Annotated in this window: 53 protein-coding genes and 2 tRNA genes (1 of these 55 running past the window's edge); 37 read left to right on the top strand and 18 right to left on the bottom strand. The window is 43.3% G+C overall.

The genetic code is table 11. The features are described from left to right. The 9 genes from urtB to SDE_RS01250 form a co-directional block, all read left to right on the top strand. Positions 1-382 carry the 3' portion of an urea ABC transporter permease subunit UrtB gene (gene urtB / locus SDE_RS01210; RefSeq protein WP_011466715.1) on the top strand. Its footprint begins 1232 nt before the window's first position, so only the last 382 of its 1614 coding nucleotides appear in the window; its start codon lies beyond the left edge, outside the window; it ends in the stop codon at positions 380-382. A gap of 2 nt (positions 383-384) precedes the next feature. Next, positions 385-1683, top strand: coding sequence for an urea ABC transporter permease subunit UrtC (urtC, locus tag SDE_RS01215; protein WP_011466716.1), 1299 nt, complete (start codon positions 385-387; stop codon positions 1681-1683). Continuing rightward, positions 1683-2444, top strand: coding sequence for an urea ABC transporter ATP-binding protein UrtD (urtD, locus tag SDE_RS01220; protein WP_011466717.1), 762 nt, complete (start codon positions 1683-1685; stop codon positions 2442-2444). The genes urtC and urtD overlap by 1 nt, the downstream gene beginning before the upstream one ends. 23 nt (positions 2445-2467) lie before the next feature. Then, the gene (gene urtE / locus SDE_RS01225; RefSeq protein ID WP_011466718.1) at positions 2468-3163 is read left to right on the top strand and encodes an urea ABC transporter ATP-binding subunit UrtE; all 696 of its coding nucleotides are present in this window, start codon (positions 2468-2470) and stop codon (positions 3161-3163) included. Positions 3164-3548: 385 nt separating this feature from the next. Further along, entirely contained in the window at positions 3549-4256 is a 708-nt protein-coding gene (locus SDE_RS01230; RefSeq protein ID WP_011466719.1) for a TorF family putative porin, read from the top strand. Positions 4257-4343: 87 nt separating this feature from the next. Beyond that, the gene (gene glnK, locus SDE_RS01235; RefSeq protein ID WP_011466720.1) at positions 4344-4682 is read left to right on the top strand and encodes a P-II family nitrogen regulator; all 339 of its coding nucleotides are present in this window, start codon (positions 4344-4346) and stop codon (positions 4680-4682) included. A gap of 40 nt (positions 4683-4722) precedes the next feature. Then, a complete protein-coding gene (locus tag SDE_RS01240; RefSeq protein WP_011466721.1) occupies positions 4723-5958 on the top strand; it encodes an ammonium transporter in 1236 nt (411 codons plus the stop codon). Between the two features lie 296 nt (positions 5959-6254). Then, positions 6255-6593 (top strand): P-II family nitrogen regulator, encoded by a 339-nt coding sequence (locus SDE_RS01245; RefSeq protein WP_011466722.1) that lies wholly within the window; start codon positions 6255-6257, stop codon positions 6591-6593. A gap of 305 nt (positions 6594-6898) precedes the next feature. After that, a complete protein-coding gene (locus SDE_RS01250) occupies positions 6899-7138 on the top strand; it encodes a hypothetical protein (protein ID WP_011466723.1) in 240 nt (79 codons plus the stop codon). A 129-nt stretch (positions 7139-7267) separates the two neighbouring features. Here SDE_RS01250 and SDE_RS01255 read toward each other — a convergent pair whose 3' ends face one another. The 6 genes from SDE_RS01255 to SDE_RS01275 all read right to left on the bottom strand — a co-directional run bounded on the left by SDE_RS01255 (position 7268) and on the right by SDE_RS01275 (position 14176). Next, positions 7268-7951 (bottom strand): DUF484 family protein, encoded by a 684-nt coding sequence (locus SDE_RS01255; RefSeq protein ID WP_011466724.1) that lies wholly within the window; start codon positions 7949-7951, stop codon positions 7268-7270. Beyond that, entirely contained in the window at positions 7948-8781 is an 834-nt protein-coding gene (gene dapF / locus SDE_RS01260) for a diaminopimelate epimerase (protein WP_011466725.1), read from the bottom strand. Before dapF ends, SDE_RS01255 begins: the two co-directional genes overlap by 4 nt. Before the next feature lie 55 nt (positions 8782-8836). Continuing rightward, positions 8837-10081, bottom strand: coding sequence for a diaminopimelate decarboxylase (gene lysA, locus SDE_RS01265; protein WP_011466726.1), 1245 nt, complete (start codon positions 10079-10081; stop codon positions 8837-8839). Between the two features lie 97 nt (positions 10082-10178). After that, positions 10179-10352, bottom strand: a complete 174-nt coding sequence (gene lptM / locus SDE_RS21740) for an LPS translocon maturation chaperone LptM (RefSeq protein WP_083762913.1) — start codon at positions 10350-10352, stop codon at positions 10179-10181. 84 nt (positions 10353-10436) lie between these two features. Then, the gene (locus SDE_RS01270; RefSeq protein WP_011466728.1) at positions 10437-11894 is read right to left on the bottom strand and encodes a cobyric acid synthase; all 1458 of its coding nucleotides are present in this window, start codon (positions 11892-11894) and stop codon (positions 10437-10439) included. A gap of 98 nt (positions 11895-11992) precedes the next feature. Continuing rightward, positions 11993-14176, bottom strand: coding sequence for a M64 family metallopeptidase (locus SDE_RS01275; RefSeq protein ID WP_011466729.1), 2184 nt, complete (start codon positions 14174-14176; stop codon positions 11993-11995). A gap of 1107 nt (positions 14177-15283) precedes the next feature. Here SDE_RS01275 and SDE_RS01285 point away from each other — a divergent pair. Next, positions 15284-17329 (top strand): carbohydrate-binding protein, encoded by a 2046-nt coding sequence (locus SDE_RS01285; protein ID WP_011466730.1) that lies wholly within the window; start codon positions 15284-15286, stop codon positions 17327-17329. Positions 17330-17531: 202 nt separating this feature from the next. Next, entirely contained in the window at positions 17532-18560 is a 1029-nt protein-coding gene (locus tag SDE_RS01290) for a hypothetical protein (RefSeq protein WP_011466731.1), read from the top strand. 647 nt (positions 18561-19207) lie between these two features. Here SDE_RS01290 and SDE_RS01300 read toward each other — a convergent pair. Next, positions 19208-21796 carry a glycoside hydrolase family 3 protein gene (locus tag SDE_RS01300; RefSeq protein WP_011466733.1) on the bottom strand — a complete coding sequence of 863 codons (2589 nt, stop codon included), beginning with the start codon at positions 21794-21796 and terminating at the stop codon, positions 19208-19210. A gap of 435 nt (positions 21797-22231) precedes the next feature. Here SDE_RS01300 and SDE_RS01305 point away from each other — a divergent pair, with 435 nt between their 5' ends. After that, positions 22232-23089, top strand: a complete 858-nt coding sequence (locus SDE_RS01305; protein ID WP_011466734.1) for a mechanosensitive ion channel family protein — start codon at positions 22232-22234, stop codon at positions 23087-23089. 28 nt (positions 23090-23117) lie between these two features. On the opposite strand, the gene SDE_RS01310 is transcribed toward SDE_RS01305, so the two are convergent. Continuing rightward, positions 23118-23555, bottom strand: coding sequence for a hypothetical protein (locus tag SDE_RS01310; RefSeq protein WP_011466735.1), 438 nt, complete (start codon positions 23553-23555; stop codon positions 23118-23120). 99 nt (positions 23556-23654) lie between these two features. After that, the gene (locus SDE_RS01315; protein WP_011466736.1) at positions 23655-24401 is read right to left on the bottom strand and encodes a class I SAM-dependent DNA methyltransferase; all 747 of its coding nucleotides are present in this window, start codon (positions 24399-24401) and stop codon (positions 23655-23657) included. A 357-nt stretch (positions 24402-24758) separates the two neighbouring features. Here SDE_RS01315 and SDE_RS01320 point away from each other — a divergent pair, with 357 nt between their 5' ends. The 4 genes from SDE_RS01320 (at position 24759) to SDE_RS01335 (ending at position 28017) form a co-directional block, all read left to right on the top strand. Then, the gene (locus tag SDE_RS01320; protein WP_011466737.1) at positions 24759-25316 is read left to right on the top strand and encodes an RNA polymerase sigma factor; all 558 of its coding nucleotides are present in this window, start codon (positions 24759-24761) and stop codon (positions 25314-25316) included. Between the two features lie 68 nt (positions 25317-25384). After that, the gene (locus SDE_RS01325) at positions 25385-26098 is read left to right on the top strand and encodes an anti-sigma factor family protein (RefSeq protein ID WP_041324000.1); all 714 of its coding nucleotides are present in this window, start codon (positions 25385-25387) and stop codon (positions 26096-26098) included. Between the two features lie 42 nt (positions 26099-26140). Then, positions 26141-26599: a hypothetical protein gene (locus tag SDE_RS01330; protein ID WP_041324002.1), complete on the top strand. Its 459-nt coding sequence runs from the start codon at positions 26141-26143 to the stop codon at positions 26597-26599. Between the two features lie 86 nt (positions 26600-26685). Further along, positions 26686-28017, top strand: coding sequence for a tetratricopeptide repeat protein (locus tag SDE_RS01335; RefSeq protein ID WP_011466740.1), 1332 nt, complete (start codon positions 26686-26688; stop codon positions 28015-28017). A gap of 89 nt (positions 28018-28106) precedes the next feature. On the opposite strand, the gene SDE_RS01340 is transcribed toward SDE_RS01335, so the two are convergent. Both SDE_RS01340 and SDE_RS01345 read right to left on the bottom strand, forming a co-directional pair. Beyond that, the gene (locus tag SDE_RS01340; RefSeq protein ID WP_011466741.1) at positions 28107-28946 is read right to left on the bottom strand and encodes a peptidylprolyl isomerase; all 840 of its coding nucleotides are present in this window, start codon (positions 28944-28946) and stop codon (positions 28107-28109) included. Between the two features lie 241 nt (positions 28947-29187). Next, positions 29188-29763, bottom strand: coding sequence for an outer membrane beta-barrel protein (locus SDE_RS01345; RefSeq protein ID WP_011466742.1), 576 nt, complete (start codon positions 29761-29763; stop codon positions 29188-29190). Between the two features lie 623 nt (positions 29764-30386). On the opposite strand from SDE_RS01345, the gene SDE_RS01350 reads away from it, so the two are divergent. Both SDE_RS01350 and SDE_RS01355 read left to right on the top strand, forming a co-directional pair. Then, positions 30387-32132: a diacylglycerol kinase family protein gene (locus SDE_RS01350; RefSeq protein ID WP_011466743.1), complete on the top strand. Its 1746-nt coding sequence runs from the start codon at positions 30387-30389 to the stop codon at positions 32130-32132. Between the two features lie 66 nt (positions 32133-32198). Then, positions 32199-33881, top strand: a complete 1683-nt coding sequence (locus SDE_RS01355; RefSeq protein WP_011466744.1) for a hypothetical protein — start codon at positions 32199-32201, stop codon at positions 33879-33881. Positions 33882-34114: 233 nt separating this feature from the next. Here the strand turns inward: SDE_RS01355 and SDE_RS01360 are convergent, their stop codons facing one another. After that, entirely contained in the window at positions 34115-35188 is a 1074-nt protein-coding gene (locus SDE_RS01360) for an AI-2E family transporter (RefSeq protein ID WP_011466745.1), read from the bottom strand. A 610-nt stretch (positions 35189-35798) separates the two neighbouring features. On the opposite strand from SDE_RS01360, the gene SDE_RS01365 reads away from it, so the two are divergent. From SDE_RS01365 to SDE_RS22925, 8 genes are all read left to right on the top strand, one after another. Beyond that, positions 35799-36467: a BON domain-containing protein gene (locus tag SDE_RS01365; protein WP_011466746.1), complete on the top strand. Its 669-nt coding sequence runs from the start codon at positions 35799-35801 to the stop codon at positions 36465-36467. Positions 36468-36639: 172 nt separating this feature from the next. Further along, positions 36640-37197, top strand: coding sequence for an MgtC/SapB family protein (locus SDE_RS01370; protein ID WP_011466747.1), 558 nt, complete (start codon positions 36640-36642; stop codon positions 37195-37197). A gap of 99 nt (positions 37198-37296) precedes the next feature. Continuing rightward, a complete protein-coding gene (locus SDE_RS01375; protein ID WP_011466748.1) occupies positions 37297-38628 on the top strand; it encodes a sigma-54-dependent transcriptional regulator in 1332 nt (443 codons plus the stop codon). Between the two features lie 58 nt (positions 38629-38686). After that, entirely contained in the window at positions 38687-38902 is a 216-nt protein-coding gene (locus tag SDE_RS01380) for a hypothetical protein (RefSeq protein WP_011466749.1), read from the top strand. Positions 38903-39034: 132 nt separating this feature from the next. Next, complete coding sequence (locus SDE_RS01385; RefSeq protein ID WP_011466750.1) at positions 39035-40552, top strand: sensor histidine kinase; 1518 nt, start codon at positions 39035-39037, stop codon at positions 40550-40552. Between the two features lie 62 nt (positions 40553-40614). Then, entirely contained in the window at positions 40615-41073 is a 459-nt protein-coding gene (locus SDE_RS01390) for a response regulator (protein ID WP_011466751.1), read from the top strand. Positions 41074-41112: 39 nt separating this feature from the next. Then, on the top strand, positions 41113-43113 hold the full coding sequence (locus SDE_RS01395) for a response regulator (protein ID WP_011466752.1): 2001 nt from the start codon (positions 41113-41115) through the stop codon (positions 43111-43113). Positions 43114-43415: 302 nt separating this feature from the next. After that, complete coding sequence (locus SDE_RS22925; RefSeq protein ID WP_011466753.1) at positions 43416-43583, top strand: hypothetical protein; 168 nt, start codon at positions 43416-43418, stop codon at positions 43581-43583. A gap of 322 nt (positions 43584-43905) precedes the next feature. Here the strand turns inward: SDE_RS22925 and SDE_RS21045 are convergent, their stop codons facing one another. The 5 genes from SDE_RS21045 to SDE_RS21745 form a co-directional block, all read right to left on the bottom strand. Further along, positions 43906-45423, bottom strand: coding sequence for a mechanosensitive ion channel family protein (locus SDE_RS21045; RefSeq protein WP_011466754.1), 1518 nt, complete (start codon positions 45421-45423; stop codon positions 43906-43908). A gap of 75 nt (positions 45424-45498) precedes the next feature. Next, the gene (locus SDE_RS01405; protein ID WP_041324006.1) at positions 45499-45777 is read right to left on the bottom strand and encodes a hypothetical protein; all 279 of its coding nucleotides are present in this window, start codon (positions 45775-45777) and stop codon (positions 45499-45501) included. Continuing rightward, positions 45752-46258 carry a hypothetical protein gene (locus tag SDE_RS01410; protein ID WP_011466756.1) on the bottom strand — a complete coding sequence of 169 codons (507 nt, stop codon included), beginning with the start codon at positions 46256-46258 and terminating at the stop codon, positions 45752-45754. Before SDE_RS01410 ends, SDE_RS01405 begins: the two co-directional genes overlap by 26 nt. 50 nt (positions 46259-46308) lie before the next feature. Further along, on the bottom strand, positions 46309-46560 hold the full coding sequence (locus SDE_RS01415) for a hypothetical protein (RefSeq protein ID WP_011466757.1): 252 nt from the start codon (positions 46558-46560) through the stop codon (positions 46309-46311). A 90-nt stretch (positions 46561-46650) separates the two neighbouring features. Continuing rightward, positions 46651-46815, bottom strand: coding sequence for a DUF1328 domain-containing protein (locus SDE_RS21745; protein WP_011466758.1), 165 nt, complete (start codon positions 46813-46815; stop codon positions 46651-46653). A gap of 555 nt (positions 46816-47370) precedes the next feature. Here SDE_RS21745 and SDE_RS01425 point away from each other — a divergent pair. The 7 genes from SDE_RS01425 to SDE_RS01455 all read left to right on the top strand — a co-directional run bounded on the left by SDE_RS01425 (position 47371) and on the right by SDE_RS01455 (position 52652). Further along, complete coding sequence (locus SDE_RS01425; protein WP_011466759.1) at positions 47371-47898, top strand: ferritin-like domain-containing protein; 528 nt, start codon at positions 47371-47373, stop codon at positions 47896-47898. Positions 47899-48718: 820 nt separating this feature from the next. Next, the gene (locus SDE_RS01430; RefSeq protein WP_143710822.1) at positions 48719-48928 is read left to right on the top strand and encodes a hypothetical protein; all 210 of its coding nucleotides are present in this window, start codon (positions 48719-48721) and stop codon (positions 48926-48928) included. Positions 48929-49032: 104 nt separating this feature from the next. Further along, positions 49033-49108, top strand: a tRNA-Asn gene (locus SDE_RS01435). A gap of 61 nt (positions 49109-49169) precedes the next feature. Beyond that, entirely contained in the window at positions 49170-50366 is a 1197-nt protein-coding gene (locus SDE_RS01440) for an RtcB family protein (RefSeq protein WP_011466761.1), read from the top strand. A 104-nt stretch (positions 50367-50470) separates the two neighbouring features. Continuing rightward, a complete protein-coding gene (locus tag SDE_RS01445) occupies positions 50471-50764 on the top strand; it encodes a hypothetical protein (protein WP_011466762.1) in 294 nt (97 codons plus the stop codon). Between the two features lie 247 nt (positions 50765-51011). Further along, a tRNA-OTHER gene (locus tag SDE_RS01450) sits at positions 51012-51084 on the top strand. 416 nt (positions 51085-51500) lie between these two features. Continuing rightward, a complete protein-coding gene (locus SDE_RS01455; RefSeq protein WP_011466763.1) occupies positions 51501-52652 on the top strand; it encodes a slipin family protein in 1152 nt (383 codons plus the stop codon). A 140-nt stretch (positions 52653-52792) separates the two neighbouring features. On the opposite strand, the gene SDE_RS01460 is transcribed toward SDE_RS01455, so the two are convergent. Then, a complete protein-coding gene (locus tag SDE_RS01460; RefSeq protein WP_143710823.1) occupies positions 52793-53164 on the bottom strand; it encodes a hypothetical protein in 372 nt (123 codons plus the stop codon). A gap of 738 nt (positions 53165-53902) precedes the next feature. Here SDE_RS01460 and SDE_RS01470 point away from each other — a divergent pair. From SDE_RS01470 to SDE_RS01485, 4 genes are all read left to right on the top strand, one after another. Continuing rightward, a complete protein-coding gene (locus SDE_RS01470) occupies positions 53903-54118 on the top strand; it encodes a hypothetical protein (protein WP_011466765.1) in 216 nt (71 codons plus the stop codon). 744 nt (positions 54119-54862) lie between these two features. After that, a complete protein-coding gene (locus tag SDE_RS21050; RefSeq protein ID WP_158303840.1) occupies positions 54863-55339 on the top strand; it encodes a hypothetical protein in 477 nt (158 codons plus the stop codon). 173 nt (positions 55340-55512) lie between these two features. Further along, positions 55513-56706 carry a DUF262 domain-containing protein gene (locus SDE_RS01480; protein WP_011466766.1) on the top strand — a complete coding sequence of 398 codons (1194 nt, stop codon included), beginning with the start codon at positions 55513-55515 and terminating at the stop codon, positions 56704-56706. An 8-nt stretch (positions 56707-56714) separates the two neighbouring features. After that, the gene (locus SDE_RS01485; protein WP_011466767.1) at positions 56715-57365 is read left to right on the top strand and encodes a HEPN domain-containing protein; all 651 of its coding nucleotides are present in this window, start codon (positions 56715-56717) and stop codon (positions 57363-57365) included. Positions 57366-57671 lie beyond the last annotated feature (306 nt).

A 57671-nucleotide genomic window follows, 5' to 3' on the forward strand; every position in this document is an offset into this window, starting at 1 on the left:
ACAAATGCGCGCAGTAACTCAAAACCGCGCTATGGCAAACTCTATGGGTATTCGCTCTAGCCATGTAGATGCACTTACCTTTGGTTTGGGGTCGGGTATTGCCGGTATTGCCGGTGTGGCCATTAGCCAAATTACCAATGTGGGCCCCAACCTTGGCCAAGGTTTTATTATCGATTCTTTTATGGTGGTTGTATTTGGCGGGGTAGGTAACTTACTGGGTACTTTCTTTGCGGCAATGGGTTTGGGGGTTGTTACTAAATTCCTAGAGCCAGAAGTTGGCGCAGTTGTAGGTAAGATTATGGTGCTTATTTTCATTATCTTGTTTATTCAATGGCGGCCGCGCGGTTTATTCGCACTTAAAGGCCGGTTTGTGGAGGATTGATAATGAAAAATACAATGATCTATAAATTAATCCAGAACGATACATTAGGCCGATACGTATTGGCTGCACTGTTTGCACTTACCGTGCTTGTGCCGTTATCCAATATATTAATGCCCGAAGGCTCATTTTTACATGTGCCTACTTACACCATGACCCTAATAGGTAAATACCTGTGCTATGCATTATTAGCATTAGCGTTAGATTTAGTGTGGGGTTATTGCGGTATTTTAAGTTTGGGCCACGGTGCTTTTTTTGCACTTGGTGGATACGCCATGGGCATGTACCTAATGCGTCAAATTGGCGATAGAGGCATGTATGGCAACGCCGAGCTACCCGACTTTATGGTGTTTTTAAATTGGCAAGAGCTACCTTGGTATTGGATGGGCTTTGATAATTTCGGCTTTGCCATGTTAATGGTGTTGTTGGTGCCGGGCTTACTTGCCTTTGTGTTTGGTTGGCTGGCGTTTCGCTCGCGCGTGACAGGGGTATACCTTTCTATTATTACTCAGGCCATGACCTATGCATTAATGCAGGCTTTCTTTTTGAACGATTTCGGTTTTGGCGGCAATAACGGCCTTACGGATTTTAAAGATATTCTCGGTTTTGATATTCAAGCAAATGCCACCCGTATAACGCTATTTATGTTATCTGGTGGAGCTGTTATTTGTGCCTATTTATTGTGCCGGTTTATAACCACCAGTAAGTTTGGCCGTGTGCTTGTATCAATACGCGATGCAGAAAGCCGCAGCCGCTTTTTAGGCTACAGAGTAGAGCATTACAAATTATTTGTGTTTGTGTTGTCTGCTGTGTTGGCCGGTATTGCTGGCGCATTGTTTGTGCCGCAGGTTGGCATTATTAACCCCGGTGAATTTAACCCTGTTAACTCTATCGAAATTGTTATTTGGGTGGCGCTCGGTGGGCGTGGTACTTTGTACGGTGCTGTTATTGGTGCTGTGGTAGTTAACTACGTTAAATCGTTTTACACCGGTGCTATGCCAGAAATGTGGCTGTTTATGTTGGGCGGAATTTTTGTTGTTTCCACCATTTATGCCAATGCCGGCGTAATTGTTGGGGTTATTATTAGTGTTGTGGCGTCGAGCTTTTATATGCTGCTATGTAAATTATTTGGCATGGATATAAATGGCTTTGTCATGCTGATATTTGCTTTGGTTAGCTTGTACGGCTGTGCCAAGTACTTCGATAATTTAGTTGCCTGGTTAAAGCCAAAATTTCTCGCCCTTGGTTTTGTTGAAAAGCTATTGGCGAATAAAGCGCAAGCGGTAACCGAGGAGGCCAAATAATGTTAGAGACCTCACATAAAAAAGTACAAAGCATTTTATACCTAAGCGGTGTAACCAAATCGTTTGATGGCTTTAAGGCAATTAATAATTTGTCTTTGGATATTGCCCCCGGTGAGTTGCGAGCCATAATTGGCCCCAACGGCGCGGGTAAAAGTACCATGATGGATATTATTACCGGCAAAACTAAACCCGATGAGGGCGATGTTAAATTCAAAGACACCATTGATTTAACCCGTCACGACGAAACCGATATTGCCAACATGGGTATTGGTCGCAAGTTTCAAAAACCCACGGTAATAGAAAGCTTAACCGTGTGGGATAACATGGAACTTGCCTTGGCCGGTAATCGCGGTATTTTTCAAACCTTATTTTGGAAACTTAGCGACGACAAGAAATTACGTATTGAAGAAATTATTAAGCAAATTGGCTTAGCAGAAAAAACCGACGACCTTGCACAAAACTTGTCGCACGGGCAAAAGCAATGGTTAGAAATTGGCATGTTGTTAATTCAAGAGCCGGAAGTGCTACTGGTGGATGAACCCGCCGGCGGCATGACCGACTACGAAACAATGGAAACTGCCAAACTGCTAAAAGAAATTAGCCAAGAGCACTCGGTAATAGTGGTAGAGCACGATATGGATTTTGTGCGTGCACTTGATTGCAAGGTTACGGTACTGCACGAAGGTAGCGTACTGGCCGAGGGGACACTCGATAAAGTGTCTAGTGATAAACGCGTTGTGGAGGTATACCTGGGCCGCTAGGCTTGGGTAACCCTGGTGAAATTATGTTAGATGCACAAAATATAAATTTGCATTACGGCGCGAGCTTGGCGTTGCAAGGTGTAAGTTTAAAAGCAGAAAAAGGCAAAGTAAGTTGTATTCTTGGTCGCAACGGTGTGGGCAAGTCGAGCTTAATGCAGGCGGTTACGGGGCGGCACCCAGTAAGTGCTGGCACTATTATTTGGAATGGTGACGACATAACTAAATTACCCGCCGCTGACCGCGCCAAGCGGGGCATTGCTTATGTGCCGCAAGGTAGGCAAATTTTTTCGCAATTAACCGTAAAAGAAAATTTACAAACCGGCTTTGCAACGTTGCCGCGCGGCCATCGCAAAATTAAGGATGAAATTTTCGATTTGTTCCCCGTATTGCGCAAAATGCTTGCACGTCGCGGTGGAGACCTCTCTGGCGGGCAACAGCAGCAGTTATCCATTGCCCGCGCTTTGGTTACTCAGCCGCAAATGCTTATTTTAGATGAGCCTACAGAAGGTATTCAGCCCTCCATTATTAAAGATATACATAACGTGATAGATATTCTGCGCCAGCAGGGTGATATGGCCATTATATTGGTAGAGCAGTATTTTGAGTTTGCTCGTGCACTGGGCGACACCTATGCCGTTATGGACAGAGGCCTAGTAACACTGAGCGGAAATGTGGCAGACATGAATGAAACAGAGGTGCGTAAGTTCCTTACTGTTTAGTTGTTTTAAGGTATGCACCCAAAAGCGCCCCTTCGAGGGCGCTTTTTTTTGGCCCAAAACCCATGAAAAGTGCACCGTTAGATGATTTTGCGATAAAAACCTAAAGATTTTGGCGCCTTTAGTCACATTTTGCATGGTGAATAACTGTTTGAATCATTCTGGTGCGTATATGGTGAGCATGCCATAGGGGATTGCACCATATTTGTGCCTTGCGAGTTTTGGTGTTGATCAAAATTCGCGCTTTAATGTTTTAAGTTATTGATATTTAAAGGAATATTAAAGTTGGCGTGGAAAGTGCTAAAACCTAGGCAAGATCGCTCGTTATGTTTATCAACGAACACTTAATTAAAACTAGACAAAAAATACTTCTATTGGAGGAAGCATTATGAACTCAACTAAAAAATTATTGGCCACTGCAGTAGCCGCTTCAACTATGGCTGTTGCCGCTATGGCACCTGTTGCTAACGCAGAAGTTTCTGCTTCTGTTGGTGTAGCTTCTACTTACTTGTGGCGTGGTTACGACCTAGGTACAGGCACTCCTGCTGTATCTGGTGATTTAAACTTTAGCCAAAATGGTTTCTACACTGGTATTTGGGGTTCATCTGGTGATACTGCTGCGGGGACTGAGTATGACCTATACATCGGTTACGGTGGTGAAGTTGGTGATTTCTCCTACGACGTTAGCTTGTGGAGCTACGTATACCCAACAGGTGCTGGCTACCTCGACGACGAAGATACCGCTGAGTTAGAAGAAACCAATATCGGCGATTTAATGGATGCAGTTATTTCTGTAGGTTACGGCCCTGTTGCCTTGACTTACTACGGCAATGTTGAAGGTGCAGACGATTATAGCTACGTAACTTTGGATGCTACTTTCGATAAGTTTAATGTACTTTTGGGTAGTCATAGTGGTGACACTGACGAAGCTACACACTTAAATGTTGCTTACTCCTACAATGACAATCTTTCTTTTACTTTAAGCAAAATAGTATCGTCTAACGATGGTGATATCGATGAAGATTCTGGCGATATGGTCGAAGTTGATGGCGATGTTAAATTCGTAGTTTCATACAGCTTGCCAATCGGCGAGTAATTGATTCAGCCGGCATCTATTTATTAGGTGCCGGCTGTTTTTTTAAACAGCAGCCAATTTAGCTGCAAAAAAATAAGGAGCAGTCTTATGAAATTAATTACTGCCGTAATTAAGCCTTTTAAATTGGATGCAGTACGCGAAGCATTATCAGAAATTGGTGTGCAAGGTATTACAGTAACTGAAGTAAAAGGTTTCGGCCGTCAAAAAGGTCATACAGAGCTATACCGTGGTGCAGAGTACGTAGTGGACTTTCTGCCAAAAACTAAATTGGAAGTAGCGGTAGCAGATAATCAGGTGGATTCTGTTGTAGAAACCATCAGCAAAGCAGCGCACAGCGGCAAGATTGGAGACGGAAAAATATTCGTTTCAGCTCTTGAACAAGTTATCCGCATTCGCACCGGCGAGTCCGGCGAAGACGCACTTTAATTTTAATTTATAAGTAGAATCCAAAACTCGGAGAACTGCTATGGAAAACTCCATATTTGAATTGCAGTACGCATTAGATACCTTTTATTTCTTGGTATGTGGCGCACTGGTTATGTGGATGGCCGCCGGCTTCGCAATGTTAGAAGCTGGTTTGGTTCGTTCAAAGAATACGACAGAAATTTTAACTAAAAACGTTGCTCTGTTTGCTATTGCTTGCATCATGTACTTTGTATGTGGTTATGCAATTATGTACGGCGGCGACTACTTCTTAACAACTATCACTGGTGATGGTGTAACTGGCGCAGAAGAGCCAGCTAGCTATGCACCTTCTGCAGACTTTTTCTTCCAGGTTGTATTCGTTGCTACTGCAATGTCTATTGTGTCTGGTGCGGTTGCAGAGCGTATGAAACTTTGGGCTTTCTTAGCTTTCGCTGTTGTAATGTGTGGTGTTATTTACCCAGTGGAAGGCGGTTGGACTTGGGGTGGAAACTCTGTATTTGGCATGTACACCTTAGGTGACTTAGGTTGGTCTGACTTTGCTGGTTCCGGTATTGTTCACATGGCTGGTGCTGCTGCAGCGCTAGCTGGTGTATTAGTATTGGGCGCTCGTAAAGGTAAATACGGCCCGAACGGTCAAATCAACGCGATTCCTGGTGCAAACTTACCTTTAGCTACTTTGGGTACTTTCATCCTGTGGATGGGTTGGTTCGGCTTTAACGGTGGTTCTGTATTGGCTACCGCTTCTGTAGAAAGCGCTAACTCAGTAGCAATCGTATTTATGAATACCAATGCTGCCGCTGCAGGTGGTTTAGTATCTGCACTTATCTTGGCGCGTATACTGTTTGGTAAAGCTGACTTAACTATGGCTCTAAACGGTGCATTGGCAGGCTTGGTTGCTATTACTGCAGAGCCTTCAACCCCATCTGCTTTACAAGCTACTTTGTTTGGCGGCCTAGGTGGCTTGTTGGTTGTATTCAGCATTCTTACTTTAGATAAGCTAAAAATTGATGATCCTGTGGGCGCTATCTCTGTTCACGGTGTAGTTGGTTTGTTGGGCTTGTTGTTAGTACCTGTTACTAACGATGCTTCTAGCTTCAGCGGTCAAATCATTGGTGCATTAACTATCTTCACTTGGGTATTTGGTACTAGCCTAGCTGTTTGGTTCTTAATCAAACTAGTGATCGGTGTACGCGTAAGCGAAGAAGAAGAGTTCGAAGGTGTGGATCTTTCCGAGTGCGGAATGGAAGCCTACCCAGAATTCACCAATGGCAAATAATCTAAACCTTAGGGTTTGATTAAAAAACCGGGGGCTTAGGCCTCCGGTTTTTTTTCGTCTGGCGTTTGTGGTTGGCCGAATCTATGCCCCGCGTGAGTGCAGTTTTTGTATTTCACCCAATAAGGGTGTAAATTTAGCAAACATATTCAGATTTAGTGTGGGTGGTTGTTTTGTGAACAATCGCCTCAAGTAAGAGCTGAAATACTAATAAAAGAGCCGATTAGCCACCTGTTAGGCTGTTAATCGCTTCTGCTATAAAAAAATATCGTACACACAGGTGCATAAAGGGTTTATCTATGAAACTGATTACAGCTGTAATTAAGCCGTTCAAACTAGACGACGTGCGCAACGCGCTGTCTGAAATTGGCGTGCAAGGCATGACCGTAACCGAAGTTAAGGGTTTTGGTCGTCAGAAGGGTCACACAGAGCTTTATAGAGGGGCCGAGTACGTTATCGACTTTTTGCCTAAGGTAAAATTAGAGCTAGTATTGGGTGATGAGCTTATTGATCAAGCCGTAGAAGCCATTTCTAAAGCGGCGCAAACCGGCAAAATTGGCGATGGCAAAATCTTTATTACGCCGTGCGAAGAGGTGATTCGCATTCGCACCGGCGAAACTGGCCCAGAGGCGGTTTAACATTTAACCGGCCAGTTTTATTGCAAGCTACTAAAGGCTCCCAAACGGGGGCCTTTTTTATTTGAGCTGTATATTTTGCGGGGTGTGTGGCGCGTTTGTGTTGGTTTTTTATTACCGAAAATAACTAACACGGCATTTTTTAGCGAAATCTAGAACAAAAAAGACTAACAAAATTGCATTATTTTGATGAGTTTAACCAAAGGCTGAGCTATAAAATAAGCGTAGTTACCTTGTTAACGAATTTTGTAGTGTTTTGTAGTAAGTCTATTTGATTTGTTTTTTGGTTTAGCGGAAGGTGAAAAGTAATGAGTGATGATGACGATTTCTTTGCAGAAGAAGACGTAATTGAGGAAGACGATAACAGCGAGAGCGAGTATGGTGAATACGGTAATTCACTTACAGCCAAAGAGGCAGAGCGCGCTCGGTTGCAGGCAGAAATGGAAGCTTTTTTAGCTAGTGGCGGTCGCATTAATGAGATTCCAGCCAACGTGGTGGCAGATCCACCCAAAAAGCCAACTTCCAGCTACGGCGGCCAACCTATTTAAGGTAAACGCTTATTGCTGTTGAGTTCGCTTAGCTAGCCAATAAAAAACGGGTTGATGTTGTGCATCAGCCCGTTTTTTATGTGTGATACCTTTGTGCGGGTGAGTGCTTACTTGCCGGTAAACAGAGGTTTAATAATTTTTTATATATTTGGGCAGAAGCCGGTTTAGCACTTCGGCTATATAGCCTAAAAATATTGTGCCCATGCCAGAGTGGTAAAATTTAGGGTCTTCGTTGCCTATTGCCAATACGCCTAGCGGTTTGCTGTGAATAAGCACCGACATTGCAGCGCTGCCAATGTGGGGCGCGTCTTTATCAAATAAAAATTTACACTCATCGTCTTTAATGCCGCCGCTTACCGCTTTGGGGGATTTAATTCTGCGGCCTATTACATCGCGTGCAACATGCAGGTTTTCTATGCGCGCTGCAGTCGAGGGGACGGTTTGATGGTTGCCAAAAATAATTAAGCGGGTGTGTTGAATATTAAATTCTTTATCGAAGCTGTAATAGAGGGCATCAACTAAATCGCCTAGGTCGTTACATTCCAGTAGGGCTAAGACAAGGCGCTTACTTTTTTCGAACAGGCGGTCGTTCTCGCGTGCGTTATCTAACAGGTTACTTAGGCGTTGGCGCATATCCATATTGCGATCGCGTAAAACAGACACCTGCCGCTCTACTAGCGATACCGCTTTACCGCTATCGTGGGGTAATTCTAATTCGCCCAAAAGACGAGAGTGTTTAACAAAAAAATCGGGGTTTTCGGCTAAATACTCTGCAACTCGCTGATCGGTAATTGACGCGTCTCGGTTACTCATATCTTAACTTGTCCATGAAATACCGTGGTGGCAGGCCCGGTCATCATTACTGGGCTGTCTACACCTTCCCACGTTATAGAAAGGCTGCCGCCAGGCAGGTTTACTTTTACGGTGTTTTCAAGCAAGCCCTGCAAACGCCCAGCAACCACAGCGGCACACGCACCGGTCCCGCAAGCTAAGGTTTCGCCTGCGCCGCGCTCGTATACGCGCAGGTTAATTTCGCTGGGGCTAACTACCTGCATAAAGCCGGCATTCACTTTTTTAGGGAAGTGAGGGTGGGCTTCTATTTCTGGGCCGAGGGTTTCTACCGGCGCGGTTTTGCAGTCGTTAACACAGTACACCGCATGGGGGTTGCCCATAGAAACGGCACCAATTGTTATATCGCCTGCGCCTTGCGTTGGCAGTGTATAACTGGTTGCCTGCTGCGGCGCTGCGAGGGGAATATCGGCGGGGCTAAGAATAGGTGCGCCCATATCGACAGTAACTTGATCGTCTTCTTGTACATGTAACACCATGCGGCCCACGGCTGTTTCTACGGTAATAACGCTTTTTGCCGTTAGTCCGCGCTGCCGCACAAACACCGCAAAGCAGCGGGCGCCGTTGCCACAGTTTTCTACTTCACTGCCATCGTGATTAAAAATGCGGTATTTAAAATCGGCGTCGGGGGAATCGGGTGTTTCTACAACCAATACTTGATCGCAGCCCACACCAAAATGGCGGTCGGCCAGTTGGCGCGCTCGCTCTGGGGTAATGGTGACGCGCTGGCTTATGGCATCGATCATTACAAAGTCGTTGCCTAGGCCGTGCATTTTGGTAAAGCGAAGTCGCATGGTGTGCCTTAGTGTTTGGTGTTTAACCTAAAAGTGCTTACGCCTTATGAGCGTATTAGGGTAATAAATGTTCGCCTCGAATTAAATCCTCAAAGCTTTCGCGCTCGCGCACTACAAAGTATTTGTCGCCATCGACAAGTACTTCCGCTGCGCGGCCGCGGGTGTTGTAGTTAGAGCTCATTACAAACCCGTAAGCGCCGCTAGACATTAACGCTAAACGGTCGCCAGCTTGCAATGCTAATGCGCGGTCTTTTGCTAAAAAGTCGCCGGTTTCACACACTGGGCCTACTAAATCCCACTGTTGGGTTTCGCCTTCGCGCTGGCTTAGTGGTTTTACGTCCTGCCAAGCTTGATAAAGCGCAGGGCGGATATTGTCGTTCATGGCACCGTCGATAATGGCAAAGTTTTTATGCTCGGTGGGCTTTAAAAACTCAACTTCGGTAAGCATTACGCCGGCATTGGCGGCAATAGAGCGGCCCGGTTCCATAATAATGGCTAATTTGCGATCACCCAACTTGGCTTTAATTTGCGTTAAGTAGTCGGCTACTGCAGGGGGCACTTCGTCGCGATAGGTTACGCCCAAGCCGCCGCCTATGTCTAAGTGCTCAATGGTGATGCCTGTTTCGGCTAGGGTATCTACCAGTTGAAGCAAACGGTCTAACGCGTCTAAGAACGGGGTAAGCTCGGTAAGCTGCGACCCTATGTGGCAATCTACACCCACAACCTTAAGGCTGGCGAGTTCGCTTGCGCGAGCGTACACCGCAGGTGCGCGCTGTATATCTATCCCGAATTTGTTTTCTTTTAAGCCGGTAGAAATATACGGGTGAGTCTTGGCGTCTACATCTGGGTTAACGCGTAAAGAAATAGAGGCAACTACGCCCAGTTCGGCGGCCACGTCTGCCAAGCGCTCAAGCTCTGCTTCCGATTCTACGTTAAAGCAGGCAATACCTACTTCTAATGCTTCGCGCATTTCTTCACGGGTTTTACCAACCCCAGAAAAAATAATACGGTTAGGTTGGCCACCGGCTTTAAGCACGCGGCGCAATTCGCCAGACGACACAATATCAAAACCTGCACCTAGCTTTGCCAATACTTGCAGCACTGCAATGTTCGAGTTGGCTTTTACTGCGTAGCACACCATGCCTGGGTGATTGCCAAGGGCGTTGGCGTAATCCTGATAGGCACGGGTAAAGGCGGCTTTGCTGTATACATAGCAAGGGGTGCCCAATGCGTCGGCGATGGCATTAAGAGAGCACTGCTCGGCGAACAGTTCGCCGTTTTGATAGTGAAAGTCTGACATAGTGATCAAAAATCTCGAAAATAGGGGTAGTTAGGCTGTGCTGCCATAAAGATGGCGACTTAGGGCTACCGACTAGCGTAATAAACGCGAAAGTATACTACTTGTCGGCGTGGTTGTGGCTTTTAGTGGCAGGTTTAGCCGGCTCATCTGGCAGCTTTAGCGGGCCCTTTTGGCCGCAGGCGCTAATAGCCAGAGTGCTAACTGCAATAACAAGCACAACGGGTAACGCGGATAGGGTTTTTTTAATGGCGCGAGTGGTGAATTGGTTCATGGCTAGCCCTTGGTCAATTATGGCCGAAGTATACCGCCAGTAAGGCCGCAGGGACACCTTAGTGCAAAGCTTGTGCGTTGGGAATTAGCTGGCAAAAGTAGGAAACAATGCATCAATATCCATACATTGCTCTACCTCATCGGCCAATCTAGTCAGCTCGGTTTCGATAAGGGCGCTGTAATCTAGCGCGCGGGCGTTGGTTAAGCCTGCCCATGCGAGTAGGGCTTGGGTGGCGCTAGGTTGACTAAATAGCCCATGCCAGTATGTGGCAATAATCTGATCGTCGGCCGAGCGGCAGCCTTCGGGTTGGCCTTCGCAATAAATAATAGGGCGCTGAAAAGCGGGGCCGGTGGAAAGGCCTGCATGTATTTCGTAGCCGCTAATGGCGACGGGCTTATCATTTATATGCAACTCACCCTGTAGGTTAAGTAGGGTTTTGTGTTGCGTGAACGTAGTTTCAAAATCTAAGTAGCCCAAGCCGTTAACGCTGCTGGCTGGGCTTTCTATGCCGTGGGGGTCGTGCAGGGCTGTGCCTAACATTTGTAGGCCTCCGCAAATTCCCAACACTTTGCCGCCGTAACGTAAGTGCTTGGCTAGTTGGGTATCCCAGCCTTGGCTGCGCATAAAGTTTAGGTCGGCAATGGTGTTTTTGGTGCCGGGTAGAATAATCAAGTCGGCGCCTTCGAGGCTTTGCCCTGGCCCTACAAATGCAAAGTCTACTTGGGGGTGTAAGCGCAGCGGGTCGAAATCTGTATGGTTGCTAATGCGCTGCCATACAGGTACACGAATTTTTAAGTGTTGGGTGTTTTCCGCAGTGCTATTTGCCGTTAACGCATCTTCGGCTTCAAGGTGTAATTTTTGAATATAAGGTATTACGCCTAAAACCGGTTTGTTGGTTTTTTGTTCTAGCCAAGTTAGGCCTGGTTTTAACAATTCAATATCGCCGCGAAAGCGGTTAATTACAAACCCTACCACGCGTTTCTGTTCGCTGGCGGAGAGCAATTCTAATGTGCCAACCAAATGCGCAAATACACCGCCTTTATCTATATCGGCAATAATAATTACAGGGCAATCCACTTCCTCGGCAAACCCCATATTGGCTATATCGCCTTCGCGCAAATTTATCTCTGCAGGGCTACCTGCGCCCTCAACAACAATAACTTGGTATTGTGTTTGTAATCTTCGGTAGCTTTCTAGCACCGCTTGCATGGCCACTTTTTTATAGTCGTGGTATGCGTCTGCTTCCATTGCGCTTAGCGCTTTGCCGTGCACTATCACCTGCGCACCGGTATCGGTACTGGGCTTTAATAAAATGGGGTTCATATCTGTATGCGGTGCTATTCCCGCAGCCTGCGCCTGCACCGCTTGCCCGCGCCCAATCTCACCACCATCTTCTGTTACCGCAGAATTTAATGCCATATTCTGCGGCTTAAACGGCGCCACCTTAATGCCCTTGCGCGCAAGAATACGGCACAGCGCTGCCACCAGCGTAGTTTTACCCGCGTCGCTGGTGGTGCCTTGAATCATTAGTGTGGTGGTCATGGGTGCTCCTGCGAAGAAAGGTGTGCAAGAATAAAACCTTACACTGGCGAGCACAAAGCTAAATTTATATTTACATTAAAACTAGGCTTGAAATGAATTTATTGTAATGAGTCGCTCGATGGCCAAGTGTAATAAAATCGGCTGAAGCCGTCTTCGTCTAAGCGAATCGCATCTGTGCTATCGGTTGCTTTCACTGAATATTCGTTTTGTGTATCTGCTTGGTAAATATATACATAGTTGTGTTTACTGTGTGTCATTTCAGCACCGTTTTTGTACCACGTATTAGACCATAGTAGAGCGGGCGAGGGCGGGGCAATGGTCAATGCAATATATTCTTTATTGCCAATAGTTATTGTATGTTGCTGTGGGTTAAAGTGAGAGCGTGCTTTAGCCCAAGTGTATAGTACCCAACGTTCCCTATTAACCGGTCCGAATCTTCTTCCCGAGTTCATAATGCTGTTGCGGCTTGGTGTGTATGCGTTGTAGCCGCCATTTACTTTAGGAAAACAACCAACTTCGTCGTCGTTAATGGGGTCTCTGTGTTCGCCTGCAATTGAATTTATATCATCAATCCAATGAAGCCAACTTAAGTTTGGAGGAAAGCAGTGTGAGCTAACATTGATTCCATAACCTGATATTCCTTCGGGTGATGCATATTCGTCTTTTAGCCAGGCATGGCTATGCCCTAGCTCATGTACGCTAATTTTTGACGTACTCGATGTATATGTAATACCAAAGTCACCTAAATATTTTGCTACCCCGATTATATATTGCAAGTTAAGTTGCACATACCCTGTATCTGCATGCGGTACAGCAGCTGTCATTTGGTTATAGGCTGCTTGAACGTTTGGGCAATAAGAAAAGGGGCTTGTACACGCCTCGCTTAAATCTGATGCTAAAAATAATTCATTTTTGTTGTTGCGAAGGATGTTTGTTTCAGAAATTGATTCTATTAGCCAAACATTCCAAAGTGAGCTGTGAGTGGCGATTTCTTCAAAATCATCAAATGCGTATTTATCTACCAATTGAGCATCTTCGAGCAGTTCGTCTTGCATTGAGGCTGTATAAGCTTCTCCGGCAATAACTAAGTCGACACCTTTCCCATCGTGTCTGCCTCGCAATAATTTGGCTTTAGGAAAAGGCGTATCAATTACGGAGAGCGTTAGTGTGCGGGTAATACTGCGGTCAAGTGAATCCTGCGCAGTGCCTTGAATAATAACTTCGCCGTAATCTTCCTGTGCGGTAATATTTAAACCATCTGATGAAGGAGATATTTGAACGGTCGGCCCAGCTGCTTGAGACCACTCAAGAGATTCAATACGATTGGCGCTGCCTGCAGATAATACGAATGGAATCCAGCGACTTTCTCCTGGAATTAATTCTATATTTGGTTCTGCTAGTACTGCAAATAATAATTCGTCTGGTTGTGTATTTTCGAAATGAAAGTTACGAGTGCTTTGAAAAGTGGGTTGGATAGCACCTACCCTTTCAAGGGGGGATGTTAGCCCGTTGGTGTATAGGGTGCGAAAAGCTATTTCGTAGTTTTTGTTTTCTAGGTTGTCGAGGCGTAAGTTGGAGACAGAAACAATTTTTCTATCCCAGTCTTGAAGTACTTGTGCATCACTGCTTTCTTCGCTTAAATCAGTGCCAATGTAAATCTCATATTGAGCGTCAGCTTGAAAATATTGCCAGTCAATGGTTGCTGAATTAAAACTCGTATCAATGGTGAATTGCCTATCAAAACCATTTTCCACAAGCTCAATAGTGCAGAACCCCGAAATTGGCAGCGACCTAACTTTAATACTATCGCCTATAGTTGTGTCGCCACAATTTTTCGCAAAAGCCTGCCAATTTGCTGGAATCTGTTTTTCGACAGGGCTAGAACAGCGGTTGGTTTCTTGCTTGGTTAGTACTGAGTTATCTGTATGAAACTCAATCATTGTATAGGGGCATGCGGTAGTAGAGTACACGTGTAATTCGCAAGATTTAATAGAGGTAACAAGGAACGCTTTTTTGTCTGATGATTGTTGGCCAGCGCATCCTGTTGTTTCTTGTAGATAAAAGTCAAGGTTTTGCGTGTATTTAATTAGCGTTTTGGACTCTTGTTGATTTATATCGTAAGGGGGTAATCTAGCTGTTTCTATACCATCTAAATAGTAAATAACGGTAATAAAGGGAGCGCTACTGACTGTAGTAGTTTTAGTTTTATTGGCTGAATCGCCTGAGCAGCCTAGTAAGCCGATAATGAATAGTAGGGGAATGTAACGTTTTGCCAGCGGCATAGGTGACTCCTGTCAGATAAAACGAAATAAATATAGCCTATAACTGGCTATGTCCATGTAATAGTTGGTGTATAAATCTTATTCGAAAGGCATTGACGATAAAGGTTGCTGGTGCAATGTTAAAAAGTAACAAATAAGCGTAAGGTTATACTGGCTATAAAGTGAGCGGAAAGTGAAGGTTTGCATCTGTGCATATTATTGGCGTCTAATGGAGCATTTGGCGCTGCTTATAGTAAAGCGATACTAATTTCAAATAATTTCTTAGGTTTGAAAGCGCAGGATTTTGTATTTTCATACCGTCCTCACAATCGTAATTAGTCCATTAAAATAAGTACTAGGTATCAAAAACAGACAAAAACTGGCTCCAGTTAGAAAATACTAAAAACTTCATTTGCAGGTTAACCAATTTTTAATTAATTTTGTAGGAAATGTCACTGCCGGTTAATTGATTAAGCTTTTTGAATCAATTGCTAGATGGCATTAATGAATAGAATAATAAAAATAATTAATAATAAAGACTTAATGTTTGTGATGTTCGACCTGCTGTTGTGTGCAATAATTGCATGTAATAAATATTCGAACTAGACACCCTGAATAAAACTCTTTCGCGTAGATTAAGTTTACGTAATTTTCATTTAGATGAAATTAAAGTTAGAGTTTATATGCGTATTAAAAGAGTCCTTTTTAAAGGGCTCTTTTATTGATTGTTAAGGTGTAAATATAAAAACGAATTATCTTAATAAAATACCAAAAATTAATTTGTGAAAAACGGCGGGGCTGGCGGCAGTACCCGCCGTTTTTTATGGGCGATATTTTTGCAATGCATAGTTCGTGATTTAATTCGTCTTTTCTGTATGAAACGCTTCACATAAAATAGAGTTGTATTAATAGCCATTTAGTTAAATTAAAGATTATTTCTCGTCATTTATTATTCGGCTAAATATGTAATCGAATAGCATTATAAAATTTGTTCATAACTTATGTAAAAAATAACGTTGTCGCTAGTGGTTGCCATTTGAATTAGGTTAGGGTTGCTGGCGTATTCCTCTACCCAAATTACTCTATAAGGGGTTATAGTTAAAGGCTGTATAAGCCTAGGAGCCATTAATGCGTATTTCTACTGCTATCACTCAATTCCTAATTGTAATTGCTACACTTATTCTAGCTGCCTGCAGTGGCTCGGGCGGAGGGGCGAATTCTGGTGGCTCTAATCCTGGTGCTAGTTCTAGCTCCAGTTCTTCGTCTTCTTCATCTAATAGCAGTTCGAGTAGCACTAGTTCGTCGTCCTCTAGTGGTGGTTCATCCGGTGCCGCGGTATCGCTCCCAAGCACTATTGCCGCAATGGATTTTGTCGCAGCTTACGATACAGACAACGCAAATTCAGGTGATTGTGGTAATGGCCCTGTCGATATGCAAACGTCAACCGATACGCAAGGTGCGGCCTGCACGGTAGGTTGGACAAAAGCTGGCGAGTGGTTGGCTTATGATGTGAGTGTTGCTGTTACCCAAAAAATGGATATTGTGTTTCGTGTTGCTACTAACCAAAACTCACGTGCCTTAAAAGTACAGCTAAATAACAAAACATTGGGTGTGTTAAATGTTTCTGGTACAGCGTTTGATGAATGGCAAACTGTATCGCTAAAAGACATAGAAATTCCTGCAGGCACGCATCAATTAAAACTCGTGTGGATGACCGGGGCAATAAACGTCAATACCCTTAGTTTTACCGCGCACAGCGCCTACGGCCAAACTACCAATTTGTGGGGCAGTAACGGTGCCGAACACGACCCGAGCGGCGTGTTATCTGATTGGTCTTATGCTGGTTATCACTGGGGTGAAGAAGAGCCGCCGGTAAAATCGCCAACCATTAATGTGGTTACCGATCACGGTGCGATAGCCGATGACGATAGCGACGATAGCGCTGCGTTTATTGCTGCATTAACCGCAGCAAATAATGGTGATGTAGTTTACGTACCCGAGGGGCGTTTTATTCTTACGCAGGTGCTAAGCATACCGAATGGTGTTGTGTTGCAGGGCGCAGGCAGCGAATTAACTACTTTATATATTCCCACCAACTTAAATGAAGCAACGGGTATAGATCCATCTTTTACTGGTGGGTTTATTGAAATGAAAGGTTCGTCGAGTGACGGCAGTAAACTTTCTACTATTACTGCAGCGGCGGCACGAGGCAGTAATCAAATAACAGTAGAAAGTGTTGCAGGTTTAACCGTAGGCGATTGGGTGCAAATACAACAAACCGATGTGAACGGTAACTTTTTATTAGAGGCCTTGTATGCAGGGTACACCGCAGGCTTAAGTGATTACAGTAATTTGGTTAACGATGCAGAGTTAGAGTTTTTCAGCCGCATAACAAATATTAGTGGCAACACACTTACCCTAGAGCGACCGCTACCCATTACCGTAAGCCCTAACTATATGGCGGAATTACACAGCGTATCGGTTGCCTACGGCGAGGTGGGTTTCGAAGGAATGACTTTAGAGTTTCCAGAAACAACCTACCCAGGTCACTTCAATGAGTTAGGGTACAACGGCATAGATATGCGCGCTCAGCACTCTTGGGTGCGAGATGTTGTAGTAAAAAATATAGATTATGGTATTAATTTAAGAGGCTCGCACTTTGTAAGCATTTTAGATTTTACTGTAATTAACACAAATGATCGCAGTGGCCACCACGGGATAAGTGTGGGGTCGTCCACCGATTGTTTAATTCGCGGTTTCGATATTCAAGCCGAACTAGTCCACGATTTAACTGTTGAATGGTATGCGTATGGCAATGTATTTACGCAAGGGCGAGGCAAAAATATTACCCTCGATCATCACCGCGCAGCAGCCTACGCCAACTTATTTACCCAAATTGATTTAGGTGAAGCAACACGCGCATGGAAAACAGGTGGCCGAAGCGATCGCGGATACAAAACCGCGGTATACAGTACGTTTTGGAACATGACCGCCGAACAGGCGATCGATTGGCCCGCCAATGATTTCGGCCCACGTATGGTGTTTATGGGGTTAACCATGGACGGCAGTCACAGCTCTGTTTTAGATTGGGTGGTAGAAGATATTTCTGCAGATGATATATATCCACCAAACCTTTGGTTGTCGCAAAGAGAAAAAAGATTGGGGCGGCAGTAGAGTTGGTGATAATAAAAAATGTAGTTAGAGGGAAATGTAAAGAAAGGTGATATGAGTCACGTTTGGATTGCTGTGGCGTGTTTAATTCAACACACGCCTAGATTATTTTATTTGTATTGATCACAATTCTCACCGCGCTTATTCGAAGCGAGATACGTGATCAGTGCGTATAGAGTAAACAGCTACAGGACGTAACTATTATATGGAAAGAATAGATAGAACTACCCCAGATGACATTCTGTTTTATATCGCTGAGCGCGATATGTCGGTAAATGAAGTTGTTCGTACGTTGTACAACTCTCCATCCCAAGTCACGATAGATCATTTTAATCGCGTAAACGCACATTTGATTAATAATCTTGTATCTATTGGTCAAATGGTTATTATTACGCCAGAAAATCCGCAGCAGTGTACGCTTTGGGAAGACCTGCTTCAAAAGGCTGCGCGTCATATCGATGGCGAACTCAGTCGCCAAACTGCGCAAGAAAAAGCAGCTTTAGCTAGAAATTATGCGTTATTTAACAATGCAACATCTTATACTGGGGCTGGTATAGGCTGGGTTTCTGGATATTTTGACCAGAAGAAGAATCATGTAGTAAAAGCTCTGGATAAAATTGAAAAGCTATATGTCGCTGAATACAGTAAAACTGGCGCATTAAAAAGTAGTGATTTCTTTACTAAGCGTCGCGCTCTTTTTCAGCAAATTGATCGAGCGGTTAATGGCATGTTAGAGCGCAGGATGTGGGGCCAAAATGTAGATGCTAATAGGATTAAATCTAGGCTTGGCTTAAGTAGTAAATCCATTGTTCATCAATGGAAGGCGCAAGGCTACGCGACAGATATTGATGGATTTAAATCTAACTATACTCGATTAACAAATGCATCAAAGATATTTACGAGATTAGGCTATGTTTCTATAGGCTTAGAAGTTGCTGGTGGTGTTTCGAAAATAGCCGAGGCGTGTACGCTAGAGCCGGATAGTGCTTACTGCACGAAAACTAAATTTACCGAGACGGGTCGTGTGGCGGGTAGTATTACCGGTGGTATTGGCGGCGGAGCTGCAGCGACTTATCTCACGTGTAATCTATTATTCGGTATCGAAACTGCTGGTACTAGCTTGCTTTGGTGCGGCATTGTAGCGGGTGCTATGGGGGCATACGGAGGTTCTAAATTAGGTGGTAATTATAGCGCTTCAGGTGGTGAAATTATTTATAACTATAGTTATAAATAATTTTTCAATTTTTGCTATTAAAAATAAATGGAAATGAGCAGTGATAAACGCACTAATAGATGGACTAGGTTGGCCACAATTTGTTTCATTAGTTGGCCTAATAGGTGTGTTCTTTGTGATTTTGCATGCGCTATATATTCGCGTTAGGTATCAGCAGGCAATCGATAGGGCGGTAATGGGGAATCAATACTTTGATATGGGGGTGTTTTTCGCATTTAATAAATTATTGATGTATGGCCACTATTGTCTATTTCCTAAACGCGCAAGGCGTGCTGGCGTGCATGAAATATTTGAAAACCTTCCTCGGGTACAGCGACTTAATTTAATTGTGTTCTGGGGATTTTTTATTGTTTGTTGCTTTTTGTTTTTTGGTGGTGCATTACTTGATTACTGTCTTAAATAGCTTCTGTTTTAATTTGATTCTGTGATTTGTTGTAATCTAGTTCAGGCTGTAATTTGGGTTAACTGCTAGTAGTTCTGTTTTTGGTAATGCCTTAAGGCGCAGCTCTAATAATCACCGAGCTGATCTGTCAAAACTAAAACCACAACAAAAACTTAAGCCAAAACCAATAAAATAAAAAGCAAAATACAAAAAAGGCCCAACAGTTTCCTGCCGGGCCTTTATCAAAACGCTTTAATCTTAACTATTAGTCACACTTAATAGCTGCGCTATCTGCACCGCCAGGTACTAACTTCACATCGCCAAACACGATAGATGCGGGTGCATCGGTGCTTAGCATGAAGGGTGAGCGAACTTCGGCCAAGGCTTCGGCATCTGCTATGCAAGCTAGATCTATTGTTAGCTCTCCCCACTCACCAGCAGGAATTTTGCTAAGCGCTTCGTTAAGCACAAGTTTTTTACCGCATTCTTCCATGCAGTGTATGCCTAGTGTTAGGTCGCCAGCGGGTGCTTTATCTACTTTAATGCTAAAGCTGTAAGCCGCTTTGTGTTCTAACATGCCTTGCATATTGTGTGGGTCTGGCCATGCAAAGAAGGCATTGGCTTTGCTGTCGCCTTTCCAAATTAACTGGCGAGCATCTTCTTGTACTTTCCAGTTGTAGGTGCGCATGGTTAGGTTATCGCTGTTGTGCGTTGTAACTACACTTGTTGCAATAGGTACTACCCAGTTGGCTTTGTCGCCAAGGAAGAAGCCGAGGTCGCTTTGGGGTAGGCTGTCGAAGATGGCCATTGGCTCGTCGTCAGCGCGGCCAATTTTAACTTTGGTTTCTTCAGGTAAGTCGTCACCTTGGGTGTCAACATCGCTGTAGGTTAAGCCGTAACCATAAGGGTAAAGCGGGGCGTAATCTTTGTCGCCTTTGTTTATTACTACTTGGTCATCATACTTTGGCCAAGAGTAAGTTAGCTTGCCTTTAAAGTCGTAGTTAATACTACCGTCGGCTTTTTTGAATAGCACATCAGAAACGCCTACACCTTCAGAGCCTGGCAGCCAAGCTGCAACAAAAGCATCGGAGGCATTAAGCTCTTTGTTTACCCAAAGTGGACGACCGGTTAAGAATACCGATACAACAGGAATGCCATCGGCTTTGAGTTTTTGTAACAAATTGATATCGCGCTTATTGTTTAGTTGGTATTCAATACCTTCAATATCGCCTACGCCTTCTGCGTAAGGGTTTTCACCAAATACTACAATCGCTACATCTGGTTTGGCTTGGTAGTTGCCGTTTTCGCTTAGCTCTACTTTACCGCCAGCGCTGCTCACTACTTGGTTAACGCCGTCGTAAATAGATGTTGCGCCAGGGAAGTCGCTGTTCACGTTGCCAGTACCCTGCCAGCTTAATGTCCAACCACCACTTTGCTTGCCGATGTTGTCTGCGCCAGAACCCGCCATTAAAACGTTCATTTTGCGGTCTAATGGCAGCAGTTTGTTTTGGTTTTTAAGCAACACTAACGATTCGCGTACAGCTTGACGAGCGATAGCGCGGTTTTCGGCAGAGCCTAGGTATTTTTCTTCTGCTGCGAAGGCGCGATCCGATGGTTTAACACCGTCGAAAATACCAGCGCGCATTTTTACACGTAAAATACGGGTAACTGCATCGTTAATTCGCGCTTCAGAGATTTCGCCGCTTTTAACTTGTGCAACGGTGTTTTCGAACATGGGTTTCCACTCATTGGGTACCATGATGATATCGACACCGGCGTTGATGGCTTGGGCACAGCTTGCATTAGAGCAACCTTTTACTTGGCCGTGGCCATCCCAATCGCCAACCACCAAACCGTCAAAGCCCATTTGCTTTTTAAGGACATCGGTAAGCAGAGATTTATTGCCGTGCATCTTTTCGCCATTCCAGCTATTGAAAGATGCCATGATAGTTTGCACACCTTCTTCAATGGCGCTTATATAGCCTTGGGCGTGAATATCAATTAATTCTTGTTCGGTGGATAAGTTGTTGCCTTGGTCGTCGCCTTTGTCGGTGCCGCCATCGCCCAAAAAGTGTTTGGCGGTGGCTATAACAGTGCCGTCACCCATAAACGCTTCGCTATTGGCTTCGCCCTGCATGCCAATAACCATGGCGCGAGCGTATTCTTTTACTATGGCGGGGTCTTCAGAGTAGCCCTCGTAAGTACGGCCCCAGCGGTCGTCGCGCACTACCGCAACAGTGGGCGCAAATACCCAGTCGATACCAGTAACTTGTACCACTTTAGCCGTGGCAGCGCCTATTTGCTGCATGAGCTTGGGGTTATGCATGGCGCCAAGGCCAATGTTGTGTGGGAAAATAGTCGCTTTAACCACGTTGTTGTGGCCGTGTACTGCATCGGTACCCCACATGGTTGGAATAGTGCTGCCGTCTATGCTGTCGTCTATAGAGGCTTCATACATGTCGTCGGCTAGGGCAACCCAGTCGGCCATGGTGGAATGTTTGTTGTCGTTAGGGAATGCGCCGCCACCGTTAAGGTAGGAGCCAAAACCATACTTTTTCATGTCTTCTTTGCTGAAGGCACGAATTTCGGGTTGGATCATTTGGGCTACTTTTTGCTCAAGGGTCATACCGCTGAGTATTGCGCTTATATCTGCTTCCATTTTGGCGTCTTTGGCAACCTTGCTAGTTACCTTGGGCCAAATGCTGGGGTTGGCTACAGTGTTACTGGCTTGAGTAGCGGAGAGGGTTTCCGCACTTGGTTTGGTTTTGTTGCTGTCGCCTTCGTTGCAGCCGCTTAGCATTGCTGCAATTGCTAAGCTTAAAGCAAGACCTTTCTTGTTTATCTTTTTGAGCATAATTGCTACCTATTCTCCAACTATAGAGTCAATCTATGGTTCATCTGAATGGCTGGGGCCATGTGCTTCGGGGTATAAATTGTTAGCTGTTATTCCAGTTACGGCTTAGTTGCGTGTAACCCCCCAGTTTGGCCTGTGAATATAGGGTACGCCTGTGTGTTCCGTCGTTCTGTTAAAGGTACTAGAACGTCCTAACGTAAAAAAGAACGCCGTATGAGATAAGTGAACCCAACAAAACAGAAGTTCACACCAAATAAAAGTGGCACTGCTGTCAATAAAGTGGCCAATAGTTAAGCGGGAAACCAATTTAAACAAAAAACGTGGTTTTAGTGACAGGTTAAAAGTGGTTCAATTTACCTTCACTTTAGTGCCATAGCGTTACGCAGTAGTTGCGTACCCTATTGGTAATTACAACTATAGCTAAAAGGTTAACAAATGAAGGAAGAATTAGAGACGGTTACCGGCCTATATCAAATGGCAATTGAATACCTTGTAACCTATAGTTTTCAGCTATTAGCTGCACTTATTATTCTGCTGGTGGGTTGGTTTATTGCTGCCAAGGTTGCCAATGCCGTACAGGCACTGTGCGAGAAGCGCAATATAGATGTAACCCTAAGCCGCTTTATTGCCAGTACGGTTAAAACCATTTTAATTGTAATGGTGGGTATTGTTGCCTTGGGTAAGCTAGGCATAAGTGTTACCCCCTTTGTTGCGGCAATTGGTGCTTTAACGTTCGGTTTATCTTTAGCTGCGCAGGGGTTGGTTGCTAACTACGGCGCGGGTATCAATATTATTATTGGTCGACCATTTGTGGTTGGCGACACCATTAGTGTGTGTGGTGTAACAGGGCAGGTCACAGAGGTGCGCTTGGGGTTAACGCGTTTGGTGAACGAAGACCGCGTTACTATTACTATCCCCAATAAGCACATAATTGGCGAAATATTGCATAACTCTAACGAAGCCACTTTGGTAGAGGCGAGTGTGGGGGTAGCTTACGATGCGGATATTGATAAGGCCATTGAAGCAATTAAAGAGGCTATTGTAAGTACCGAGGGCGTGCCAGAGGATGCGACACCAATAATAGGTATTGAAGCCTTTGCCGATAGCAGTATCAATATTGGCTACCGCTATAAAGTAGAAACCAACCGCTTTTATCAAACCACTTACGCCGTTAATTTGGCTATTTTACGAGCGTTAAACAACGTTGGTGTAGCAATACCGTTTCCGCAGCGTGAAATTAAAATCTTAAATGGCTCTGTGTTGAATAACTCAGCACCCAATAATCCTGTTTAGCTCAGCCTGACATATATGCGCGTAAAAATTAATCGCTTTGCATTAAGGTGGTTAATTTTTGCTTGGCTAACAAGTACTCATCGGGGTGGGAGCGTTTAATTTTGTTTAGTTTACGAATAACGCTGTCCACCTCATCGAGCAAATCTTCTTTGTTTGCTTTGCCAAGTTTGGCCTTTTCTATGCGTTGCTGCATTGCGGTGTAGTTTGCCACAGCTTGCTTATCTTCGTGATTTAACTCGCTTGGCAAGTTTTTAATTAGAACTAACATCGCCTGATGAACAAGATTTAACTGTTGGCCGTAGCTGGCAACATTTTCGATTATGTTTTGTTCCAATTCTGGGTTGCTGGAGTGTACGTTTTTAATGTTAATAAAACCGGTTTGTACGCTGAGTGTTTTTATCCACAATTCCCAGGGGTTTATAGATTGGTGAATGTCACCGGAGAGGGGGAGTTCGAAGTTAGACATAGCGCAAATTCCTTCTGGCTGTAATCACAATTGTCAGAAATTAATGGTGCGCCTGTTAATAAAAGATAGCTAGCGTTTTAAGCGCCAAAATGTGTGACATTATTTTTTTACACAGCAAAAAAGCACATTTCCTTGAACTTGGTCCCACGCTTGAAGTGTAGCAAAGTCGCGCTCTAGTACCGTTACTTCAAATCCTTCTTGTTGGGCTAAAGAAATTAGCTCTTGAATTGTTATTGCACTCATGGAATGAGTTTCATCGTAGTGCTTAATATTGTTTGCAGTGGTTTCTGTTATTGCAATATGCAGGTCTAGCTTGTCGCCAGTGCCACTGTAATGCCAGCGGCTTTGAAAACGCAGTTCACTTGTATTGTGATTAACGTGATGGGTGTGGCCAGCATCATTAGCAATGGTATTTTTATCTACCGCGTCAAAACAAAATAACCCACCAGCATTTAGCGCACCGTAGGCTTTGCGCAATGTTTGCTGCAACTGCACATGCGGGTAGCAGTAGTGAATGGAGTACAAAAAGCAGGTAATTAAATCAAATTGTTTGGGCAGCGCCATCTCACTCATATTTTGGCAATAGAACTCTGCCTGTGGAATACGCAGTGCGGCTAGGTTGAGCATGTCTTGGCTTAAATCTAAGCCGCTACACACATAACCCGCTACAGCCAATTGGGCTAAGTGTGGCCCCGAACCACAGCCTAAATCTAAGTAGGCATTACCACCACTACCAAACAATCGATGCGCGCGTACGGCGAAGTCGCTTTGTTCGTGATAATCAATACTTGAGCACAGTAGGTCGTAGTAGCAGGACAAGTCTGCATAGAGTGAAGGCGCGGGCATTGAGGCTCCAATAGTGGTGGGCTGGGCTTAGGGAGCGTCTACCCGTAAAAAGGCGCGCAGTATACCCATAAGGTAGGGGTTAGGCAGTAATTAATATCTTTTATTAACCCCTGTTTTTATTACCCATTTGTAGCTAGCCATATAGATGTGAGGTACTAGGTGGCAGGTACTAGGTGGCAGAGAGGTAAGCGTGAAGGGTCTAGTGCTTAACTGGGGCATGGGTTGGCTTTGTAGAATTAAATATAAAAATAGTTAAATCTGTTGCAACCTTTTTATCTCTATCTACGTTATATAGGTTAACGTCCAAATTTACGCCGCTAAGGTGTGGGTTAATCATAATTTATAAGCCGGTGGTGTGTGAGCAAGATTCTTTCGTTTTTTAAGCGCCCAAGCCGCAATAATAGCGACTTCGAAGCGTTAGTGGCCCCCTATATGGCGGCGCTGCATCGCCAGGCGTTTAAATATGCCGGTAACGAAAGTGAAGCCGAGGACTTATTGCAGGAAGTGCTAATAGAGGCCTACCAGCGAATAGATGCGTTGCAGGCTGCGCCTATGCCATTGGCTTGGTTAACGCGCTGCTTGTATCACCGTTTTGTGGATGCTTATCGCAAACAAAAAGCTCGCCCCGCGCTAGAAGACATAGACGCATTACATCTACGCGATGAGCCTCAGGCAGCTGGCACACCGGAAGCGCACTACTGGCACAGTCAGGTTTTAAAAAGTTTGACACTGCTAAGCCCAGAGCAGCGCATGGTTGTTAGCCTGCACGATATGGAAGGCTATACGCTAGTCGAGTTGGCTAATATTGTAGAAATGCCCTTGGGTACGCTTAAATCCCATTTGCACCGCGCGCGAAAAATTCTACAACAGGAATTTAAACTGCAACCTTTTCAGCCTGCAACACGTTATAAGTAATAACAAAGAGTAAAACTCACGTTGTGTGAGAGCCAATTAAAAATTGCAAAATAGAGATGAAACACACCATGATAAATTGTGATGATTTTGACAACCAGCTTAACGCGTTTATTCGCGATGGGTTGGGTGTAGATGCGCACATTGCTATGCGCGATCACGTGGTGGGTTGCAGCGCGTGTGCGCAATTATTGCAAGAGCGCAAAGCGTATCTCAACGCTGTGTGCGCTGTTAAAGCGCCAGCTTTGTCGCCAAATAAAAGTGCACAATTATTGGCAAACGCGGTTGAGCAAGGCAAAAAGCGTTCGCCTGCTGCCGCTAACGACTACGGCTTTATTAAAGGGTTTATTGCAGCCTCGGTATTAGCGGTGGCAGTTTTTATTGGCTTTAATCAATACCAAACCTTAGTACTTAATAATAAGCCGCAATTGGTTGAGAATTCTATTCCAATCATGCCGAGTGTTAGCGACAGCCGAGAAATTACTTTAATTATTCACTCGCCACAAAAAATGGAAGCCGCGCAGCTCGTTATTCAGCTGCCTGTAGAGCTATCCATAGCAGGTGAAGAGCACTTATCTGAAGTGGAATATATTGTAGATTTACAAGCCGGCGAAAACCGCTTCGTGCTGCCCATAGTACCCGAGCCATATGCAATGTACGTAGAAGATTTAAAGCTTAGTGCTTCGCTTTTGTATAAAAATAGCAAAAAGGACTTTGAGTTAGACATAGATCTAACAACACCTCAAAAAAGTGCTGAAGAGCCAAGTGGTACCCCAGTTGGTTAAGCAGCGAAAAATAATAGTTTAACGACTACAGAGAGAGTAAAGATGAAGAAGTTATTAATAGGTTTACCCCTTTTTATGGTGTTGAGTGTACCCGCTTTTGCACAAACAGACGTAGATGTGGAAGTTGATGACGTAACAATGGATGTAGCCAAGCATGCGCGCGAGCACCGCAATAACGGTATAAAAAATATTGTTGCGGAATACATGCTAGAGCAAGGCGATATTACTCAAGAAGAGCTAGATGCCCTAAAAGCTCGGCGCGCAGCAGTACGTGAAGAGTTAAAAGCGCTAAAAGAAAGCGGTGATGAAGAAGCGCTGGCTGCGCGTATTGCTGAACTGCGTGAAGAGCGCGCCGCAACGCGCGAAGAGATTAAAGCTTATATAGACAGCCACGAAGACCTTGCCGCCATTATTCAAGAGCGCAGAGAAGAAGTTCGCGACCGTCGCGATCAGCGCCGCGAAGAAAGAAGGGCGCGCCGAGGCGAAAGGGGTGAGAAATAATCGCCCCAAACAATAAGTTTTGAGGTTGTGCGCAGGCTTGGTTAACGAGCCTGCGCTTTTTTTCGTTATAGCTAGAAAACAATAAAATGATGAAAATAATAAAGCAGAGCATTTTAGCTATTGCTGTATGCTGCGCCGCCAACAGCTATGGGGCAGATACCAATCAGCAATTAACGTTAAGCGCACAAGCGGCATTTGCTAAACAAAACTATGCCAAAGCGCTGGAGCACTACCAAACAATACATAAACAAGCTGCAAGCTACGAAAACAGTTACGCCATGGCGGTGTGCTATTTCAAATTAAAGCAGTGGAGCAAGGCTCACGCTATATTCGTCAATCTTGCCGCTACCAACCCAGAAGACGAGTGGGTTGAAATAAATTTGGCGCTTACTTTAGCTAAAATGGGGCGTATAGAGGAATCGCTACAGCGCTTGCTTGCCCTGGCAAGCCTGGCTGATTCCGAATATGTGGCAACGCTTGCGTATTCAAACTATAAAAAAATATCGGCGCAATACCCAGAGGATTCAAGCCAACAGGCCTCGCAGGCAAGTACTATTCTTAGCGCGTCGCTGGGGGTGGGCATAGATAGTAATGTAGTATCATTTGTTGATGAAGTAACTCGCTATGGCAACGATACTTTTATCGAATTATCTGCATCTACCGCTTGGTATAGCTCTGCTGACTTCACCAATAATTTTGTACTAGATGCCAATTTCTACTCCTCTAAATATACAAGCACTGCCGATTACAATGTTGACGTTTTATCTCTCGGTGGTCGAAAAAACTTTGCTATAAATGAAATGAATATGTTCAACGCAGGGCTGAGATTAGATCAGGTGGCCATAGGCGGCGAAGCGTATATGCGCTCTGCAAATTTAGAGTTGGGCGGCAAGTGGAAATTACAGCCCGGTGCGGCGCTGCGTTATGGTTTGCGCTATCAAACGGCAAGCGAGTTAGATGAAATTTACCAACCCTATGCCGGTAACAGCTTAAGGCTGAAGCTAGATTGGGCTAAACGCGATGGGCCGCATAGGTGGCAAATGAAATACCAGTGGGGTAACGAAAATAAAAATGATGGGGGTGGTGCAGAAACCGATGCTGGCTTCACTACTTTTAGCAGCTATTCCGCAACCCGCCATTTATGGGCGGCAAGCTGGGATTACACCCATAAGCAGTGGAATATTAAACCGTTTATAGAACTAAGAAAAAGCCAATACAAAGACCCGCATATTTTTAGCGATGATACTCAAACATTACGCATCGACGACAAAAAAGTTGTAGGCCTTGAGTTGAATAGAACGCTTTCTGAACACTGGGATATAAACGTGGATTTACGCTCTAGTAATAATAACTCTGCAATAGAAAGCTATAGTTACAATCAAAATATAATAACGTTTACCCTCGGTTGGCAAAATTAATAAACCTGCTAGTTAACCATGCGCATTTGCCGAACTATAAAAGCAAAGCGACCACGCCTAAGTATTGGATGGTCGCTGAGTATTCTATGCTAGCGTGGTGTTCTCTTTCTGCGTACCAAACCTAAACAAGTAAGGCCAAGTAAGCCAAGTAAAGTGAGCGAACCACCGCCACTACCACCATTAGAATTGGAAGGTGGCTCATAGCTGTCTATTCGGTCGTTCTCTACGGGTGTTTCATTGCCTAGCGTGTCTACCGTCGCATCCAATATGGTAATGGCGTAAATTTTCACTGCGTGTTCATACTCTACCGGCACCTGATTGTTAGCGTCGTCGGTGGTGTAGTCCATTAGTGGCATGCTTTCGAATGAATTTTGGAAGGAGTACACGGGTAAATCACTGATGCTTTCTAAAATAGCAAGGCCTGCTGCATCGGTGTGGCCAAATACCGTAAAGCCGCCATTCTGAATATCTAAATTTGCGCCATTATCTTTAAGGTTAAAAAACCACTGGCTGGTAGCGCTATTAACATTGTTGCCAGTTTTAGCCATAGCTATAGTGCCTGCTACGTTAGAGTAAACAGGTTCGTTTAATATGGCGGGGTTTGTTTCAATGCGCGCTGGGTTCTCGTCCTGTTCCCAAGTGTAGCCACCACCCTGTACTATAAAGTTATCTACAGAGCGGTGAATAATCGAGTCGGTATAGCTACCGGCGTTAACATAGGCCAAAAAATTCTCTACGGTAATTGGCGTGTGTTCATCGTAGAGGTTTACTTCAAAATCACCCAGTGAAGTTTGAAACTGCACCGTTGTTGCCTGAGCCTGCAGAGCGCATAGGCTAAGTAAAGCAGAGGCGCAAGCGAGTTTGCCGTTGCGGGCGATAGTGGTTTTATATTTGGGGAATAGGCTAATTGAAGCTAAATATTTAATCATAATGCGCAACGCTACTTATATTAGGGTGAATTTTAGATTAAGGCTGAATTATATAGCAGGCGACATACTTTAGCGCTTATGCCTAAGGTAAGTCTGTAAAATTTTGTAACTAATAAACAGTTGTGTTGTAAGCGTTTAAAATATAGCCATTAAAAGGCCTGCCGCACACAAAGTACGGCAGGCTACGGTGTTAACTTAAATGCAAAGGCCTTTTGAGCAATTGCATAAATTACTGAGTAGTTTAGAAGGAGAAATTAATACCGGCATTCAAGTGGTTAAGGTCGTACTCGGTACCGTCTGCCAATGGTCCAAACTCGTCATCTTCGTACTCCACATTATAGCGGGCATACTCTAGGCGCAATGAAAGGTTCTCGGTAAGGTTGATATCCGACCCTACACCCCAGAAGAGCTCGTTGCCGTCGTTATCGGTATTAAACGAATCGCTGTTTAGTTCTGCATCCCAAAACAATAGGCCGCCGCGCAAATATACATCCACCATTTCGGTGTTTAGCACATACGCTAAGCCAGAAAGCTCTATGCCAGTTGTATTGGTCGAGAAAAAGTCGTTGTTAGTTCCACCAAAATCTACATAGCCAAGTTGAGCCGCAAAAATAGGCCCGATCTTTACGCCGCTATAAATTGAGTAAGCAGCATCGTCGTCATCACCAAAGTCATCGTTGTTAACATCTATTCGTCCGTAAGAGCCACCAATATAAGGAGAGATGCCTTCGTTTACGTCGTTAGCATAAGAAGCGCCGGTAAAAACTAAGCCTAGAGAAGTAATGGAAATTGCTAAAGGTTTAATAAAGTTTTTCATGTGTAACTCCTAATTTTTTGATCGTTAAAGTGCGTGTCAAAAATACTCAAATTACGTGTTGTAAATAAAAGCGAGTTTTAAGTTGCTTTTTATCAACACTATCTAATTTAAATGGCCCTATACATAAACCAATTTGAAACGCCTAAAGAATGTATTTCTTCGCGTTTGCATAGGGCATTGCAGGCGTCGTGCCAATACTATGTATTTTCTTTTGAGTTACTGCTTTGTGTGATGTTTATCACTAATTAGAGCGAAGTGGAGTGTTTTTTAATCGATATAAGCGCCAGTTTGAGTGATTAATAAGCTATTGAATTTATTCGAGTAAGCATTCAAAAATCCCATTAAACATAGACCCGCTAGTTGTGCATGATTTTTTGTAAAAAGGAAAAAATAATTGAATAAGTTGCAAGTTAGCAAGGTTGTTTAGCCTCTTGTGGCTTTGCAATGCCTATAAATAGGGGGCAGGGCAAGGTGGATTGATAATTGCAGAATAGCTTGTGCAGAAATAGCTTTTTTGAAAATAGATAGTTAGTAAATAGATGGTTAATAAGTAAATAGTTAATAAGTAGTTATTGCCTGCACTAATACCTGCACTAACACTAAATTGGGTGAATGGAGTAAACATGAAATATAAATACACACATCTTATAAGCGTAATAATACTTACCGCTATTGCATTAAAGAGTGTGCCTTTATTGCTGCTAGTACTAGCAGCTTGGATTGCGCTTGCTCTAGGTGCTGTGGCTCTGGCCTATAAATACAATTGGGCAATGCTATTTCGCAAGAAAAAGAACGGCGTAATACCAGCCTCTGTACGTTGGGTGTTTACCCCCTATTTAGTGGGCGTAACGCTATACAATATTTATATAAAATCGAAAGATAGTGTGCCAGTTATTCAAAAAATAGAACCTAATTTGTATTTAGGGGCAAGAATGCGCGCAGGTGAACTAGAAAACTTGCATTCGGTAAAAATTCAAAGCGTATTAGATTTAACCGCAGAATTTGACGGCCTGGGTGATTACGCGCAGGAGCATGATATAGATTATTTAAATATTCCAGTGCTGGATCACGGCTTGCCCAAACTTCATCAACTTGTTCAAGCATGTCGTTGGATAGATAAAAACGTTAAGCGCAAGCGTTCAGTGTTAGTACATTGTGCTTTAGGCAGAGGTCGTTCGGTACTTGTAGTCGCTGCTTACCTATTAGCGACTAAAAAAGCGGGTGATGTAGAAGAAGCGCTAGATGAAATTCGCACAATACGTGCTACTGCTCGCTTAAACAAAAGGCAGCATAGCGCGCTAAATAAATGGAAAGAAGAATTGCAGCAATCCACTATAAAAAAAGAGCAGGCATGGTTAATAGCCAACCCTGTTTCTGGTACCGAACAGTGGCCGAGATACAAGCAAGATATTATTGCACGCTTAGAAAATCACTTTGATCTACATGTGGTGGAAACAAGTAAGCAGCTAGGCGCCGATTACTGGGCTAAGCAAGCGCTTAAAGCCAAGGTTGGTCTTGTAATAATTAGTGGTGGCGATGGAACTGTTGGCGAAGCAGCAAGTGTGCTAGCGAATACAGACACCGTAATGGGGGTATTACCCTTAGGTACGGCAAATGCCCTTAGCCACGCCATTATAGGCTGGCAAACAAAAATAATACCGGTAGAAAGCGCTTGCGAAACAATTGAATCTGGCGAGCCACGCCGCATTGATACAGCGCTATGTAACAAAAAAAGAATGCTACTGGCTATGGGAATAGGCATAGAAGCAAAAATGATTACTGAGGCTAGCGCAGAGCGAAAGAGCAAGCTCGGACAATTAGCCTACATCGATGGCTTTTTTAGAGCCCTTAAGCATGGCAACGAATATAAATTAGATGTGAAATTTGATGATGAGCCGGTGAAGCGTATTGTTACAAAAAGTTTAGTGGTAGCCAATGCAGCCCCAGTTACAACACTGCTGGCGCAGGGCAACGGTAGCCCAAACTACAGCGATGGCTTTTTAGATGTTACTTGGCTGCCTAAGGGAGGGGAAGTCGCAGATGAGGTGATGTCCCTAGGGGCGCTAGCTTTATCTGGTCTCTACGAACGTCCTTTTAATGGACATGTGTTTCACAAGCGCGCCAAAAAAATATCTATTTCTTCCCCTGGTGCCATTCACTATGTACTTGATGGCGAACCAAAATGTGACCAACAAATAACCCTTGAGCTTGAATCGAAAAGCTTAAGAATATTTGTGCCTGTTACTGAGGGCAATGAAGGCAATGAAGCGAATAGCGAAACAGAATATAGAGACAACAAAGCTCAAGCCATTGAACCCTTAACACCCTTGAATAAACAAGAACAAACCGATTCGGTTCTAGAGCGTTAATACAATGACAGCCATGTTTTGCGCATGTCTCATGGTTTATTTCAATATACTTAAAAGGGCTGGGCTGTGAAAAAACTATTATTCAAACGTAAATTACTTTACGCTAGCCTATTAGCCGCGGCGAGCGTTGCTGCTGCGCCGGTTCAAGCAGAGAAAGCGCAGCCATCTAACTGCCAGCCTATAAAAAATACAGAAGCCATTGCAGAGGGTACCCGTGTTAATAAAAAAGCACTTGGTAAATGGAAGAATAAAAAAATACATAAAATAAACATAACCATTAACAATATTTTTGATGAGAGTGACCCAGCCGAAAACAAATGGATTTACCGTTTGGCCAATAGAATACAGGTGAATACACGTGAAAATACTATTCGCTCGCAATTGCTCTTTAAAGAGGGTGACGAGGTAGATCCAGAAAGAATAGAAGAAAGCTTAAGGCGTTTATACAAAAAAGAATATTTACTGGATGTAAAACTCGAGCTGGCCGAGCAGTGTGGCGACTCGGTAACGCTTGATTTAATTGTACGTGATGCGTGGACAATAGAGCCGAGAATATCAGCTGGGCATGAAGGCGGAGAGAGCAGCAGTGAATTCGGCCTGCGTGATGGAAACTTTCTGGGCAGCGGCGCCGAGCTGGAGCTTATTTATAAAACTGATGCCGAGCGCAGTCAGGTGGATTATAAATATCGCAGTGAGAACTTTCTAAATACGCGTTGGTTAGCAGAGTTCTACCACGCAGACCTATCCGACGGCGAAAATAATCGCGTAATTCTAGAGAAACCCTACTATTCCAATAACACCCGTTGGGCGTATGGGTTTGAAGTAGAAACACTTACGCAAGTAGATAAGATAAGAATGGGGGATTCGCTACTTAACGCATATAGCCATGTAACAGAAAGCCAAAATGCATACCTAGGACGTGCTTTAGCCATAAATTCGAAGCGAACCTATCGCCTAAATGTGGGTGTAACTGCTGTGGACCATGCATTTTCAAATGTAGAGCAAACCCAACAATTACCAGATTCCGAGCAACAATTTTACCACTGGCTTGAAGTGCAGCGTCAGACCAATGAATTTAAAACCTATACTAATTTAAACTATATTAAGCGCGCTGAAGATATTGCCATAGGGCAAGAGTTTTCTGTGCGTGTAGGGCAAGGTGAATGGGCAGAAACCGACTCGATGACGCGCTTAATTGCGCAGTACAGCAATGCGCTAGCCCTGCAGGGGAATCACCTCTTTAAGTTTGATACTTATACCGATTTGGTTTACACCAATGAAGATCAATCCCTTGCAAATTCAATTTGGGGGCTAAGCGGTAAATACCATTATTATGTGGACGGCAAAAACCGTTGGCAAATACGCGCCTCCTGGGACAGAGGTAATAACTTACCCGAATACCGCGAGCTAACATTGGGCGAAGAGGTAGGCATGCGAGGTTATCCACTGTCTTATCAGCGGGGCGATAATCGCTATATTGTAAATATAGAGCGCAGGTTTTATTCAGATATTCACTGGTTTAATTTAATACGTGTAGGGGCAGTGGCATTTGTGGATGCAGGGCGAGCTTGGCAAACAGGCAGTGGCGAGCAAGCCGACCACTTAGCCAGTGCGGGGTTAGGGTTGCGCTTGCATTCCAGTAAATCCGGTAACCCCGCAGTTATACATATAAACTTGAGTGCCCCGCTAGTAAAAGATGAACAACTCGATGACTACTTAGTTTCAGTTGCAGTTGGCACCGAGTTCTAACCTAGATTTAAAATAATTGTCTATCTGTCTATCTGTCTATCTGTCTATCTGTCTATCTGTCTATCTGTCTATCTGTCTATCTGTCTATCTGTCTATCTGTCTATCTGTCTATCTGTCTATCTGTCTATCTGTCTATCTGTCTATCTGTCTATCTGTCTATCTGTCTATCTGTCTATCTGTCTATCTGTCTATCTGTCTATCTGTCTATCTGTGAGCTAGTAATTATTTTAATCCTAACTTTCTTGCTTGATTAGAATATGCCAATCGCCTATTAAACGGGTGTGTTCTAAATAAATGCTTAAACACACTAATAGTGGCACACCCACTAGCATACCAAAACCGCCCCACAGCCAGCCCCATAGCACTAGCCATACAAACACTACTAGCGGATTCAAATTTAGGGTAGAGCCCAACAGCGTAGGTGTTACAAACTGGCTTTCTATTAAATTAATTAATAAATAAACGCCAGGGATAAGCAGGGCCATTTCAATTTGATTAAATTGCAAATAGGCAACCAATGCAAATGCGGTGGCAGACACTAGCGGCCCTAAATATGGCGCAAAATTCAAGGCGCCGGCTAGTGCCCCCCAAAGAAACGGGTCTTCTACTTTCATAATGTAAAATGCACAGCCTACACAAAAGCCCAGTGCAATATTCACACAAGTAATGGTGGTTACGTAGCGGGATAACTGTTGCTGCATTTCAGAGAGTAGCTCGACTGCTTGGCGTTTGTCGCTAAACGAAGAACGAGCCTGCACGAACCTAAGTAGCAGTACTTGGCCGTGTACTAAAAAGAAGTAGATTAAAAATATCGTACCCAGTATTTGAGTAAGCACCAAGGGCGTGGAAGAGGCAAAACTTTTAAACATTGCCAAAAAAGTTGTATTGCGAATATTCTCGCTGGCTTTGGCTATATCGGTATTGCTCGCTGCAGCGCCATTACTTGTGGCTTTATTGAGCGATTGCGTGGCTTCGCCAATAGACGAAGACATACTGTTGGCAACTTCTGGCAGTTTATCCCACCATTGTTGCGCTGGGCTGGTAAATAGCATTGCCACAAAACTCAGTGCGCCTATTACCCCTACAAGCACAATAATGGCAGACAATGCTCGCGGTAGAAAAAGCTTTTCTAAACGCGCAACCAAAGGGCTAGTAAACAGCGCAAAAAAAGCGGCTACTACAATGGGTAATAAAATAAATTTAGCAAAATATATGGTGTATAAAGTGGCAAGTATTGCCAGGTAAGGGAGTAAAATCCTTACTGTTCTATTTTTTTCCCCAATTGTTTGCATAGTATTGTCTAGCATAATATGTACTTCCGTTTAGTGCTTTTTTAATTAAATGGCACATGCGCCAATTTTTTCGTTACAGCAATAATAAAGTTATTTATAAGCTGTTATTCGGTTGCAGGAAGTGGGCCAGTCTCTAAACACGCGTTTACTACGCATATTTACCGCGAATTTTAATTGTATTGCTGTTTGCAGGGCATAGCAGCGTAGGTCAAAGTGTAATTATTGCTAGGTTTTTTGAACTTATTACATTTCTGCAAGGCATTGTTTAAATAATGCTGGGGCGATAGTAAGTCAAGCTGTAGCGCGCGACGCAGTAAAATATGAACTCGGTCACATATTGATTTTTAATGTTACATCATCTTTGTTCTGCTCTATCTCTTTATTCTCTAGGCGTTTGGCGGCTTGGCCGTTGTTGCCAATAGTTATTGCGTATAGCAATGCCCAAAAGCTGGCACAGGCTATGCAATAACTAATGTGTCAAGCAACGAAGCTTGTTTTAACGAAGCTTAATAAAGCTTCTACAAAATAAGTTACGTTTAATAGCAACTGCAGGCACTAAAGGTTAGTTGCACTATTAGTTGCAATAAGTGAAATATCTATAAGAGATACCTAAAGGAGAGTAATCATGAAAACATTAAATGCTTTTAATAAATTAAGTTTGGCTACAGCGTTATCTACTATTTTAGCGGCTTCTGCATTTGCAGGGTCTGGTACCCAAGAAAAGCAACATGAAGAGCATCGCGAAGGCCGAACAGCAGAGCAATACTGGAAAGAGTTTAAACACGACTCCGGCGAAGCTTGGCAAGATACTAAATCGGCGTTTCGCGATGGCTGGTTAGAAGGTAAGTTGGAAACTGCCATCATTATGAACGAACAGTTAAACCCCTTCGAAATTGACCTAGAAGTAAATGGTAGTACGGCCATATTGGAAGGCGAGGTGACTAGCGACATAGTGAAGGATCACGCTAAGTATGTAGCCTTAAGTGTAGAAGGCATCGATGAGGTTGAGAACAAACTTAAAGTAAACAAGGATGCCAAAATCAACGATAAAAAAAACAACGAGCGCAGTATTTCACGCACGCTAAAAGATGCCACCATTACGGCTGGCGTTAAAGCTGAATTGCTATCAAGCCCCGAAATAAAAGGTTTGAAAATCGATGTAGATACCGCCGAAGGTGAAGTAACGCTAACAGGTAAGGTAGACAGCAGTGCCAAACGCGCTCTTGCTGAGTACATTGCAAAAGACGTACGTGGCGTGAAAGGCGTTGTTAACAACCTGAAAGTTAAGTCTTAATAGTCAAATTAATTAAGACTTAAGCTGAGTGCTATATGGCACTCAGCTTTTTTGAGTTTTACCACGTCAATAATTAAGCAGAAAATATAGAACAAACAACTAGAGTGAGCCGCCGCAACAAGCAATACGCAGCAATCGGCATAGGCCATTTCTAGTACACAGGGAGTACGTTGTGATAGAGATAAGTAAACCCGCCCCGATAGTTGTAACAAATGTGCAGCCTGAAACGCATATGCCCTTGTATCAAATACCTTCTATTGCCGATTTTTTTAGCATCGATGGCGAATCGTTGCTATTCTATGCCGTTGTTGTGGTTACGGCGTGCTTGTTGTCGCTGCCCATTGCCATAGAGCGCTCGCGTGTTGCTCTAGGCCTGGGGTTGCGCACAGTGAGTATTGTGGCAACAGCGTGCTGTGGCTATGTGCTTATGGCTGCCTCCGTATTTGAAAGCGATGACGCGCAGGCCAAAATGCTTTATGGCGTAATAACGGGAATTGGCTTTATAGGTGCCGGAGCCTTGTTTAAGTCCGAAAGCGGAGTGCGCGGTACGGCTTCTGCTGCTAGTGTGTGGTCGGCGGCATCTATAGGCGTTGCTGTTGGTATGGGCGCAATTGAGCTTGCCATCATACTTAGCGTACTCACTTCAGTTACCTTATATTTTTTCTCGCGTCCGAAGGAAGATTCCGACTGCTTGGAATTGAAAAAGCAAAAAAAGGACGCACATCAATAGAATACATTTATACCGGCCAGTATTTGTACTGCTGGTAAGAGTACCTACCCAGCCCCTTATAAAATTCATTCAATGGGGGTAACTACACAAGGGAACCACATGCTAAAAGTGCTTTTGGTGGACGACGATCTCGATTTTTGTGATGCTGCGGCTCAGTTGATAACGTTGATGGGGCACGATGTAACAGTTTCAAACAGTTTGAGCGAAGCGCATACAGCCTTAAAACACACCCGCTTTAGTAATATCTTGCTAGACTTTATGCTGCCAGATGGCAGCGGTTTGCACCTTATTGATCATTTTAAAGACGACCCAGACGCCCCGAATATTACGCTTATTACGGGTCATCCATCTGTTAAAAATATTATGGCTGGCCTTTGTGGGCCGAAAGTTAACTACCTTATTAAGCCTATTAATAAAGCCGATTTAGAAGCCGCCATTAAAATCAACGTTGCCTCTACGGTGGCCAAGAGTGACCGTCACTTTGGTTGTTTGGTGGGCGAATCTGCGCCCATGCAAGAGCTTTACACCATGATAGAGCGCGTAGCGCGCACACCGGCCAATGTAATGCTTATGGGCGAAAGTGGTGTGGGTAAAGAAGTTGTGGCACAGGCCATACATAACGCTAGCAATGCGTCGCGCGGTGCGCAATCTAAATTAGTCGCGGCCAACTGCGGTGCTTTTTCGCGTGAGTTAATTGGCAGTGAATTATTTGGTCACGAAAAAGGCGCGTTTACCGGCGCCGTAGCGAGAAAGATAGGTTTCTTTGAGCAAGCCGAAGGTGGAAGCCTGTTTTTAGATGAAGTAACTGAAATGCCCATAGATATGCAGCCAAATTTACTGCGTGTGTTAGAAACCAATAAGGTAACACGCGTGGGTGGCGTTAAAGAAATAGATATAGACTGCCGAGTCATTTCCGCAACTAATCGCACTACCGAAGACCTGGCCGAAAATAATGTACTGCGAGAAGATTTGTATTTTCGTTTAGCCGTTTTCCCCATTCATATTCCACCACTGCGTAAACGCAAAGAAGATATCCCGTTACTAGCGGAACACTTTTTAGCCGATTTAAACGAACAGAACGGCTGTGCCTATCAATTTACCCCCGCGCAAATAGAAAAATTAACCCAGTACGATTGGCCGGGTAATGTACGAGAACTGCGTCATGCCATACATCGCGCCTTTATTATGAGCGACCCAGCCGGTACCGAAGTGGCGCTGCCCAGCGATTTTAGTTCGCCATTTACAAAAGTAAAAAAAGCAGAGCCAGGCATTAGCGCCGGTGTAAAAATAGACGAAATGGAAAAAGAGCTCATTCGTACTACCTTAGAGCACCTAGATGGCGATAAGCCACAGGCCGCAGAAATGCTAGGTATAAGTTTAAAAACGCTATATAACCGGTTAAATAAATACGGAGAACTAACAAGCGAATAGAATTTTATTTGCTTCTTCGCACAAAGGTATATGGCTGCGCAAGGCGGGAGGTTTTACAGTGAGCACATCAGCTAATGAGCAAAGTGACAGTAATATTCGCATTCATGGCGTGCGCAATAATTTGAATACTATAGCTATGCAAACCGAGTTGGCAAAAATGCTAGTAGAGGCCAATGGAGATAAAAGCAAAATTATTACAGCGTTAGATAAAGTGTTAGCCGCATGTACAGATTGTAGCGAAAGGCTACAAGCGGTAAACCAAAGTAAAGAATAAAGCGTAAATAGCAATACTGAACGGTACCAGTAGGACGCCTGTTATATATGTTTATCAAACAGCGTTAGCCAAAGCTGGGCCTTATGCTTTTACACCCTTTGGCGAAAGCCCATAACATAGCTTAGTTTACCTATGACCAAACAAGAATTAGACAATATACGAAAGCGCTCTCCCGTATGGGAATATTTTCTCACGTTATTTGTATTGGTAATTATTGGGGTGAATGCTTACTTGGCCTTTTCTACGGTAAACGATTTATCCCACAGGCACCGCAGTATTACCAATACCGGTAACGTAATTGTAGAGATTAAAGAACTGAATCAAAGCTTACTGGCGGCCGAGCTAGGTGAGTTGGTTTTCTTATTGGTAGAAGACGATACCGAAGTTGATCCATACCTGGCTGCACTCGAAGATTTAGATCTGCATGTCAAATCGGTAAGGCACCTTCGCACAGAAATTCCAGGGCAAGCAGAAGATATCCGTTTACTTGTAGATATGATTCGCCAGCGCATTGCGCAGCTGCGTGCTGGTTTAGAGCTTTCTTTAGCAGATAAACACGAGCGAGCAATAAATAAAATAACAACAAGAAAAGGCGTTGAGAATCAGAAAAAAATTGCAGATCTATTCGATAGAATAGAAACAAGAGAGTTTGCTTTACAGGGTAAGCTCTATTCGAAAATGGTGCAAAGCGATAAAAAATCACGCAATTTAATTATTGCATTCTTAGTTATAAGCAGCTTGTTAGTGGTCGGCGTGTTTGCCATTCTTAAGCTTACCCTACGCCGCGAAGCAGTCTATCGAGAAAAACTACAAAAGCGTGCCGATGAGCTTGAAGACAAAGTGCGTCAGCGCACTCAGGAAATAACCCTCTATTCCGAAGAGCTAGCTCGCAGTAATCAAGAGCTAGAAGATTTTGCTTTTGTTGCATCCCATGATCTGCAAGAGCCCCTTAGAAAAATTTGCACCTTCTCTGACCGTATGAATAAAAAGTATGCCGAGCAATTAGATGAGAAAGGCCGAGATTACCTTGTTAGGCTTAATGGCGCTGCTACAAGAATGTCTGTACTCATTCACAACTTACTAGAGTTTTCTCGTATTCGAACACGGGGTAAACCGTTTGTAACAGTAGATTTAGACCAATTAATTGCAGTCATAATAGATGACCTAGAGATAGCAATAGAGACAAACCAGGCGGTAATTAGCATAGATGCCTTACCTTCTATTAAGGCTGATGAAAGTCAAATGACCCAGCTTTTCCTAAATCTTTTATCTAATGCAATTAAGTTTAGAAAGCCTGATGTAACGCCCATTGTGCAAGTGCGTTATGCATTAGTACAAAAAGAAGCTATGAATACCCAGCTTAGTTTTCACGAGATTCGTGTGCAAGATAATGGTATTGGGTTTGATATGGATTACAAAGACAAAATATTTGTTCCATTTCAACGTTTGCATGCACGCGACGAATATCAAGGTACGGGTATTGGCCTAGCGGTATGTAGACGAATTGTTGAACGCCACGGCGGTACTATAGATGTGGAAAGCGCTGTGGGCGAAGGCTCGACGTTTATCATTCATATTCCGGTTGTAAGTATAGATATGGAAGGTGATATATCTGAGGCAATTGAAAAAATAGAAACACAAACAGAATAAAAATACGGTGCAGCGTACTAAGTGGCGTTGTTGTAGCTAGATCACTTAAATTGGATTAAAAAATGAATCGATTGGCCAAACCGCTTACCATTTTAATGGCGGATGACGACGACGACGACCGCATGATGACCCACGACGCACTAGTCGAAAGTCGAGTGATAAATAATTTCCACTTCGTTTGCGACGGAGTAGAGTTATTGGAATATTTGCGCAGAGAAGGAAAGTACGAAGATAAAGCACTATCGCCAAGGCCAGGCATTATTTTGCTTGATTTAAATATGCCTAGAATGGATGGCCGCGAAGCGTTAATGGAAATTAAAAACGACCCCAATTTACGTTCCATACCCGTTGTTATTCTTACTACCTCTAAACAAGAGGAAGACAAGGTAAAAGGCTATAACTTAGGTGCGGCGTCTTATATTACTAAGCCGGTAACTTTCGACGGCTTGGTAGAGCTAATGAGGGCGATGGGTAAATACTGGGTGGAATTTGTAGAGTTTCCTGAGCTTGAAAACGAATAGCTCTAGAATACGTAAATACTATATGTTTAAGGGTTGGCAATGGCCACTACACGTATTTTACTGGTTGAAGACGACGAAGACGATTACGTAATAGCGCGTGACGTGTTAGAGGAAATATCATTTCTAGATATTGAACTTATTCGCGCCGCCAACGTAAGTGCGGCGTACGATTACCTTAAACAAAATAACTTCGATCTCTGCTTATTAGATTATCAACTTGGTGCCTTTAACGGCATCGAGGTGTTGAAGCACGCTAGGGCATCAGGTTTCTCTGCGCCTATAATCATGCTTACAGGGCAAGCAGATAGTAAACTAGACGAGCAAGCACTCGATGCCGGTGCGGCAGATTATCTAAATAAAAGCGAAATAGGTACAGGTAGATTTATTCGCTCTATTCGCTACGCGCTGGCAAGACGCGATGTAGAGCGAGAAAGGGTGGAGCGCCTTAAAGCCGAAGCCGAAAATGAATCTAAAAATCGCTTTCTAGCCCATCTTAGCCACGAGCTGCGCACACCACTCACGTCTATTTTGGGCTACACCGAGTTGCTATTAAATAGCGACAAAGGCGCACAAGCTGCGGTTGAGTTAGATGTTATATACCGTAACGGTAAGCACTTACTCAATTTACTTAACGATGTGTTAGACCTATCAAAAATTGCCGCTGATCGCTTAGAAATAAATACGAGTAAGGTAGATGTTGGTAGTCTAATCGTAGATGTGTACACGCTGTTGCGCGTCAATGCGATTGATAAGGGCCTGAATATCACTTTGGCATCGACCACGCCTATACCCACTATCATCACCTCAGATTCCACCAGGCTGCGGCAAATCATTATTAATGTGGTGAGTAACGCAATTAAATTTACCGATGAGGGTGAAATAAATATTGCGCTATCTATGGACGATCATGCAGGTAAAGAAAAATTATGTGTAGTCGTTAAAGATACAGGTATTGGTATACCCGCAGATAAACTAGAGGAGATTTTCTCTCCCTTTTCGCAAGTAGCCGATGTAATTTCTAAAAGTGTGGGCGGTTCGGGCTTAGGCCTAGCAATAAGCTCTACACTTGCGAAAATGCTAGGCGGTGAGATTGTTGTGGAAAGTAAAATCGGCGAAGGTAGTCGCTTTAGCATATACATAGATGTAGGCGATGTTAGTAATGTGGAGCGCGAGTGGTTACGTTTTGATAAGCAAGCCAGCACAGCGCCTAAAAAACTCGAATACAGCCTAGAGGGTAAAGTGCTGGTTGTAGATGACCTGCGCGATATACGCAGCTTGGTAGGCCATATAATAAGCCAGGTCGGTGTAAAAGCTGAGTACGCTGCTAATGGTGCACGCGCCATAGCGGTAATAGAAAGCGCGCAGCAGGCCGGTAAACCGTTCGATTTAGTGTTAATGGACATCCACATGCCAGAAATGGATGGCAAACAAGCTGTTACCCTTTTACGAAATAAGGGCTATAGCTTACCCATTGTTGCATTAACAGCAGCGAGCATGCGTGGTAGCTATGAGCAGTTGGAAATATGCGGCTTTAATGGAATGTTAAGCAAGCCGGTAGATATAGATAAGTTATTTCAAGTTCTTAATAGTTACTTAATTCGAAAAGAGAATGCCAAACCTCCACACGTTAGCCTTGTTGCAGAGTCACCAGCTGCTATGCCAAGCAAATCGAGTACCGAATTAAGTATTCTACTGGTAGAAGACGACCCCGATGCAGCGAATGCTGTGGCCGAATTAATGGGGCACTTAGGGGCGCAAGTAAGTGTGGTTAATTCCGTTAAACATGGATGTGAGCAATTGCAGGCCAAAAAATGGGATGCAGTGCTAGTAGATAAAAACTTAACTGACGGAAGTGGGTTTAGTGTAATAACTAAAATAGGTGAGCAGGGTGTATCTACTTATGTTGCTGTGGTTAGTGGCGATGAAATATCACTGGCAGCCCACCCAGAGCTATCTATTAATGAAGTGTTACTTAAACCCTTACAGTTAAGCGCTCTCAAGCAACTGGTGGCTAATATACGCGGTTACGCTGGCGCATAAAATACGAACAGTAGTTAGTCTAGTCTTTCGCTATTTTCTTTGTACTATTTACATTTCTCTATCCGGTCTTACAAAATCACAGCTCGTCGAATTGTGAAATAATTTGCTAGGCTCTATTAAAAATTGCACGCTCGTCTGAAAGCCACGCCAGCCGTGGCATTCAGGCGATATAAAAATAAAGTTTGGTTTAAATGTAGTTGGCACGCTTATTGGATTATATAAGGTAAGTAACAAAAAAGGTGATAGTAAAATATCACTTACTTAATTAAGCAAACTACGTTAAAAACCAAAAGGAGATAGTTATGAAAACTTTAATGACTTTATTGTTCGCCGGTGTATTTTCATTTGCTTTAGTTGCCTGTGAAGAAGGCCCAGCTGAACGTGCAGGTGAAAGAGTGGATGAAGCAGTAGAAGATACTCGCAACGCCATTGAAGATGCCTGTGAAGATGCTACTAAAGAAAATTGCTAATAGCACCACAAGCAAGACCAAAAAAACCAGGCTTAGCCTGGTTTTTTTTTGGTCTTTTAAAAAGTAAGTATCCCAATAACAACCACAGGTAGATCTTAACTTAACTGGATATACCCAAACGCCTCTAAAAAACACCTCACACACGCAACAAATAAAAAAGCCCCATCTATAGTAGCGTTACTATAAATAGGGCCAAAGGGCTTGCGTAAATCTATACTAAATAAGAAATTTGTAATAAAAAACAACTCTCAAACAATACCTGTCCTCTGTCCTCTGTCCTCTGTCCTCTGTCCTCTGTCCTCTGTCCTCTGTCCCCTATCCCTTAACTATCCTCGCCACTATCGCCATCTGGCGCAGGCTGATTGGCTTTGTCCGTATTGGTTTTTTTCTGTGCCGGCTTAGCTTCTATGGTTGCGTGCTCAGATATTTTGTCATTTGAGTCCGCCTTTAAATGCAGTGGCGGTGCAGTACCGTTTTTATCCTCGCCAAAGTATATGGTTTGATGGGGGAACGGTATTTCTACATTGCGTTCGTCGAACAGTATTTTTACTCGGCGATTAAATTCACGTAGCACATTCCATTGCTGTAATGGCACAGTCTTAATACGTGCTTTAATTACAACAGCGCTATCACCGAATTTATCTAAACCAAACATCTCAAGTGGCTCAAGTAAAATATCTTTAAAGTCGTCATCGTCCTGTAGCTGCTTGTCCACTTCTATTAGCATGGCCATTACATCGTCTACGTTTTCACGGTAGGCTACGCCAATCTCCAGCATGGCATAGCTAAAGTCTTTCGTTTTATTTTCAACAATATCTACTTCGCTAAAGGGAATGGTATATACGTTACCGCTTAAATCGCGCAGTTGAACCTTGCGAATGGTAATGCGCTCTACAATGCCTGTGCGTCCAGCTAGCGTTACCACATCGTCTACTTGAATAAGGTCTTCAAAAATAATAATAAACCCCATTAGTAAATCTTTAATAAGTGTTTGCGCACCAAAACCAATGGCGAAACCTAATACACCGGCACCAGCAAGTAACGGCATTACATTTATGCCTAGCTCTGCAAGTAGCATAAGCGTAAAAACAACAAAGCAGGTTACATATACTGTATTGCGCGCTATAGGCAGAAGCGTATTTGTACGCGATTGACTTTTGCTTCCCCAGCGCTTGAACAGACTCTCCACTAAGCCATTGGCTATATGAACAATCATTGTGCCGGCGAGTACAATAAAATAGATGGTTAACAGGTTGGCAAGGGCTGCCATTACTGTGTCGTTAGCTAGTGTGTCTGTATCTACACCCCAGGTAACCGCAAGTGCACTAGCCGCGCCAACTACAAGTAAAAAGTTAATTAACCATAAAATTGCACGTTGGTAAAATCGGGTTTTCGAGGGGCTTAGATGCACGCGTCTTGCTAAATGAGTTATGCGCTGGCGTACCTTTTTGGTTATACGATTAGCGACTAGCATAAGCATTAAAGCGATAACAATAATGGCTGCGCTTGCTGCTAGTCGCGCATGCAGGCTATTGTTAAGGCCTAGATCGGCCAATATGCTAGAGAACTTGTCCTCCCATACTTCTAATGCTTCATCAATGGGAATGGAATCGCTTAAATTAATGTTTCCGCTTTCTTCTTCAGCGGTAGTGTTGGAATCTGCGCTTTGTTTGCCGTTTGGCTCTGCGTCATTTTGCGAAATTTGCTCTGCAATAGCTTGGCTGGGTTGCGCGTAACTATTGGCAACAAGAAAGCCATTGTGTAATAGTGAGAATGCAACTACCAGCACAATGGCTAAAAAATAAATGTGTTTAAACGGCTTAATCGATTTGGTGAACATAACGCTGCTACCCCAATGTCACATACTTAAAAATAGTATTTATAAAGAATTCTGCTTGGTACTATTAAGTGCAAATTAGGCTAGCGCATATGCGAATCTAGCAGCTGTTAACGCCATGCTGCGTCTTCTTCGCGCTATTTCTTTTTTTTCTGTATCGCTTATAAGCCTATCTCGTCGTGGGTTTAGTAATCTTTCGGTTACAAAACCCAGTCCACCTGCAACCGCCATGGCACTATATATTTGCTTGCGTGAAGCGGGCTGGGTTTTAACGAGTTGTTCAATAGCGCAGCGCTGCTGGGTCATCTCCAGCGCGCGCTGCTCTATATTTCTACTGCATTTGTTGCGCAATGGCATTTCTTGCCTCCCTAAGTTGAGTTGCTGTATGGGTAAAACCTATACGTTCCTTCAGGTTTTTTCGCATCATTACAATAATGCCTATACCTACCGCTTGGAGTAGCGTGAACGTTGCTAAGCCTATAAACCAAGCATCTGTGGTGGTTACTACTGGAATGGTAGCTGCGGCATAAGAAAATGCGACAGAAGCACCCAAGTAAGTAAGCAAAATCATAGGCAGTAACAGTAGCTTTAAAAACAGCGATTGGTTGAACGCTTGAATAGACTGCCCGAGTTCTGCTAAAGCGAGTGAGCCTAGGTTTTTTACCCAACCGCGACTCAACTCATAAAGCGCTAAATAATGGGTAAGTGCGTCTATTTGCTTTTGCTTTTGCTGTTGCTCGGCGGTGTATTGAGCACTGTTTGTGTCGGCGCGGCCGGCCTCTGGCGCGTTGCCAGAGGCCGATGCGGTTAACGTGTCTTCTTTTATTGTGCTTTGCATAAAATTACTCCTTTAAATATTGGTAGCAATTAGCGTGGTATACCCAAATACTATTTAAGTATTTTCGATACCAACCAGCCAGCAGCAAAAGCGCAGCCTACCGATGTAAGTGGGCGTTCTTGAATAAAGTTACCCGCTTTTTTTGCAACTTCGGTAGCTTGGCCTTTATTGGCTTCGTACTGGATTTGCGCTTTTTCTTTAACGCCATCCATTAGGTCGCTTGCAGCTTCGCTAGCTAATGAATAAGCCTGTTTTAACTTTTCTGAACTATTTGTAGAGTTTGCTTGATTTGCAGTAGCCATGGTGACTCTCCTTTCTTGGTTAAATATGTTGGATAAATTCCAACGCGTTAAAAAATTTATTAAGTAAGCTTTCGTTTAGTTATCGCCTAATCACACCCTGGGGCGTCGGCCAATTACGAGTGATACAACAAAGGCGATTAAAAATACAAAAAATAGAATCTTAGCGATGCCTGTTGCTACACCAGCAATGCCTACAAAACCAAATAGGCCGGCAACAAGCGCGATAAGTAAAAAAACAATCGAGTAATAAAGCATGACCGTGATCCTCTTGTAATTTGGAAGATAAAAGTAAATTAAGCTTTAAGCGTTAAATTACTTTTTTGTTTGGTTCGCTGAGAGTGTTGCTATAAGCGTGCCAACTGTTAAAACAGCGGCTGTTAGGGCGTTGCAGCGGTGTTAGAGCAAATATGCGTGTGATTTTTGTAAAAGCTACACGGCTATTGTGTAAATACCACAAGTAATTGGGCGGCGTACTCTATAAGGCCTGGTATTAGCCGGCATAACCTTAAGTACTGGCTGCCGCGAGTATCTCGTCTATTTATAGCTACAGATGGCAACTAGATGGCTACAAGCCCCGTAGGCTGTGACGTTAGTGAGGCACAGGCGAGCCAGTAGAGGGGGTGATATGGCTAATACCACCCTTATTTGGCACGCTTTTCGCTATAACCCTTATGTGAGTAAAGTGTATGCCCAAGAAGTTAAATACACCCAATATTAAAAAGTGCGGTTATTACTAAACCTCATCTAGTTAGCATTAGCGGTGGGCTTGGGTAGCAAACAAACAATTAACATACTTGTAAAAGGTGAACTATGAACAGCCAAGCGAAGCCTTCACTTAAAACAAATTTGGAGGCAGTAAGATTCAACAAAGAAGTGGAAATACCTAAAGACAAAGATTACCTAACGCATTTAAATGACTTGGTTCGCGCACTAAACAGTAGTATTCATTTTTATCGCGCAGCTAATCAAGATGTGCCCAATGTACTATTGGCAGGTGTGTTTAACGAAATAGCCGAGTCGCACCGCATGTGTGTAGAGGCCCTGCAGCCGTTTATTACCTATACGGTAGGCGAACCAGAAGAAGGTAATTCGTTTGCGGTGGAACTAAGAAAAGTATATGCAAGCGTACTGGCATGTATTAAATCCGATACCGAGCTTACCTACCTGAGTAACCTCGAAGAGGTAGAAGATAAGCTGCTAGAACTATGCGATAGAGCGCTTGAAGAAAATATACCGGTTACCTGTAGGGTAATCGTTAATGAAGTACGTGCTTCTATTCAAGTTAGCCACGATAGAATGCTAGGTATATTGCGCGCGCGTGAGCGGTTGGCGTCTTAGTGTTTGACCAAGCGCGTAGTGCTTTCAGCCAATTTGCTATTTAAAGTAGCCATTGGTAAAAAATAGTCCTATAATGCGCGCAAATTTCAAACAACAGATTGTATCTATAATGTTAAAGCTAGTTAATTACAACAATATGCACGCGTGCGAGTTCCTAGGCGAAAGCCAGGCGCCGCGTTGCGTATACTCGTTGCTTACTAGATAACATTATTATTGCGTTCTGGTAGGCCTAGCCTTCCTAAACTGCATAAGCGAAACCCGGAAGGCGAGAGCCAACCGGGTTTTTTTATGGTTGAAATTTGCGGTTGAAATTTATGTTTAGGTTTTTTAAACCGTTAGCGTATGAATTTAGTATTTAAGAAAGTGAGGGCAAGCGTTTGCAAATAGAGCTGTTTCAACAATTGAAACTGATTAAATAAAAAGAATGGTTAGATCGTTTATTTATTAATGAATAACCTAATTCCACGGGCAGGGAAAGTACAGCGTTGTAGCGTATTTTCCGCGCTAGAGTTCGTCTTAAATATTGCGTAAATTTGCGTAAGGCTGGCGCTCGCTTTAGCACAAATAAGCGTATATAACTTATAGTAATATAAGTAAATAACCATCAAATAATTAAGTTTGCGCGAGCAATAATATTTGAGTATCGTTTAAAAAGATTCAGCGCCACGGCTTATTTGAAAGCGGTAAAGTGCCTGACTTTATAAGTAACTTTATAAGCAGAGCGTAGTTCTCTGTAAAGTTGTTATCTATTAGGTTGTTCCCTATAAATAGTACGCTGCAGGCTGGTTGCCTGCGCATAGTAAAAACTAAGGTAATTCTTGTGAGTAAATTTACAGCACATATATTAGCTAGCATTACACAAAGCCTGAATACAGGCTGGCAGCCACGTGTGAGCGAAGGTTTAGATAGCAAGGCTATTACCCTTCAGAGCTACAATTGGCGGGTAATTGCTAATAGCAGCTGCAAGCTAGTACTAACTGCATTACCGCTGAATTTTTACGCAAACGAACAAAATATGCTTAACGTATAGCGCGAGCCTTATATATTGAAGGCCGCAAGGCCTTCCGGATAATACCCCGGCAGGAGACTGTTGGGGTTTTTTCGTTTTGGGGCAGTTAAAAGCCCGAATAAATTTGGTACGTAGCTTAATCGGTAAAGCGCTTGGCTGTTAACTAAGACGATGCAGGTTCGAAGCCTGCCGTACCAGCCAGAAGTAAACCGCGAATTGGTAGCAGCCATTCGCAAAATAGGCACTTAAAAGGAGAAGGGGTATGAGCATTAAACATATATTGCCCCCACATAAAGACCAGCGATTGTCGGTAAAAATTTGGACAGATGACATAGATTACAAAACTCAAGCGCAATTAAGCCGAGTGGCCAACTTGCCGTTTGTTTTTAAGCATGTGGCAGCCATGCCCGATGTACACCTTGGTAGGGGGGCAACAGTGGGGTCGGTAATTGCTACCGAAAAAGCCATTATTCCCGCTGCCGTAGGTGTAGATATTGGCTGCGGTATGAACGCAGTGCGGTTATCCATAAAGGCTAGCCAGCTACCAGAAAGCTTAAAAGCAGTAAGGCGGGGCATTGAATCGGTAGTGCCGTTGGGTGCGGGGGGTAAACATCGCAACCCGCAAATAGCAGGCGGGCACGATATATCAATGCGTTTGAGTGCAATTTTTGAAAAGCATCCTGCGTTAAACAAACGTATTCGTTACGACGCTTTTTCAAGGCAATTAGGTACGTTAGGTTCGGGTAACCACTTTATTGAATTGTGTTTAGACGAAAACGATGACGTGTGGATTATGTTGCACTCGGGTAGTCGCGGTATTGGTAACAAAATTGGCATGTACTTTATTGAGTTGGCCAAGCGAGAAATGGAGCGCTGGATGATCCATTTACCCGATACCGATTTAGCGTACTTGTCGGAGGGATCGGACTACTACGACGATTACATAGAAGCCGTCACTTGGGGGCAAGATTACGCAGCATTAAATCGAACCCATATGATGAATGCCGTAATCAAAGTGCTGCAAACACATTTGCCGCCCTTTGTTATTACGCAAGAAGCAATAAATTGCCATCACAACTATGTGGAAAAGGAAAACCACTTTGGCAAAAACGTATGGGTAACCCGCAAGGGCGCCATTCGAGCACGCAAAGACGACCTTGGCATTATTCCTGGGTCCATGGGCGATAAAAGTTTTATTGTGCGTGGCAAAGGCGAAGAGCAATCGTTCTGCTCGTGTTCGCACGGCGCGGGCCGACGTTTTAGCCGAACTGCAGCGCGTAAAAACTTTAGCGTAGCAGATTTAGTGGCGGCAACCGAGGGTGTGGAATGCCGTAAAGATGGTGGGGTGTTGGATGAAATCCCCATGGCCTACAAGCCTATTAACGATGTAATGCAAAACCAAACTGACTTGGTTGAAGTGGTTCATACACTTAAACAGGTTGTAAATGTAAAAGGCTAAGAGGCTAGCTTCTTAGCGTAAAAATACTTAAGTATGCGCACTTAATACTAAACCTACGGGCGTTTAAGTGCGTATTCCTAAGTATTTTTTATAAGGAGGCCACAATGCGATTGGCTATAACACGGTCTGGCTTTTTCACCGCAGACCATTACTGCGCAGATGCACGCTCTGCCAAAAAAATATTGCGTGAAAACAAAGTATCACTCGTAGCAATAGATTATCAGCTGGTAGGCGAAACAAATGGCTGCGAAGTATTGGCTTGGGCCGCTCAACACGCATTATTGCCCAACTATGTAGTAGTAATAGAAAGCAACCGTGTACGGCGTACACAGCTTGCTATTCAACTGCAAAAGGTGGGGTATCGCAGTGGTGATCAAACAACGTTTATACGTTGCTAGGGGATCTCTGAATAACCCCAACCGTTTTTTGTCTCCCGCAAAAAGCAATTGGGGTTATTCAGAGTTTGCCTAGGCCCATTAAAAGAATTTAAACACAATGGCAATAACCATGGTAATAGCAATGGCCCATGTGTTTATCAAAGCGTTTAGAGAGTTGTTGATTTGACAGCGGTATTGGTTCTAATGCCAATCCGGCGCATAGGGCTTACCCAAATGTGTACCGACTTGTCAGCACGCTAAACACCAGTGTTTTGTAGCTCAGTAGGGTAGAGCAATCGATATGATTCGATCTGTCGTGGGTTCAATTCCCATCAAAACAACACCGTCGTACCAAACGACTTACGGTAAAGGTCGAGAGACCCAGGGGTTCGAGTCCTCACAAGTAAAAACTTGTTGATAAATCGACACGAAGCTTACGGTTAATAGCAAATATACGGTTGTTAAAAAGCGCCGCACTATTTGTAAGTGCACTAGGATGTGCACAAAGGACACCGATAAATGGATGTATAAATAAAAGGATTTAGCACCGCTTAAATTGCGCTTGTACAGGTTGTTTAAGGCTTAGCTTAATTACGCTCGTTATGGGTCTAACCCTTGCGCATTGGGCAGCACTAACGTTTAAGCAAAAATTTGCTAGCGATAGAGCAGCACCTTGCCCATAGGTTATAAATAGCGAACCTAACTAAGCGAGGCTAAGCTTCACTTTTATATAAAAACCATAAAAAGGAATACTACGATGATTTTATGGAAAGTAATAGAACTGGCGGATAACGAGCGCGCCTTGTTATACCGAAAAAATAAATTAATAAGCGTATTGCAACCTGGCACGCATCGCGTTGCTACCTTTAAAGGTGCACTGCGCGTAGAGAAGTACGACATTACCAAGGTGGTGTTTGAACACCCCAAGGCAAAGTTTCTGTTAAAACAATATGCAGATATTCTGGCGCCCAGCATCAAAGCTGTAGATATAGGCGAGCAAGAAGTGGGTTTGGTCTATAGAGATAATATTCTTGTAGATGTGCTTGCGCCCGCTAGCCATTTGGCTACTTGGGTTGGTGCAGAAGACGTGCGAGTGGAAGTAATAGACATAAGCGAAAACTTTCGCATAGACGACAAGCTAGTTGGCTTGCTCGGCCGCGGTGCAAAGGTTGGCCAAAGCCGAGCTTTGGCACAGGCAATACACTATGTAGAAGTGCCCGACGAACAGGTAGGTTTGCTTAAGGTGAATGGCAAGTTAGAAGCGCTATTAGAAAGTGGTGCCTATGGGTTCTGGAAGTACAACCGCTCGGTAGCCGTAAGTTTTTTGGACTTGCGCTTACAAACCATGGATGTAAGCGGCCAAGAAATACTTACCAAAGACCGCGTAAGTTTGCGTATTAACTTGAGCGCTACCTATCGTATAACCGATGTAAAAACCGTAGCACTTAAATTAAAAGACTACGCAAATTTCGCATACTTAGAGCTACAGCTTAAATTGCGAGAAGCGGTAGGCACAAAAAGCTTAGATGAACTTTTAGCCGACAAAGATTCGCTGAATGTAGTAATTGCGCAAGCAGTAAAAACACACTTCGCCGAATATGGCATTAGCCTGCAAAGCGTAGGGGTAAAAGACATTATCTTACCCGGTGACATGAAGGTAATATTAAACAAAGTTGTAGAGGCCCAAAAAGAAGCCGAAGCAAACTTAATTAAACGCAGGGAAGAAACCCAAGCCATGCGATCCCTTCACAACACGGCAAAGCTAATGGAAAACAACCCAGTGTTATTACGTTTAAGGGAATTAGAGTCCTTAGAAAAAGTAACCGACCGCATAGGCTCACTAACTGTGTTCGGCGGCTTAGAGAGTGTAATGCGCGATTTGGTTAAGCTCAACGTCCCAAGCGTATGACGCACAATAGCATCGTACAAACCCACTCTACCGAAGAAAAAACGGTAGGGTGGGCATTGCCCACCAAAGATAATTTAAAATACAATCAGCCCATATTATTTAACAATAAAGGCGAGGTAGGGGTACATTATTTAAATCCGTTATTTCCGTAACGCTCTTTCAATTTTTAGGACGTTTTTATAAAGCTCCCGAATAAAGAAAAATGCATAGTCTTTGTCTCCTTCATCTTTTGAAAGCTGATCAGTGAACTTGGAAAGTTGATCTTCATGCCATTGTATAGCTGTGGTGTATTCAATGTAACGATAGTCTTGGTTTGAATGTTCGTCCACTGGATAAGCTTTTTTCACTGTCTCTAACTTTACATCTCTGTATACCACCACATGAATATCAAATTGCTGTGGGGTACTATAATGCTCTTTTGCCCAGGGCCAGCGCTCTGGGCCGAGAAGTTCTCCTGCCATTGCTTCTGGGCCGAAATCTTGATACTGCAGTACAAGTGTATTTTCTTTCACTATTCTCACACCATTAGCACAAGACCATAATGTGATGCATCCGAACAACAAAAATATTCTCGTGAAAAAATTTACGAACATTTTAGTTTGCTCATGGTTAGAAGCGGAATCATATCGGGAGGGACGATTATAAAATTCGAATTCCACGGGAAGTTGGGTATTTTTCTGATTTCATATAAATCGCTACTGATGCCGTCCCAATGGACTTCGTAAACCGAACCTAAAGAGAAAAGCCAATTATGCTTCCCTTTGGTACTCATGCCTACACCGAATTTAACCCTATTTAGTGCGATTGAATCTGTTATGTTTAACTTTTTCACCCCTTCCCTTCGAGAGAAACCCTCTCCCTATGTTCCCGTTGCTGGCGCTAACAGATAGATATTCTTTGCGCGCCAATGTAGCTAACGACTTATCGAAAAAGCCCGCTCTGGGTAAGGTGGCTGTCAGGGTCTAAGGCTGATCCGGTACAAGAAAATAACGAAGATTGACTTTAAGAAACCCCAGCACTAAAGTAGCCCCGCTTGGTAACAAACCAAGTCGGGATTGAGACCCCGATAACACAAGGACCACAAGACGTTTAAAGCGTTTATCTGTGGGCAGCCTGCTATGGTGGGCTGTATGGGGCACCCTTAGGGGTGGCCGCTTCCTTGTGTGCGGTAGTCTCAACCCTGTGCAGCCCATCACCATAAGATTGAGACCTTGTGATGATGGGATATCATTTTTCTCACAAGGATTATTATGCAAAATTATCAAAACCCTATCATCCAAGATAGCACTACAGATACCTTATTCTACGCACAATCTGTGCTTGCAGTCTTGCAAGAATATTACGCAGCCGTGAACCTTCCCCAGCGCGATCAAGAAGAGAATGTAAGTTGCGGCCTACATTGGATTCTACGCTGTGTGGACAACGCACTAGAGTTCGAAATCAAGCGGCTTAGCCTCGGTGAATAAGGACCAATAAACATCCTTCCACCATCGAGTATTGAGTTGTTACTTGGTGGTATTCTTCCCACACCTTCAAATAATTACTAACCATTGATTGCGACAGTCGTAAGCTCATTAAGACGTTCTGATAGCCTCTTTGCAAGAGTACTTTGGCAAGTATATTAACTTGAACCTTCAGCCCATTGTCGTCGGTACTCGTATTAATTCTCTGCCGGTAAAGCCGAGGAGGCATTCACCGCCGTGCCACTTCGTAAGAATTAACGGTTTACTGGCGCGCGCCCAGCGCCTCGGCCATTTGAGTCTGAGGGGGAACTAAGACCGTCAATGAAATAGAAATCTATTCGATTCTTGTTTGAGAAATCTAAAGATAAGGTGGGTGAGTGGGGTTGATGCTTTTCTATTCGGGACGGGGGGGATGAATACCGCCGGTGTGACACATTATATTTGTTGTTTTTTATTGGAAATATTTAACGTGTAATATCAAAGGGTTACAAGATGTTTTATCATTTCAGCACAATTGGATAATTGCAGGCACACGGTATATCTTTGTGGTTTGGCTGGCTTTGACTTTGTAGTTTTGGAACGTTAGTTTATAGTTGATGTTCGTTAACTGAATGTTAACTTAAGTGTTATAAGAAAAGTGTTGCGAGGTAGGTTTTACATACCAGTATCGCGACGTTCTATTTTGGGATATATGTCTCTAGGGTATATATTTAGGTGTTAAGTTTTCTCGAAGAAATGGAGCTGAATTTGAATATAAGTGATGGATTTTCGTTGCTAGCAGTGATAATTGCGTTCGTGTCTCTATATCGGACAAGGAAACAAAATGAGTTTGAAAACGCACTCAATTTAGCGAATTCTAAACTAGCGCAACTACAGCTTGAAATACTGGAGAGGGAGGAGAAAAAGAATAGCTCGGCGGATGTCGGTGCCTATTTTTATTTGGATGGGAAATCTAATTATAGAATCGCGGTGCGGAATAATGGTAAGGCCACAGCATCTAACGTTATGATTGAAGTAAGAGTTTCAGGAGAAGATAGAAGTCCTATCATTAAAAGTGACTTGGCTGACAAATTCCCGGTTAAAAGACTAGCTCCTGAAGCCGAAATCTACCTCTATGCTTCTATAACTTTAGATATGAAACCGGTATTTGATGCATTGATATCATGGGTAAATCCAAATGGCGAAACGGAAACCAAGGAGCTTAAGCTCAGCTTGCCAGGATAAAAACTTAACAAGCTATCAAGGTACGCCAGCAAGCTGGCTGGACCTCCGTTGCGTTGCTTGGTTTGTGCTTTTCGCTACGCTAGCACAAACAAATCAACGCAACTCCGACCCCTTATAGCGGCGTTATGTATTAATAGTAGTTAGGTTCAGAATTAAACAAGCAGGATAAGACAATGAGTGAAGAAAATATTGAATTTATAGAAGATGAACAGCAGAAAGAGACTGATGATGATATTGAATCGCTTGATCAGAATATATTTTCCTCATCCGTTGTTAGTGGTAACGACTGGACGACGGAAACATTGATTAATCAGATCAACAAAGAAAACATTAAGTTAAATCCAGACTTTCAAAGAAGGGATGCTTGGGATAAAAAAAGGAAAAGTAAATTTATAGAATCTCTAATTTTAGGGCTTCCAATCCCCCAGGTTGTATTGGCAGAATCAAAAGAAAGAAGAGGCTCTTACATTGTATTGGACGGGAAGCAGCGTTTGCTAAGTATCCGTCAATTCTCTGCTGAAAGTAATGATAATGTTTATGATCAATTAAAATTGACAGGTTTGGAGATAAGAAAAGATTTAAACAATAAATCACTAGAGTCCCTTAGAAATGACCTGACTCTATTTGATGATCTAACTGCATTCGAAAATCAGCCAATAAGAACAGTTGTTATAAAGAACTGGCCCAATGAAGACTTTTTGTATCATGTATTTTTAAGGTTAAATACAGGAAGTGTTCCGTTATCTCCTCAAGAGTTGAGACAAGCATTACACCCAGGCCCATTTGTCACTTTCCTTGATATAAAATCATCCGAGAGTGAAGCGCTTAAAGAGATTCTGAAGTTGAACAAGCCCGATTTCAGAATGAGAGATGCAGAATTACTGCTTAGGTATTTTTCATTTAAGAATTTTTTGAGGGATTATAGTGGAACACTGAAAAAGTTCCTTGATGAAACATGCTGTAGTTTGAATTCAGAATGGGAAAAAAATAAAGACCTAATAAATAATCAGCTTGAATCATTAGAGCTTGCTCACAATACTATTAAGTCCATCTTTGATGGAAATCAATATCGAAAATGGAGCGGAAGGAGCTATGAGTCCAGATTCAATAGAGCAGTTTTTGATATTATGGTTCTATCGTTCAGTGTTGAAGAGGTAAGAGGATTAGCCATCGGAAAAGAAGCAGAAATAGAATCTGCGTATAAAAATCTCTGTTCAAATGATCGCCAATTTTTAGCATCGATAGAGTCAACGACGAAAAGCTTAACTGCAACTCAAACAAGGATATCTAGCTGGTTTAATATTCTTAATGAAACCCTACAATCAGAGCTGCCTGTTCCCCAGCTTATAGATAATCGCATAGTGTAGGTTGCGTTATGCGAGTTTCTAACCGTTTTAAAGAGTTGAGGGCTAGGTTGAGAGAGTTGAAACTTCATCTCTTACCAAACACATTTTCGCCTACGGGAGATTATAGCGATAGGCAGCAGGATAGAGCTAGAGGATATAGACTGCTCGTTCATGCTGAAATTGAATCATACTTAGAAGATGTTTCAAGAGAAACAGTTACGCAAGCGATACGTGACTGGAAGTCAAATCAAAAACCATCAATTGTTATCGTATCTTTTTTAGCTTCTTATCATTCAAGCTGGAATGTTGTAGAAGAGATAACGAACGAAGAGATTATTCAAATTGCCAAATCTAGGAAAAATGTTAAGGATTCTGTCGAAGAGGTAATCGATTTAGCTCAAAGGCAATTCACACAAAAGCTAAAGGAAAATCATGGGGTAAAAGATAAGAACTTTAAAACACTGATATTACCTTTAGGTGTAGAAATTAGTTCTCTAGATCAAACCTGGTTAACAAATTTAGATAACTTTGGAGCTAAACGAGGTGAGGTTGCTCACAAAGCAAAAAGGGCCCAAGGCTCAATTAATCCTAAAGACGAATTTGATTTGGTAAAGTCTCTACTCGTGGGGATTGAGGAGCTCGACAAGAAAATAGTTCGAGTGACGACTGGAAATGCCTAACAACCAAATATCCAAGACAGGCAATAGTGGAAGAAAACCAAGACAGGCAATAGTTAAAGAAATATTAGCTATAGCCTGTTTTTTATCCCTGTTAGTTTGATTTTAATTTTTGTTTAAAAAAGAAATGTCCAACACCCCAAAATATCGGCATTTTTTATCGTTTTCACAAATTTTAGGCGAGCGAAATTATTGAAGTGGGTGTTTTGCACTAACGCTGGGTTACACAAACAAGCTTCTAGCTAAACTAATCCCCGGTGGCTTTTTATAGCCAAGGTTTTCGGCAGCTAACCGTATAGCATTCTCGGA

It is taken from the genome of Saccharophagus degradans 2-40 (genome assembly GCF_000013665.1).
Lineage (GTDB): Bacteria > Pseudomonadota > Gammaproteobacteria > Pseudomonadales > Cellvibrionaceae > Saccharophagus > Saccharophagus degradans.

What these genes read in the sequence shown, in the direction of transcription:
- SDE_RS01240 (WP_011466721.1), top strand. Translation starts at nt 4,723, where the DNA reads ATGGAAAACTCCATATTTGAATTGCAGTACGCATTAGATACCTTTTAT.
- SDE_RS01310 (WP_011466735.1), bottom strand. Translation starts at nt 23,555, where the DNA reads ATGTCTAACTTCGAACTCCCCCTCTCCGGTGACATTCACCAATCTATA.
- SDE_RS01350 (WP_011466743.1), top strand. Translation starts at nt 30,387, where the DNA reads ATGAAATATAAATACACACATCTTATAAGCGTAATAATACTTACCGCT.
- dapF (WP_011466725.1), bottom strand. Translation starts at nt 8,781, where the DNA reads ATGCGACTTCGCTTTACCAAAATGCACGGCCTAGGCAACGACTTTGTA.
- SDE_RS01470 (WP_011466765.1), top strand. Translation starts at nt 53,903, where the DNA reads ATGCAAAATTATCAAAACCCTATCATCCAAGATAGCACTACAGATACC.
- SDE_RS21745 (WP_011466758.1), bottom strand. Translation starts at nt 46,815, where the DNA reads ATGCTTTATTACTCGATTGTTTTTTTACTTATCGCGCTTGTTGCCGGC.
- lptM (WP_083762913.1), bottom strand. Translation starts at nt 10,352, where the DNA reads ATGAACCAATTCACCACTCGCGCCATTAAAAAAACCCTATCCGCGTTA.
- SDE_RS01405 (WP_041324006.1), bottom strand. Translation starts at nt 45,777, where the DNA reads ATGCCATTGCGCAACAAATGCAGTAGAAATATAGAGCAGCGCGCGCTG.
- SDE_RS01485 (WP_011466767.1), top strand. Translation starts at nt 56,715, where the DNA reads ATGCGAGTTTCTAACCGTTTTAAAGAGTTGAGGGCTAGGTTGAGAGAG.
- urtC (WP_011466716.1), top strand. Translation starts at nt 385, where the DNA reads ATGAAAAATACAATGATCTATAAATTAATCCAGAACGATACATTAGGC.
- SDE_RS21045 (WP_011466754.1), bottom strand. Translation starts at nt 45,423, where the DNA reads ATGTTCACCAAATCGATTAAGCCGTTTAAACACATTTATTTTTTAGCC.
- SDE_RS01300 (WP_011466733.1), bottom strand. Translation starts at nt 21,796, where the DNA reads ATGCTCAAAAAGATAAACAAGAAAGGTCTTGCTTTAAGCTTAGCAATT.
- SDE_RS01230 (WP_011466719.1), top strand. Translation starts at nt 3,549, where the DNA reads ATGAACTCAACTAAAAAATTATTGGCCACTGCAGTAGCCGCTTCAACT.
- SDE_RS01365 (WP_011466746.1), top strand. Translation starts at nt 35,799, where the DNA reads ATGAAAACATTAAATGCTTTTAATAAATTAAGTTTGGCTACAGCGTTA.
- urtD (WP_011466717.1), top strand. Translation starts at nt 1,683, where the DNA reads ATGTTAGAGACCTCACATAAAAAAGTACAAAGCATTTTATACCTAAGC.
- SDE_RS01275 (WP_011466729.1), bottom strand. Translation starts at nt 14,176, where the DNA reads ATGCCGCTGGCAAAACGTTACATTCCCCTACTATTCATTATCGGCTTA.
- SDE_RS01250 (WP_011466723.1), top strand. Translation starts at nt 6,899, where the DNA reads ATGAGTGATGATGACGATTTCTTTGCAGAAGAAGACGTAATTGAGGAA.
- SDE_RS01455 (WP_011466763.1), top strand. Translation starts at nt 51,501, where the DNA reads ATGATTTTATGGAAAGTAATAGAACTGGCGGATAACGAGCGCGCCTTG.
- SDE_RS01390 (WP_011466751.1), top strand. Translation starts at nt 40,615, where the DNA reads ATGAATCGATTGGCCAAACCGCTTACCATTTTAATGGCGGATGACGAC.
- SDE_RS01255 (WP_011466724.1), bottom strand. Translation starts at nt 7,951, where the DNA reads ATGAGTAACCGAGACGCGTCAATTACCGATCAGCGAGTTGCAGAGTAT.
- SDE_RS01245 (WP_011466722.1), top strand. Translation starts at nt 6,255, where the DNA reads ATGAAACTGATTACAGCTGTAATTAAGCCGTTCAAACTAGACGACGTG.
- SDE_RS01285 (WP_011466730.1), top strand. Translation starts at nt 15,284, where the DNA reads ATGCGTATTTCTACTGCTATCACTCAATTCCTAATTGTAATTGCTACA.
- SDE_RS01375 (WP_011466748.1), top strand. Translation starts at nt 37,297, where the DNA reads ATGCTAAAAGTGCTTTTGGTGGACGACGATCTCGATTTTTGTGATGCT.
- SDE_RS01305 (WP_011466734.1), top strand. Translation starts at nt 22,232, where the DNA reads ATGAAGGAAGAATTAGAGACGGTTACCGGCCTATATCAAATGGCAATT.
- urtE (WP_011466718.1), top strand. Translation starts at nt 2,468, where the DNA reads ATGTTAGATGCACAAAATATAAATTTGCATTACGGCGCGAGCTTGGCG.
- SDE_RS01385 (WP_011466750.1), top strand. Translation starts at nt 39,035, where the DNA reads ATGACCAAACAAGAATTAGACAATATACGAAAGCGCTCTCCCGTATGG.
- SDE_RS01325 (WP_041324000.1), top strand. Translation starts at nt 25,385, where the DNA reads ATGATAAATTGTGATGATTTTGACAACCAGCTTAACGCGTTTATTCGC.
- SDE_RS01290 (WP_011466731.1), top strand. Translation starts at nt 17,532, where the DNA reads ATGGAAAGAATAGATAGAACTACCCCAGATGACATTCTGTTTTATATC.
- SDE_RS01340 (WP_011466741.1), bottom strand. Translation starts at nt 28,946, where the DNA reads ATGATTAAATATTTAGCTTCAATTAGCCTATTCCCCAAATATAAAACC.
- SDE_RS01330 (WP_041324002.1), top strand. Translation starts at nt 26,141, where the DNA reads ATGAAGAAGTTATTAATAGGTTTACCCCTTTTTATGGTGTTGAGTGTA.
- SDE_RS01410 (WP_011466756.1), bottom strand. Translation starts at nt 46,258, where the DNA reads ATGCAAAGCACAATAAAAGAAGACACGTTAACCGCATCGGCCTCTGGC.
- lysA (WP_011466726.1), bottom strand. Translation starts at nt 10,081, where the DNA reads ATGTCAGACTTTCACTATCAAAACGGCGAACTGTTCGCCGAGCAGTGC.
- glnK (WP_011466720.1), top strand. Translation starts at nt 4,344, where the DNA reads ATGAAATTAATTACTGCCGTAATTAAGCCTTTTAAATTGGATGCAGTA.
- SDE_RS01415 (WP_011466757.1), bottom strand. Translation starts at nt 46,560, where the DNA reads ATGGCTACTGCAAATCAAGCAAACTCTACAAATAGTTCAGAAAAGTTA.
- SDE_RS01480 (WP_011466766.1), top strand. Translation starts at nt 55,513, where the DNA reads ATGAGTGAAGAAAATATTGAATTTATAGAAGATGAACAGCAGAAAGAG.
- SDE_RS22925 (WP_011466753.1), top strand. Translation starts at nt 43,416, where the DNA reads ATGAAAACTTTAATGACTTTATTGTTCGCCGGTGTATTTTCATTTGCT.
- SDE_RS01445 (WP_011466762.1), top strand. Translation starts at nt 50,471, where the DNA reads ATGCGATTGGCTATAACACGGTCTGGCTTTTTCACCGCAGACCATTAC.
- SDE_RS01345 (WP_011466742.1), bottom strand. Translation starts at nt 29,763, where the DNA reads ATGAAAAACTTTATTAAACCTTTAGCAATTTCCATTACTTCTCTAGGC.
- SDE_RS01395 (WP_011466752.1), top strand. Translation starts at nt 41,113, where the DNA reads ATGGCCACTACACGTATTTTACTGGTTGAAGACGACGAAGACGATTAC.
- SDE_RS01315 (WP_011466736.1), bottom strand. Translation starts at nt 24,401, where the DNA reads ATGCCCGCGCCTTCACTCTATGCAGACTTGTCCTGCTACTACGACCTA.
- SDE_RS01270 (WP_011466728.1), bottom strand. Translation starts at nt 11,894, where the DNA reads ATGACCACCACACTAATGATTCAAGGCACCACCAGCGACGCGGGTAAA.
- SDE_RS01360 (WP_011466745.1), bottom strand. Translation starts at nt 35,188, where the DNA reads ATGCTAGACAATACTATGCAAACAATTGGGGAAAAAAATAGAACAGTA.
- SDE_RS01425 (WP_011466759.1), top strand. Translation starts at nt 47,371, where the DNA reads ATGAACAGCCAAGCGAAGCCTTCACTTAAAACAAATTTGGAGGCAGTA.
- SDE_RS01440 (WP_011466761.1), top strand. Translation starts at nt 49,170, where the DNA reads ATGAGCATTAAACATATATTGCCCCCACATAAAGACCAGCGATTGTCG.
- SDE_RS01335 (WP_011466740.1), top strand. Translation starts at nt 26,686, where the DNA reads ATGATGAAAATAATAAAGCAGAGCATTTTAGCTATTGCTGTATGCTGC.